45 protein-coding genes and 2 pseudogenes (2 of these 47 only partly in view) are annotated in these 57,671 nt (G+C 64.8%); 31 read left to right on the forward strand and 16 right to left on the reverse strand.

What is annotated here, in order from left to right; genetic code table 11:
* The 7 genes from ACRQ5Q_RS34865 to ACRQ5Q_RS34895 all read left to right on the forward strand — a co-directional run.
* Positions 1-388: the end of an FAD-dependent oxidoreductase gene (locus tag ACRQ5Q_RS34865; protein ID WP_439394442.1), read on the forward strand. It extends 1,412 nt beyond the left edge of the window; 388 of the gene's 1,800 nt are visible here — the last part of the coding sequence; its start codon lies beyond the left edge, outside the window; the stop codon is at positions 386-388.
* Complete coding sequence (locus ACRQ5Q_RS34870; RefSeq protein ID WP_439370146.1) at positions 358-2,205, forward strand: 2-oxoacid:acceptor oxidoreductase subunit alpha; 1,848 nt, start codon at positions 358-360, stop codon at positions 2,203-2,205. The genes ACRQ5Q_RS34865 and ACRQ5Q_RS34870 overlap by 31 nt, the downstream gene beginning before the upstream one ends.
* Positions 2,206-2,377: 172 nt before the next feature.
* Positions 2,378-3,433 carry a 2-oxoacid:ferredoxin oxidoreductase subunit beta gene (locus tag ACRQ5Q_RS34875; protein ID WP_439370147.1) on the forward strand — a complete coding sequence of 352 codons (1,056 nt, stop codon included), beginning with the start codon at positions 2,378-2,380 and terminating at the stop codon, positions 3,431-3,433.
* A gap of 183 nt (positions 3,434-3,616) precedes the next feature.
* Complete coding sequence (locus tag ACRQ5Q_RS34880) at positions 3,617-3,940, forward strand: ArsR/SmtB family transcription factor (RefSeq protein WP_439394443.1); 324 nt, start codon at positions 3,617-3,619, stop codon at positions 3,938-3,940.
* Complete coding sequence (locus ACRQ5Q_RS34885; RefSeq protein ID WP_439394445.1) at positions 3,937-4,356, forward strand: SRPBCC family protein; 420 nt, start codon at positions 3,937-3,939, stop codon at positions 4,354-4,356. Before ACRQ5Q_RS34880 ends, ACRQ5Q_RS34885 begins: the two co-directional genes overlap by 4 nt.
* 40 nt (positions 4,357-4,396) lie before the next feature.
* Positions 4,397-4,615 carry a hypothetical protein gene (locus tag ACRQ5Q_RS34890; RefSeq protein WP_439394447.1) on the forward strand — a complete coding sequence of 73 codons (219 nt, stop codon included), beginning with the start codon at positions 4,397-4,399 and terminating at the stop codon, positions 4,613-4,615.
* Between the two features lie 2 nt (positions 4,616-4,617).
* Entirely contained in the window at positions 4,618-5,055 is a 438-nt protein-coding gene (locus ACRQ5Q_RS34895; RefSeq protein ID WP_439394449.1) for a DUF1801 domain-containing protein, read from the forward strand.
* 201 nt (positions 5,056-5,256) lie between these two features.
* On the opposite strand, the gene ACRQ5Q_RS34900 is transcribed toward ACRQ5Q_RS34895, so the two are convergent.
* The 4 genes from ACRQ5Q_RS34900 to ACRQ5Q_RS34915 form a co-directional block, all read right to left on the reverse strand.
* Positions 5,257-6,795 carry a SpoVR family protein gene (locus ACRQ5Q_RS34900; RefSeq protein WP_439370151.1) on the reverse strand — a complete coding sequence of 513 codons (1,539 nt, stop codon included), beginning with the start codon at positions 6,793-6,795 and terminating at the stop codon, positions 5,257-5,259.
* Positions 6,792-8,069 (reverse strand): YeaH/YhbH family protein, encoded by a 1,278-nt coding sequence (locus tag ACRQ5Q_RS34905; RefSeq protein WP_439399929.1) that lies wholly within the window; start codon positions 8,067-8,069, stop codon positions 6,792-6,794. The genes ACRQ5Q_RS34900 and ACRQ5Q_RS34905 overlap by 4 nt, the downstream gene beginning before the upstream one ends.
* Positions 8,070-8,087: 18 nt before the next feature.
* On the reverse strand, positions 8,088-10,031 hold the full coding sequence (locus ACRQ5Q_RS34910; RefSeq protein WP_080134158.1) for a PrkA family serine protein kinase: 1,944 nt from the start codon (positions 10,029-10,031) through the stop codon (positions 8,088-8,090).
* Positions 10,032-10,329: 298 nt separating this feature from the next.
* A complete protein-coding gene (locus ACRQ5Q_RS34915) occupies positions 10,330-11,022 on the reverse strand; it encodes an STM3941 family protein (RefSeq protein ID WP_439399930.1) in 693 nt (230 codons plus the stop codon).
* A gap of 292 nt (positions 11,023-11,314) precedes the next feature.
* Here ACRQ5Q_RS34915 and ACRQ5Q_RS34920 point away from each other — a divergent pair, with 292 nt between their 5' ends.
* Genes ACRQ5Q_RS34920 through ACRQ5Q_RS34945 form a run of 6 tightly spaced genes read left to right on the forward strand, consistent with a single transcriptional unit; the run spans position 11,315 to position 18,800 of the window.
* Entirely contained in the window at positions 11,315-14,164 is a 2,850-nt protein-coding gene (locus ACRQ5Q_RS34920) for a bifunctional transaldolase/phosoglucose isomerase (protein ID WP_439394451.1), read from the forward strand.
* A gap of 13 nt (positions 14,165-14,177) precedes the next feature.
* Complete coding sequence (gene gnd / locus ACRQ5Q_RS34925) at positions 14,178-15,176, forward strand: phosphogluconate dehydrogenase (NAD(+)-dependent, decarboxylating) (protein WP_439394453.1); 999 nt, start codon at positions 14,178-14,180, stop codon at positions 15,174-15,176.
* A gap of 28 nt (positions 15,177-15,204) precedes the next feature.
* The gene (gene zwf / locus ACRQ5Q_RS34930) at positions 15,205-16,716 is read left to right on the forward strand and encodes a glucose-6-phosphate dehydrogenase (protein ID WP_439394455.1); all 1,512 of its coding nucleotides are present in this window, start codon (positions 15,205-15,207) and stop codon (positions 16,714-16,716) included.
* Entirely contained in the window at positions 16,713-17,462 is a 750-nt protein-coding gene (gene pgl, locus ACRQ5Q_RS34935) for a 6-phosphogluconolactonase (RefSeq protein ID WP_439394457.1), read from the forward strand. Before zwf ends, pgl begins: the two co-directional genes overlap by 4 nt.
* Positions 17,463-17,484: 22 nt before the next feature.
* Positions 17,485-17,991 (forward strand): gluconokinase, encoded by a 507-nt coding sequence (locus tag ACRQ5Q_RS34940; RefSeq protein ID WP_439375678.1) that lies wholly within the window; start codon positions 17,485-17,487, stop codon positions 17,989-17,991.
* On the forward strand, positions 17,988-18,800 hold the full coding sequence (locus ACRQ5Q_RS34945; protein ID WP_439394458.1) for an HAD family hydrolase: 813 nt from the start codon (positions 17,988-17,990) through the stop codon (positions 18,798-18,800). The genes ACRQ5Q_RS34940 and ACRQ5Q_RS34945 overlap by 4 nt, the downstream gene beginning before the upstream one ends.
* Before the next feature lie 82 nt (positions 18,801-18,882).
* Here the strand turns inward: ACRQ5Q_RS34945 and ACRQ5Q_RS34950 are convergent, their stop codons facing one another.
* A complete protein-coding gene (locus ACRQ5Q_RS34950; RefSeq protein ID WP_439394460.1) occupies positions 18,883-20,682 on the reverse strand; it encodes a glycoside hydrolase family 15 protein in 1,800 nt (599 codons plus the stop codon).
* Positions 20,683-20,713: 31 nt separating this feature from the next.
* Positions 20,714-22,675, reverse strand: a complete 1,962-nt coding sequence (malQ, locus tag ACRQ5Q_RS34955) for a 4-alpha-glucanotransferase (protein ID WP_439370159.1) — start codon at positions 22,673-22,675, stop codon at positions 20,714-20,716.
* 204 nt (positions 22,676-22,879) lie between these two features.
* Here malQ and ACRQ5Q_RS34960 point away from each other — a divergent pair, with 204 nt between their 5' ends.
* The 6 genes from ACRQ5Q_RS34960 to treY are packed head-to-tail and all read left to right on the forward strand — an operon-like array spanning position 22,880 to position 36,892.
* Positions 22,880-24,826, forward strand: a complete 1,947-nt coding sequence (locus ACRQ5Q_RS34960) for a maltotransferase domain-containing protein (protein WP_439394462.1) — start codon at positions 22,880-22,882, stop codon at positions 24,824-24,826.
* Positions 24,827-24,837: 11 nt separating this feature from the next.
* Positions 24,838-28,134 carry a maltose alpha-D-glucosyltransferase gene (treS, locus tag ACRQ5Q_RS34965; protein WP_439370161.1) on the forward strand — a complete coding sequence of 1,099 codons (3,297 nt, stop codon included), beginning with the start codon at positions 24,838-24,840 and terminating at the stop codon, positions 28,132-28,134.
* Positions 28,127-30,274: a 1,4-alpha-glucan branching protein GlgB gene (gene glgB, locus ACRQ5Q_RS34970; RefSeq protein ID WP_439394464.1), complete on the forward strand. Its 2,148-nt coding sequence runs from the start codon at positions 28,127-28,129 to the stop codon at positions 30,272-30,274. The genes treS and glgB overlap by 8 nt, the downstream gene beginning before the upstream one ends.
* Before the next feature lie 3 nt (positions 30,275-30,277).
* The gene (gene glgX / locus ACRQ5Q_RS34975; RefSeq protein WP_439370163.1) at positions 30,278-32,356 is read left to right on the forward strand and encodes a glycogen debranching protein GlgX; all 2,079 of its coding nucleotides are present in this window, start codon (positions 30,278-30,280) and stop codon (positions 32,354-32,356) included.
* Positions 32,353-34,104: a malto-oligosyltrehalose trehalohydrolase gene (gene treZ, locus ACRQ5Q_RS34980; protein ID WP_439370164.1), complete on the forward strand. Its 1,752-nt coding sequence runs from the start codon at positions 32,353-32,355 to the stop codon at positions 34,102-34,104. Before glgX ends, treZ begins: the two co-directional genes overlap by 4 nt.
* 1 nt (position 34,105) lies before the next feature.
* The gene (gene treY / locus ACRQ5Q_RS34985) at positions 34,106-36,892 is read left to right on the forward strand and encodes a malto-oligosyltrehalose synthase (protein WP_439394466.1); all 2,787 of its coding nucleotides are present in this window, start codon (positions 34,106-34,108) and stop codon (positions 36,890-36,892) included.
* A gap of 3 nt (positions 36,893-36,895) precedes the next feature.
* Here the strand turns inward: treY and ACRQ5Q_RS34990 are convergent, their stop codons facing one another.
* Positions 36,896-37,213, reverse strand: a complete 318-nt coding sequence (locus ACRQ5Q_RS34990) for a polyhydroxyalkanoic acid system family protein (RefSeq protein WP_439394467.1) — start codon at positions 37,211-37,213, stop codon at positions 36,896-36,898.
* 179 nt (positions 37,214-37,392) lie between these two features.
* Between ACRQ5Q_RS34990 and ACRQ5Q_RS34995 the strand changes: the two genes are divergently transcribed.
* The gene (locus tag ACRQ5Q_RS34995; RefSeq protein ID WP_018318514.1) at positions 37,393-37,557 is read left to right on the forward strand and encodes a DUF3309 family protein; all 165 of its coding nucleotides are present in this window, start codon (positions 37,393-37,395) and stop codon (positions 37,555-37,557) included.
* Positions 37,558-37,623: 66 nt separating this feature from the next.
* Here ACRQ5Q_RS34995 and ligD read toward each other — a convergent pair whose 3' ends face one another.
* Entirely contained in the window at positions 37,624-40,287 is a 2,664-nt protein-coding gene (ligD, locus tag ACRQ5Q_RS35000; protein ID WP_439394469.1) for a DNA ligase D, read from the reverse strand.
* A 117-nt stretch (positions 40,288-40,404) separates the two neighbouring features.
* Between ligD and ACRQ5Q_RS35005 the strand changes: the two genes are divergently transcribed.
* Positions 40,405-41,286, forward strand: a complete 882-nt coding sequence (locus tag ACRQ5Q_RS35005) for a Ku protein (RefSeq protein ID WP_439394470.1) — start codon at positions 40,405-40,407, stop codon at positions 41,284-41,286.
* Positions 41,287-41,423: 137 nt separating this feature from the next.
* On the opposite strand, the gene ACRQ5Q_RS35010 is transcribed toward ACRQ5Q_RS35005, so the two are convergent.
* The 6 genes from ACRQ5Q_RS35010 to ACRQ5Q_RS35035 all read right to left on the reverse strand — a co-directional run bounded on the left by ACRQ5Q_RS35010 (position 41,424) and on the right by ACRQ5Q_RS35035 (position 49,630).
* Positions 41,424-42,113, reverse strand: coding sequence for a response regulator (locus tag ACRQ5Q_RS35010; RefSeq protein ID WP_439394472.1), 690 nt, complete (start codon positions 42,111-42,113; stop codon positions 41,424-41,426).
* Positions 42,110-44,830, reverse strand: coding sequence for a DUF4118 domain-containing protein (locus tag ACRQ5Q_RS35015; RefSeq protein WP_439375679.1), 2,721 nt, complete (start codon positions 44,828-44,830; stop codon positions 42,110-42,112). The genes ACRQ5Q_RS35010 and ACRQ5Q_RS35015 overlap by 4 nt, the downstream gene beginning before the upstream one ends.
* A gap of 40 nt (positions 44,831-44,870) precedes the next feature.
* Entirely contained in the window at positions 44,871-45,476 is a 606-nt protein-coding gene (locus ACRQ5Q_RS35020; RefSeq protein WP_439370170.1) for a K(+)-transporting ATPase subunit C, read from the reverse strand.
* Between the two features lie 109 nt (positions 45,477-45,585).
* The gene (gene kdpB / locus ACRQ5Q_RS35025; RefSeq protein WP_439394474.1) at positions 45,586-47,700 is read right to left on the reverse strand and encodes a potassium-transporting ATPase subunit KdpB; all 2,115 of its coding nucleotides are present in this window, start codon (positions 47,698-47,700) and stop codon (positions 45,586-45,588) included.
* Positions 47,701-47,724: 24 nt separating this feature from the next.
* Entirely contained in the window at positions 47,725-49,428 is a 1,704-nt protein-coding gene (gene kdpA / locus ACRQ5Q_RS35030; protein WP_439394475.1) for a potassium-transporting ATPase subunit KdpA, read from the reverse strand.
* A 112-nt stretch (positions 49,429-49,540) separates the two neighbouring features.
* The gene (locus tag ACRQ5Q_RS35035; protein WP_018641117.1) at positions 49,541-49,630 is read right to left on the reverse strand and encodes a K(+)-transporting ATPase subunit F; all 90 of its coding nucleotides are present in this window, start codon (positions 49,628-49,630) and stop codon (positions 49,541-49,543) included.
* Positions 49,631-50,045: 415 nt separating this feature from the next.
* On the opposite strand from ACRQ5Q_RS35035, the gene ACRQ5Q_RS35040 reads away from it, so the two are divergent.
* The 8 genes and pseudogenes from ACRQ5Q_RS35040 to ACRQ5Q_RS35075 all read left to right on the forward strand — a co-directional run bounded on the left by ACRQ5Q_RS35040 (position 50,046) and on the right by ACRQ5Q_RS35075 (position 54,589).
* On the forward strand, positions 50,046-50,510 hold the full coding sequence (locus ACRQ5Q_RS35040) for a hypothetical protein (protein ID WP_439394477.1): 465 nt from the start codon (positions 50,046-50,048) through the stop codon (positions 50,508-50,510).
* A 22-nt stretch (positions 50,511-50,532) separates the two neighbouring features.
* Positions 50,533-50,809 (forward strand): annotated as a pseudogene (locus tag ACRQ5Q_RS35045) (hypothetical protein).
* A gap of 133 nt (positions 50,810-50,942) precedes the next feature.
* A pseudogene (locus tag ACRQ5Q_RS35050) lies at positions 50,943-51,152 on the forward strand (hypothetical protein); the annotation flags it as partial.
* 380 nt (positions 51,153-51,532) lie between these two features.
* Positions 51,533-51,721, forward strand: a complete 189-nt coding sequence (locus tag ACRQ5Q_RS35055) for a hypothetical protein (protein WP_439370178.1) — start codon at positions 51,533-51,535, stop codon at positions 51,719-51,721.
* Positions 51,722-51,738: 17 nt separating this feature from the next.
* Positions 51,739-51,879, forward strand: coding sequence for a hypothetical protein (locus tag ACRQ5Q_RS35060; RefSeq protein WP_439394479.1), 141 nt, complete (start codon positions 51,739-51,741; stop codon positions 51,877-51,879).
* A gap of 90 nt (positions 51,880-51,969) precedes the next feature.
* A complete protein-coding gene (locus tag ACRQ5Q_RS35065; protein ID WP_439370179.1) occupies positions 51,970-52,098 on the forward strand; it encodes a hypothetical protein in 129 nt (42 codons plus the stop codon).
* Positions 52,099-52,330: 232 nt separating this feature from the next.
* Positions 52,331-52,966 carry a uracil phosphoribosyltransferase gene (upp, locus tag ACRQ5Q_RS35070; RefSeq protein WP_080134128.1) on the forward strand — a complete coding sequence of 212 codons (636 nt, stop codon included), beginning with the start codon at positions 52,331-52,333 and terminating at the stop codon, positions 52,964-52,966.
* Positions 52,967-53,014: 48 nt separating this feature from the next.
* Positions 53,015-54,589: an AMP-binding protein gene (locus ACRQ5Q_RS35075; RefSeq protein WP_439394480.1), complete on the forward strand. Its 1,575-nt coding sequence runs from the start codon at positions 53,015-53,017 to the stop codon at positions 54,587-54,589.
* Positions 54,590-54,622: 33 nt separating this feature from the next.
* Here ACRQ5Q_RS35075 and ACRQ5Q_RS35080 read toward each other — a convergent pair whose 3' ends face one another.
* Complete coding sequence (locus ACRQ5Q_RS35080) at positions 54,623-55,789, reverse strand: acyl-CoA dehydrogenase family protein (protein WP_060735112.1); 1,167 nt, start codon at positions 55,787-55,789, stop codon at positions 54,623-54,625.
* A gap of 149 nt (positions 55,790-55,938) precedes the next feature.
* Here ACRQ5Q_RS35080 and ACRQ5Q_RS35085 point away from each other — a divergent pair, with 149 nt between their 5' ends.
* Together ACRQ5Q_RS35085 and ACRQ5Q_RS35090 are read left to right on the forward strand one after the other, a co-directional pair.
* A complete protein-coding gene (locus ACRQ5Q_RS35085) occupies positions 55,939-56,475 on the forward strand; it encodes a MaoC family dehydratase (protein ID WP_439394482.1) in 537 nt (178 codons plus the stop codon).
* Positions 56,475-57,326 (forward strand): HpcH/HpaI aldolase/citrate lyase family protein, encoded by an 852-nt coding sequence (locus ACRQ5Q_RS35090; RefSeq protein WP_439394483.1) that lies wholly within the window; start codon positions 56,475-56,477, stop codon positions 57,324-57,326. The genes ACRQ5Q_RS35085 and ACRQ5Q_RS35090 overlap by 1 nt, the downstream gene beginning before the upstream one ends.
* Before the next feature lie 70 nt (positions 57,327-57,396).
* Here the strand turns inward: ACRQ5Q_RS35090 and ACRQ5Q_RS35095 are convergent, their stop codons facing one another.
* Positions 57,397-57,671 carry the 3' portion of a hypothetical protein gene (locus tag ACRQ5Q_RS35095; protein WP_439370183.1) on the reverse strand. Its footprint extends 145 nt past the window's final position, so the window shows 275 of its 420 coding nt (coding positions 146-420); its start codon lies off the right edge, out of view; its stop codon occupies positions 57,397-57,399.

Below are 57,671 nucleotides of genomic sequence, written 5' to 3' on the forward strand. Positions count from 1 at the left end.
ACTCGGCTACGACGTCAAGCTGGCGCTCGGCGAGGCGCATCGCTGCCTGAACTGCGACGTCCAGACGGTGTTCTCGACCTCGCTCTGCATCGAGTGCGATGCCTGCGCCGACATCTGCCCGATGGACTGCATCACCTTCACCAACAATGGTGAGGAAGACGATCTGCGCCAGCGCCTGAAAGCGCCCTCGCCGCACCCGGAGCAGGACCTCTACGTCTCCAGCGACCTCAAAACCGGGCGGGTGATGGTGAAGGACGAGGATGTCTGTCTGCATTGCGGGCTGTGCGCCGAGCGCTGTCCCACCGGAGCCTGGGACATGCAGAAATATTTCATCGATATGACTCACGCAGGTTCGACATGTCCGACAAAAAGCCGATCAGCAGCGTAAACGACTTCGTCGTCCGCTTCGCCAACGTCAACGGCTCGGGCTCGGCCAGCGCCAACGAGATGTTCGCGCGCGCCATCCTGCGTCACGGCGTGCCGGTGTCCCCGCGCAACATCTTCCCCTCCAACATCCAGGGCCTGCCGACCTGGTACGAGGTGCGGGTGACGGAAGCGGGTCATCTCGGCGCCCGCGGCGGCGTCGACCTGATGGTGGCGATGAATCCGCAGACCTGGGACAAGGACGTCGCCGGCATCGAGCCGGGCGGCTACCTGTTCTACGATTCCACCAAGCCGATGCCGTCGACGAAATTCCGCGACGACATCACCGTGATCGGCGTGCCGCTCACCGCGATCACCAACTCGACCTACACCGATCCGCGCCAGCGCCAGCTGTTCAAGAACATCATCTATCTGGGCAGCCTCTCGGCGCTGCTCGACATGGACCCGAAGCTGATCGAGCAGCTGATCGGCGAGCAGTACAAGGGCAAGGAGAAGCTGCTCTCCTCCAACGTCCACGCGCTGCATCTCGGCCGCGACTGGGCGCTGCAGAATCTGAAATGCCCGATCGGGCTCAGGGTGAAGAAGTCCGACAAGGTCGGCGACCGCATCTTCATCGAGGGCAACAGCGCCGCCGCGCTCGGCGCCGTCTATGGCGGCGCCACCGTGTGCGCCTGGTATCCGATCACACCGTCATCGTCGGTGGCGGAGGCCTTCACGGCCCACTGCAAGAAGTACCGGCACGATCCGGAGACCGGCAAGGCGAAATACGCGATCGTGCAGGGCGAGGACGAGCTGGCCTCGATCGGCATCGTCATCGGCGCCTCCTGGAACGGCGCCCGCGCCTTCACCGCGACCTCGGGCCCCGGCATCTCGCTGATGACGGAGTTCATCGGCCTCTCCTACTTCGCCGAGATTCCCGCGGTGATCATGAACATCCAGCGCGCCGGCCCCTCCACGGGCATGCCGACCCGCACCCAGCAATGCGACATCATCGCCTGCGCCTATGCTTCGCATGGCGACACCAAGCATGTGCTGCTGTTCCCGGAAGACCCGGCCGAAGCGTTCGAGTTCGCGGCGGCTTCCTTCGATCTCGCCGAGCGTCTCCAGACCACGATCTTCCTGATGCTCGACCTCGACATCGGCATGAATCATCGGCTCTGCCGGCCGCTGAAGTGGGATGACGCAAGGCAATACGACCGCGGCAAGATCATGACCGCGGAGATGCTCGAGGAAGGCCGCGACTTCGGCCGCTATCTCGACGTCGACGGCGACGGCATTCCCTATCGCACCTATCCCGGCACCCATCCGACCAAGGGCTCCTATTTCACCCGGGGCACCTCGCGCGACCGTTATGCGCGTTACTCGGAGGAAGGCACGGTGTACGCGGACAACATGCAGCGGCTGGTGCGCAAGTTCGAGACCGCGCAGGACCTGGTGCCGCGGCCGCTGCAGGCCAATGCGGAACGGCCGACCAAATATGGCGTGATCTATTTCGGTTCGACCTCGCCGGCGATGGACGAGGCGATCGGCCTGCTGGAGGCGCGCGGGCATCAGCTCGATCGCCTGCGCATCCGCGCGTTCCCGTTCCATTCGAGCGTGGCGAGCTTCCTCGCCGAGCACGACTTCGTTTATGTCGTCGAGCAGAACCGCGACAGTCAGCTGCGCCAGCTCATCGTGAACGAGAATGGCATCGACCCCGTCCGGCTCGTTCCGATCGTGCATTACGACGGCACGCCGATCACCGCCCGTTTCATCGCAAAAGCCATTGGCGACCACCAGGATCACCTCAAGGTGACCCCCCTCCGCAAGGCCGTGTCATGATGGCAAACTGGATCCACATCGTCATTGCGAGCGCAGCGAAGCAATCCAGACTGCCTCCGTGGAAAGACTCTGGATTGCTTCGCTGCGCTCGCAATGACCGAGTGTGGTTGCGACAGCCCGGCCGCGTGCAAAGAGACGTCGGATTGCGGCAAGGGAGCAGAGAGAAACGGTCATGACCTACATCGCAAAGCCGAAATTCCATCACCCCGGCCTGAAGAAGAACACGCTCGGCTACACGCATCGCGACTACGAGGGCAAGATCTCGACGCTGTGCGCCGGCTGCGGCCACGATTCGATCACAGCCTCGATCATCGAGGCCTGCTACGAGCTCTCGATCGAGCCGCATCGGGTGGCAAAAATCTCCGGCATCGGCTGCTCGTCGAAGACGCCGGACTATTTCCTCGGCAATTCGCACGGCTTCAACTCCGTGCACGGCCGCATGCCCAGCGTGCTGACCGGCGCCAACCTCGCCAACCGCGACCTGATCTATCTCGGGGTCTCCGGCGACGGCGATTCCGCCTCGATCGGCTTCGGCCAGTTCGCGCATTCGATCCGGCGCGGCGTCAACATGACCTATATCGTCGAGAACAACGGCGTCTACGGCCTGACCAAGGGCCAGTTCTCGGCCACCGCCGACCGCGGCTCGAAGAGCAAGAAGGGCGTCACCAACACCGACAACGCCATCGACCTCGTCGCGATCGCGCTGCAACTCGGCGCAACCTTCGTGGCGCGCTCGTTCTCCGGCGACAAGGCCCAGCTGGTGCCGCTGATCGCGGCCGCGATCGGCCACAAGGGCGCGTCCTTCATCGACGTCATCAGCCCCTGCATCGCCTTCAACAACCACGCCGGCTCGACCAAGAGCTTCGACTATGTGCGAGAGCACAATGATGCCGTGAACCGGCTCGACGTGCTGGTCGGCCGCGATCCGATCGCGGTGGACTACGCGCCAGGCACGGTGCAAGTGGTCGAGCAGCATGACGGCAGCAAGATCGCGCTGCGCAAGATCGATGCCGACTACGATCCGCATGACCGGTTAGGGGCTCAGACCTTCCTCGCGAAGCACGCCGCCAAGGGCCAGATCGTCACCGGCCTGCTCTATGTCGACCCCGACGCCGATGACCTGCACGAGCACCTCAATACGGTCGAGACCCCGCTCAACACGCTGGAAGCGGACACCCTGTGCCCGGGCTCGGCGGTGCTGGACAAGATCAACGCCAGCCTGCGCTGATCAGTTACCGGCAACTGGGAGGAGAGAACCCCACCCGGCGCTTCGCGCCGACCTCCCCCGCAAGCGGGAGAGGTGAGGCGGAGCGCGTGGATGCCCTTCCCAACCCATCTCCGGTCCCACTTGACTTACCCATAACCCAACGGTTATGAATTAAACCCATAACCTTCGAGTTATGGATTCTCCATGTCCGCCGCCCACGACCTCCTGTTCAGGACTCTGGCCGATCCGACCCGGCGGGCGATCTTCGAGCGGCTGTGCCGAGAGGGCGAGCAGACGGTCGGGGCCCTGACGCTGCGATCCGGCGTTTCCCAGCCGGCGGTGTCGAAACATCTCGGCGCGCTGAAGCAGGCGGGCCTCGTGCGCGACCGCCATGAGGGACGCCAGACCCATTACAGCGCGCAGCCCGGCGCGCTCGATCCGCTGGTCGACTGGACCAGCCAGATGACCGGCTTCTGGCAGAACCGGCTCGATGCACTCGATGATCTCCTGAAGAGGATGGACCAATGACCGAGACCAGATCCGTCGTCGTCGAGCGCGAATTTGCCTTTCCGCCGGAGCGGCTGTGGCGCGCGCTGACGCAGCCGCACCTGATCGAGGAGTGGCTGATGAAGAACGACTTCAAGCCCGAGATCGGCCATCGCTTCAACCTGCGCGGCGAATGGGGCGGCGTGCTGGACTGCGAGGTGCTCACCATCGAGCCGCAGAAGACGCTCGCCTGTACCTGGAATTTCTCGCACGAGGACGCGGCGTTCGACCTCAGAAGCGTCGTGACCTTCACGCTGACGCCGACCGGCGCGGGCACACATCTACGCGTCGAGCAGGCAGGCTTCAGGGCGACGCAGAAGCAGGCCTATGGCGGCGCGCATGCCGGCTGGAAGCAGTTCTTCAACAAGCTCGACGAGCTGCTGGCGCGGGCTGACTAGCTCGCCGGCGTCTTCCATAGATTTTCCAAAGGAGATCCCAATGAGCACGAACATGTGGATTCGGCAGATCCATCGCTGGCTGTCGATGGCATTCACGGTCGCAGTCATCGCCAACGTCGTCGCCATGACGATCCAGGTGCAGGCCATAGGGATCGACCTGCTCGCGCTCGTTCCGCTGCTCCCGCTGCTCGCGACCGGGCTCTATCTGTTCGCGCTGCCGTATCTTGGCCGCCGCGACGGCGCGCGGCAAGAGGCGTGATCATGAAGAAGGCCGTGACCGCAAAGAAGAGCGCGAATGACGCGAGCAGCGCGTCACCATCAAAACTGATCGACGGCAGGATCAGGGAGCTCGGCGACTGGCGCGGCGAGATGCTGGCGCGGGTCCGCGGCCTGATCAGGGAAGCGGACCCTGACGTCGCCGAGGAATGGAAATGGCGCGGCGTTCCCGTGTGGGAGCACGACGGCATCATCTGTACCGGTGAGACCTACAAGGACGTGGTGAAGCTGACTTTCGCCAAGGGCGCGGCGCTGGATGATCCCGGGGGCCTGTTCAATTCAAGCCTCGAGGGCAATGTGCGCCGCGCGATCGATATTCGCGAGGGCGAGAAGATCAACGAAAAGGCGTTGAAGGCGCTGATCCGGGCGGCGGTGGCGCTGAATGCGTCCAGGAAGAAGCCGGCCAAGGAGCGGCGGGCGTAGAGCAACCGTTATGCAGCTCGAATGCCTTCCTTCTCCTCTTGGAGAAGGTGGCGCGAAGCGCCGGATGAGGGGTCTGCATCGGCACGGGAAAGTGCGGAGAGATTCCCCTCACTCCAGTGAGTTTGTATCTGCCGGCGTCGCTGCCCTCTCCCGCAAGGAGCGAGGGCACATCGACGCGCATCTCGCTGTATTGTTCCGCCCTCAGGCCACCGCCGCCGGGATCGGACGCGGGCTCACGACGTACTCGCGCAGGACCTTGTCGTTGGCATCGACTTCGATCAGCGCGACGTCATAGGTCCAGAGATCGGCCAGGTGCTGGAGCACGCGCTTGGTGTCGGTCTCGTTGAGCTGGGAGCCCTTGATGACGTGGTGATGCAGGATCAGGCGGCGGTCGCCGGAGAGATCGACGTCGACCACCTCGATATTGGCGTCGATGTAGCCGACATCATGCTGCCGGGCCAATTCCCGCCGGACGCGGCGGAAGCCGCGCTCGTCGTGGATGGCGTCGACGCGGATGCCGGCGCGCTCCTCGGGGTCGTCGTGGAGATGGAACATGCGGAAGTGCCGCATCAGCCTGGGGCTCAGGAACTGGCCGATGAAGCTCTCATCGCGGTAATTGGCCCAGACGTCCCGCAGCACGCCCATGACGTCGTTCTTGCCGGCGATGTCGGGAAACCACTCGCGGTCCTCGTCTTCCGGACTGGTGACGATGCGCTCGATGTCCTGCATCACGGCGAAGCCGAGCGCATAGGGGTTGAAGCCCGAGAAGCGCGGATCGTCGAATTCGGGCTGGAACACCACGTTGGTGTGCGAGCCCAGGAATTCGAGGAAGTTGCCGTCGCTGATGCGGCCCTGCTGATGCAGCTGGGTCATGATGCGATAGTGGACGTAGGTCGCCGTCCCCTCGTTCATCACCTTGGTCTGGCTCTGCGGATAGAAATATTGGGCGATGTGGCGGACGATGCGCAAGAGCTCGCGCTGCCAGGGCGCCAGGCGCGGCGCGCTCTTCTCCAGGAAATAGAGCAGGTTCTCCTGCGGCAGGCCAAGCAGCTTGCGGCGCCGCTCGATGCTGAGCGTCGAACGGCTCTTGCTCTTGCCGGCCGGCACGGTGCGCCAGAGATCGTTGAAGACCTCTTCCTCGTGCTGGCGCCTGCGCCCTGCCCGCTTCTCCTCGGCGCGCAGATCCAGCTTCTTCTTGCCGGGATAGCGGTCGATGCCGTGCGACATCAGCGCATGCGCGGCGTCGAGCGTGCGCTCGACCTCGGTGCGGCCGTAGCGCTCCTCGCATTGCATGACGTAGTTCTTGGCGAAATCGAGATAGTCCAGGATGCCTTCGGCATCGGTCCACTGCTTGAACAGGTAGTTGTTCTTGAAGAAGTGGTTGTGGCCGAAAGCGGCGTGCGCGATCACCAGCGTCTGCATCGTCGCCGTGTTCTCCTCCATGAGATAGGAGATGCAGGGCGAGGAGTTGATCACGATCTCATAGGCAAGGCCCATCAGGCCCTTGCGGTAGGAGGCCTCGTGGAAGGCGAAATGCTTGCCGAAGGACCAGTGCTTGTAGAACAAGGGCATGCCGACCGACGAGTAGGCATCCAGCATCTGCTCGGCGGTGATGACCTCGATCTGGTTCGGATAGACGTCGAGCCCGAGATCCTTCAACGCCACCTCTTCGCAGGCATCGGTGATACGCTGCAAGGTGCGAAAATCCCAATCCGCGCCTTCGAACAAACGTTCCGTCATGGAGTGGCTTTCTCCTGAGCAGTTTCGCGGCGCTGGAACAGGTCGTGGAATACCGGGAAGATCTCGCTACGCTCGGAGACCTTGCGCATCGAGAGCGGTGCGCCGCTGTTGCGCAGGCGCTCGTAGAGAGTCCAGAGCGAGGAGTCGGACAGATCGAAGGCGCTGCCGCCGGATTCCCCGACCTCGAGGTAGGCGAAGAACTGGCAGACCGGCAGGATCTTGTCGGTCAGCAGGAGCCCAGTGAGCTCGCCGTCGGAATAGGAATTGTCGCCGTCGGAGGCCTGCGCGGCGTAGATGTTCCAGTCCGAGGGATTGAAACGCTCGCGCACGATCTCGTGCATCGCCTGCAGCGCGCTGGAGACCAGCGTGCCGCCCGAGGCCGGGCCGTAGAAGAAGGTCTGCTCGTCGACCTCCTCGGCGCGGTCGGTGTGGCGGATGAAGACGATCTCGACATGCTTGTAGCGGCGCTTCAGGAACACGTAGAGCAGCATGTAGAAGCGTTTTGCCAGATCCTTCATGTGCTCGGACATCGAGCCGGAGACGTCCATCAGGCAGAACATCACGGCCTGCGCGACCGGCTTCGGCACCGTCTCGAAGCGGCGGTAGCGGATGTCGAGCGGATCGATGAAGGGAATGCGCTTGGACCTCGCCTGCAGCTTTTCAAGCTCGGCGACCAGCTCAGCCCGCTCTTCCTCGTCCGTGCAGCCGGCAATCGCGGCTTCCAGCTCCTCGATCTCCTCCTTCCGGGGGCGCTTGAGCGCGATACGCCGCGCAAGCGCGAGCTTCACCGTGCGGCTCACCGAGATGTTGGCGGGCGAGCCCGACGTGGTGTAGCCGGCGCGCTGGATGCCCTCGCTCTCGGTCTGAGCGATCTTGCGCTTGGCGAGATCCGGCAGTTCGAGGTCGTCGAGGAAGAGATCGACGAATTCGTCTCGGCTGAGCACGAAGCGGAAGGCGTCCTCGCTGTCGCCTTCGCCGGGACCGGAGTCCTTGGCGCCGCCCTGACCGGAGCGCTGCAGATAGTCGCCCTCGATGAACTTCTTGTTCCCGGGCAGCACCATATCCCGCGTTCCACCCTCACGGCGGAAACGCGGCTCATGCATCCCGTCGAGCGGGATCGTGACCTCACCCCCCTCCAGGACGTCCTTGATGTCGCGTTCCTGCGAGGTCTTCTTGACGGCGCCCTGCACCAGGGATTTGGCCCGACGCAAGAACCGCTGCCGGTTCTCAAGACTCTTGCCGCCTGGATTCAGGCGCCTGTCAATGATGTGAATGGCCACTTTCCATCCGCCTCAACCGGCCTGCTTCACGCGCATGTACCATTCGACGAGCCGGCGAACCTGACGCTCGGTGTAGCCGCGCTCCACCATGCGTGCGACGAATTCGCCGTGCTTCTTCTCCGTCTCGCCGTCCTTCTTCGACCCGAAGGAGATGACCGGAAGCAGATCCTCGACCTGGGAGAATATCCGCTTTTCGATCACGTCGCGAATCTTCTCGTAGGAGGTCCAGGTCGGATTCTTGCCGCCGTTCTGGGCCCGCGACCGTAACGAGAATTTGACGACCTCGTTGCGGAAGTCCTTGGGGTTGGCGATGCCCGCCGGCTTCTCGATTTTGGTCAGTTCCTGGTTCAAAAGCTCGCGATCCAGAAGCTGGCCCGTATCGGGATCCTTGAAGTCCTGATCCTCGATCCAGGCGTCGGCGTAGTCGACGTAGCGGTCGAACAGGTTCTGGCCATAATCCGAGTAGGATTCGAGATAAGCCTTCTGGATCTCGTTACCGATGAACTCGGCGTAGCGCGGCGCCAGCTCGGCCTTGATGAATTCGAGGTAGCGCTTCTCGACTTCCTCGGGCAGTTGCTCCCTGCGGATCGACTGCTCCAGCGCGTACATCAGATGCACCGCGTCGGCGGCGACCTCCTGCGGATCGTGGTTGAAGGTCGCAGCCAGGATCTTGAAGGCAAAGCGCGTGGAGACGCCGTCCATGCCCTCGTCGACGCCGGCGGCATCGCGGTACTCCTGGACGCTGCGCGCCTTGGGATCGGATTCCTTCAGGCTTTCGCCGTCGTAAACCCGCATCTTGGCGAACACCGTGGAATTCTCGTGCTTGCGCAGGCGCGACATCACCGAGAACCGCGCCAGCGTCTCCAGCGTCGAGGGCGCGCACGGCGCGGACGCGAGTTCGGAGCCCTGGATCAGCTTCTCGTAGATCTTCTGCTCTTCGGTGACCCGCAGGCAGTAAGGCACCTTGATCACGCAGATGCGGTCGATGAAGGCTTCGTTGTTCTTGTTGGCCTTGAAGCTCGCCCACTCCGCCTCGTTGGAGTGCGCGAGGATCACGCCGGTGAACGGAATCGCGCCGATGTTCTCGGTGCCGATGTAGTTGCCCTCCTGCGTCGCGGTGAGCAGCGGGTGCAGCATCTTGATCGGCGCCTTGAACATCTCGACGAATTCAAGGATGCCCTGGTTGGCACGATTGAGGCCGCCCGAATAGCTGTAGGCGTCGGGATCGTTCTGCGCGTAGGTCTCGAGCTTGCGGATGTCGACCTTGCCGACCAGCGACGAGATGTCCTGGTTGTTCTCGTCGCCCGGCTCGGTCTTGGAGACTGCGATCTGGCGCAGCCGCGACGGCTGGATCTTGGCGACGCGGAATTGCGAGATATCGCCGCCAAAGGCTTCCAGCCGCTTGTAGCACCATGGGCTCATCAGGCCAGTGAGACGCCGGCGCGGAATGCCGTATTTCTCTTCCAGCATCGGCCCGAGGTGATCGGGATCGAACAGGCTGAGCGGGCTTTCGAACACCGGCGAGAGTTCATCGCCGGCCTTGAGCACGTAGATCGGCTGCACTTCCATCAGCGACTTGAGCCGCTCGGCGAGCGAGGATTTGCCGCCGCCGACCGGACCGAGCAGATAGAGGATCTGCTTGCGCTCTTCGAGGCCCTGCGCCGCGTGCCGGAAGAAACCGACGATACGCTCGATGGTTTCTTCCATGCCGTAGAAGCCGGCGAAGGCCGGATAGGTGCGGATGGTGCGGTTCAAAAAAATACGGCCAAGGCGTGGGTCCTTGGCCGTGTCAATCGTCTGCGGATCGCCGATCGCTGCTAGCAGTCGCTCGGCCGCGTTTGCGTATTTCATGGGATCGCTTCGACACGATTCCAGATATTCCGCCATCGACATGTCGTGCTGGCTTCTCGCCTCGAACGACCGAGCGAAAGCGTTGAATAGAGAATCGTTGTACATGATCCCTCTCCGCGTGAGTTCCGCTACAAGCTGAAACGAAAGCAGTTGCCGGACCGTTCCTCAGGCCGTTTCGAATCAGCGTGAGCACATGACGATCATTGGACACCCGGGAGCCGACTCGACGCAACGCACAACGTAGGCAACCGGGTGAGTTACGAACAGGCACCTGCCTGTTATTTATGCGAATCTATGCATATCTTCGCTCATTTCCAGAAAATGTCACTCGGCCGCCACATCCGGGCCTTACCGGGGATCGGCTCATCCGGCGGTGCAACATAGCCGTCAGCCGGCGGCAGCTTTATGACGCCGGTACGGCCAAGCCTTGTGCACCCGAGCCTTGTGCACCCGAGCCTTGCGTGCCTTGATCGCGGTCTCGCCGCAATGCGGTGCATGCATCGCTGGCGGCATGGCACTCACGGCAAGCGCGCAGCAATGTCTCAAAATCGGTCGCCAGTCCCTCGGCGGAAATGGCGATTCGATGGTCCTGCGCGCCGCGCGATGTCGCCGGCCGCCTGCCGCGAACAGAGGAGAGCTGCCGCTGCAACGCCGGCGTCGGCGTCAGCCAGATCATCCTGCGCCCGCGGCGCTCCTCGGTCGAAATCTCCGCGATCGATTCCCACAGCAGAAATTCATTGCCGATGCGGAGATCGCGGATGCCGTAGGGGGTGACGATCACCACCGGGCCACGTTGGCCGGGGAGCCGCCAGATCAGCCAGCCGGTGATCAGGCCGAACACCGCAACGCCGGCATAACCGACCGTCGTGTCGTAGTCGCCGAGGCTGTCCCACCAGTCGAAGGCAAGGCTGGTGCTGAACAGCATCATCGCAAAAGCCGCCGCGACCAGCAGTCGCAAGCGTGTGGTGCATCGGTTGATCTCGAGATCGTGGGGCGCATCGACGCGCACGGTCGGCGCGACCGATTGCGGGCTGTCGGAGACGGCGGGCGGAGGGCCGTCAGGATGTGCTTGCATGCCTTCCCCCAGCATGGCCATTCGCGACCGGGTCACCAGCCATCCGGCGAACCGGAACCTGCTGACGACACGCTGTGCAGCGGCCGACAGCCGTTACGCAACGAGACCTCGGCCGCACCTTTGCCGGCCAACGACTTTTTACGCAACATAGCCACTGCCGCCGGGATCATCATGATCGCGACGGAGTTACACCGAGAGGTATGACGCTCAGATCCTTGATTGGTTCCCTCCCGGTTGCATGTAAGCTAGAGGATACCGCGTCAGGACCGGCGCGGAAACCCCTCGCCCGCAGGCTTGGAGATAAATAAGCATCATGAATCCCGTCAAAGAACTGGAAAAGCACGGACAGGCCGTCTGGCTGGACTTCCTGGCTCGCGGCTTCATCGCCAATGGCGACCTGAAGCGGCTGATCGACACCGATGGCGTCAAGGGCGTCACTTCGAATCCGTCGATCTTCGAGAAGGCGATCGGCAGTTCGGACGAATATGACGCCCCGATCGGCAAGGCGCTGAAGCGCGGCGACCGGACCGTGGCCGACCTGTTCGAGGCCGTCGCGGTCGAGGACATCCAGAATGCCGCCGACGTGCTGCGCCCGGTCTACGACCGCCTCAAGGGCGGCGACGGCTATGTCAGCCTGGAAGTGTCACCATATCTGGCGATGGACACGGCCGGCACCGTCACTGAAGCACGGCGGCTGTGGAAGGACGTCGGTCGCAAGAACCTGATGGTGAAGGTGCCGGCGACGACCGAGGGCCTGCCGGCGATCGAGACGCTGATCGGCGACGGCATCAGCATCAACATCACGCTGCTGTTCTCCAAGGCCGTCTATCTCGAGGTGGCGGAGGCCTATCTGTCGGGTCTGGAGAAATACGTCGCCGGCGGCGGCGATCCGTCGCACGTGGCCAGCGTGGCAAGCTTCTTCGTCAGCCGCATCGACTCCGTGGTCGACAAGCAGCTCGACGAGAAGATCGCGCGCGCCAACGATCCGTCCGAGAAGGAGCGGCTCGCCGCGCTGAAGGGCAAGGTCGCGATCGCCAACGCCAAGCTCGCCTATCAGGACTACAAGCGCCTGTTCTCGGGTCCGCGCTGGGAGAAGCTCGCCGCCAAGGGGGCAAAGCCGCAGCGCATGCTGTGGGCGTCGACCGGCACCAAGAACAAGGACTACAGCGACGTCCTTTATGTCGAGGAGCTGATCGGCCCCGACACCATCAACACCGTGCCGCCGGCAACGCTGGATGCGTTCCGCGATCACGGCAAGCCGCGCGACAGCCTGGAGGAGAATGTCGAGGACGCAAGGCGCGTGCTGGAGGAGCTGGAGCGTTCCGGCATCTCGCTGGATGCGATCACCGAGGAACTGGTCAGGGACGGCGTCAAGCTGTTCGCGGACGCGGCCGACAAGCTCTATGGCGCCGTCGCGCACAAGCGGGCCACCGTGCTCAGGCCGGCGCTCGACCGGCAGCAGCTTTCGCTCGGCGACGGCCTCGGCAAGGCCGTGGCCAAGAGCACCGAGGAATGGCGTGCCTCGGCCAAGATCCGCAGGCTCTGGCAGCGCGACAAATCGGTCTGGACCGGCACCGACGAGGACAAATGGCTCGGCTGGCTCGACAGCGCTTCCAAGGCCGACATCGCCGACTATGAAGATTATGCAGGCCGCGTGAAGGGCCAGAAATTCTCCGACGCCGTCGTGCTCGGCATGGGCGGATCGAGCCTCGGACCCGAGGTGCTGGCCGCGACGTTCGGGAAAAAGGTGGGCTTCCCCAAGCTGCATGTGCTCGACTCCACCGACCCCGCGCAGGTGCGGGCGATGGAAGACAAGATCGACATCGCCAACACGGTCTTCATCGTCTCCAGCAAGTCCGGCGGCACCACCGAGCCGAACGCGATGAAGGACTATTTCCACGAGCGCGTGGCGAAGGCGGTCGGGCCAAAGGTGAAGACCGGCCATCGCTTCATCGCGGTGACCGACCCCGGCTCGTCGCTGGAGAAGGCTGCCAAGCAGCTGAACTACGCACGCATCTTCCATGGCGAGCCCTCGATCGGCGGACGCTATTCGGTGCTGTCGCCGTTCGGGCTGGTGCCGGCGGCAACCGCCGGCATCGACCTCAAGACCTTCATCAAGCATGCGCTGTCCATGGCCCGCTCCTGCGGGCCGGACGTGCCGCCGTCCGAAAACCCGGGCGCGCAGCTCGGCCTTGCCATGGGATTGGCCGCGCTCGAAGGCCGCGACAAGGTGACGATCCTGTCGTCGAAGAAGATCGCCGATTTCGGCGCCTGGGCCGAGCAGCTGATCGCGGAATCCACCGGCAAGGAGGGCAAGGGCCTGATCCCGATCGACGGCGAGCCGCTGGGCGATCCTTCGGTCTATGGCAACGATCGCTTCTTCATCGACATCCGCGTCGACGGCGAAGCAGACGCCGCACACGACTCCAAGCTTGCCGCGATCGAAGCGGCCGGCCATCCCGTGGTGCGCATCGTCATGAAGTCGATCGAGCACCTCGGCCAGGAGTTCTTCCGCTTCGAGATGGCCACGGCCGTGGCGGGCTCGATCCTCGGCATCAACCCGTTCGACCAGCCCGACGTGGAAGCCGCCAAGATCAAGACCCGCGAGCTCACCGCGTCGTTCGAGAAGACCGGCGCGCTGCCCGCGGAGCAGCCGGTGGTCAGCACGGACGAGGCCGATCTCTACACCGACGAGGCCAACGCCACCGCGCTGCGCGCCGCCGGCGCCAATGGCGACCTCACATCCTGGCTGAAGGCCCATCTGTCGCGCTCCAGCGAGGGCGACTATGTCGCTCTGCTCGGCTACATCGCGCGCGACAAGGCCACCATCGATGCCCTCCAGGCGATGCGGCTAGAGGTGCGCGAGAAGCGGCATGTCGCGACCTGTGCCGAGTTCGGACCGCGCTTCCTGCACTCGACAGGCCAGGCCTACAAGGGCGGTCCCGACAGCGGCGTGTTCCTCCAGATCACCGCCGACGACGCCAAGGACCTGGCCGTGCCGGGCCAGAAGGCGAGCTTCGGCGTGATCAAGGCGGCGCAGGCGCGCGGCGATTTCGACGTGCTCACCGAGCGTGGCCGGCGCGCGCTGCGTGTTCACCTGAAGGGCGGGCTCCAGAAGGGTCTCGCGACGCTCAATGCCGCGCTCAACGACGCACTGAATTAAGGGAATCTCTCACATGCAACTCGGCATGATCGGCCTCGGCCGGATGGGCGGCAACATCGTTCGCCGCCTGATGCGCCAGGGACATTCGACCGTGGTCTACGACAAGGACGCCAAGGCCGTCGCCGGCCTTGCCGCGGACGGCGCAGTCGGCTCGGCGACACTCGAGGAATTCATCTCGAAGCTGGAGCGGCCGCGCACGGCCTGGGTGATGCTGCCGGCAGGACACATCACCGAGACGACGATCGATACGATCGCAAAGGTGATGCAGGAAGGCGATGTCATCATCGACGGAGGCAACACCTTCTGGCAGGACGACGTTCGCCGCGGCAAGGCGCTGAAGGCGCGCGGCATTCACTATGTCGATGTCGGCACATCGGGCGGCGTCTGGGGTCTCGACCGCGGCTATTGCATGATGATCGGCGGCGAGAAGGCCGTGGTCGACCGGCTCGATCCGATCTTTGCCGCGCTCGCGCCCGGCGCCGGCGACATTCCGCGCACCGAAGGACGCGAGGGCCGCGATCCCCGCATCGAGCAGGGCTACATCCATGCCGGCCCCATCGGCGCCGGGCACTTCGTCAAGATGATCCACAACGGCATCGAATACGGCCTGATGCAGGCCTATGCCGAAGGTTTCGACATTCTCAAGAATGCCAACATCGAGGCGCTGCCGGCGGATCACCGCTACGATTTCGATCTCGCCGACATCGCCGAAGTGTGGCGGCGCGGCAGCGTGATTCCGTCCTGGCTGCTCGACCTCACCTCGACCGCGCTCGCCGACAGCCCGCAACTCGCGGAATATTCCGGCTTCGTGGAGGATTCCGGCGAAGGACGCTGGACCGTAAATGCCGCGATCGACGAGGCCGTGCCGGCCGAAGTCTTGACCGCCGCGCTCTACGCACGTTTCCGTTCCCGCAAGGAACACACCTTTGCCGAAAAAATTCTGTCCGCGATGCGCGCGGGTTTCGGCGGCCACAAGGAGCCGAAGCAGCCGGGCGCTTCGAAACCAAAGTAATAAGTAGACAAGCGAAGGCCGACAATTCGTGACCAAAGATCCGCAAGCCAAGCGCAAGCCGGAAAATTGCGCCTTCGTCATCTTCGGTGTCACCGGCGACCTCACCCATCGTCTTGTGATGCCCTCGCTCTACAATCTGGCGGCCGAGCACCTGCTGCCGGAAAAATTCTGCGTCGTCGGCGTGGCGCGCAGGGGCCAGTCGGATGACGAGCTGCGCGACAGCCTGATGAAGGGATTGCGGCAATTCGCGACCCGTCCCGTGGACGACGACGTCGCCACGAGGCTGCTGGAATGCCTGACCTTCGTCGAGGCCGATCCGAAGGATCCGCCCTCCTTCGATCGCCTGCGCGAGCATCTGGATTCGCTGGAATGCGCGCAGGAGACCGGCGGCAACCGGCTGTTCTATCTGGCAACGCCGCCCGCCGCGTTCGCGCCGACCGCGCGCGAGCTCGGCCGCACCGGCATGATGAAGGAGAACGGCGCCTGGCGACGTCTCGTGATCGAAAAGCCGTTCGGCACCGATCTCGCCTCAGCCAAGGCTCTGAACGCCGAGCTGCTGAAGATCATGGACGAGCACCAGATCTACCGGATCGATCATTATCTCGGCAAGGAGACCGTGCAGAACATCCTGGTGCTGCGCTTTGCCAACGGCATGTTCGAGCCGATCTGGAATCGCAACCACATCGACCACATCCAGATCACGGTGGAGGAGAAGCTCGGCGTCGGCCATCGCGGCGGCTTCTACGACGCCACCGGCGCGCTGCGCGACATGGTGCCGAACCACCTGTTCCAGCTGATGTCGCTCGTTGCCATGGAGCCGCCCGCGCGGTTCGACGCACATTCGGTGCGCTCCGAGAAGGCCGACGTGCTGACCTCGATCCAGCAGCCGAGCCGGGAAGAGGCGCTGAGAAATTCGGTGCGTGCGCAATACCTCGCCGGCCGCATCGGTGACGACGAGATCACGGACTATCGCAAGACCGATGACGTCAAACCCGACAGCACCACCGAGACGTTTGTCGCGCTGAAGCTGATGATCGACAATTGGCGCTGGGCCGGCGTCCCGTTCTACTTGCGCACCGGCAAGGCGCTGGGTCACAAGCGCACCGAGGTTGCGATCAAGTTCAAGCAGGCGCCGCTGTCGATGTTTTCGGGTACGGACGTCGACCGCCTGTCGCAGAATTTCCTCACCATCGGCATCGCGCCGACCGAGACCATCGAGCTGCAGTTCAACGCCAAGATCCCGGGGCCGAGCATCACCATCGATGGCGTCGAGATGAAGTTCCGCTATGGCGACTATTTCCAGGCCGATCCCTCCACCGGCTACGAGACGCTGATCTACGACTGCATGATCGGCGACAACATCCTGTTCCAGCGCGCCGACGGCATCGAGGCAGGATGGCAGGCGGTGCAGCCGTTCCTGGATGCCTGGAAGAGCGCGGGCAACAACGGCATCGAGACCTATGAAGCCGGCAGCGACGGCCCCGCCTGCGCCGACGAGCTGCTCCGGCGCGACGGGCGAAGCTGGCGGAAATTTTCGTGATTGCGGCCGGACAACCGAAGCTGATCGTCGCGGCCGATGCCGAGGCGCTGGCGCAGGCCGCGGCCGACCGGGTGATGGCGCGGATCGGCGCCAATCCCGGGCGTATCGCGATCTGCCTGACCGGCGGCTCGAGCCCGAAGAAGCTCTATCAATTGCTCGGCAGCGATTCCTGGCGTGGAAAAATCCCGTGGGACCGCGTGCACTGGTTCATCGGCGACGAGCGGTTCGTGCCTGAAAGCGATCCTCTCAACAACATGGCGGTGGCGCGGGCGGCATTTCTCGATCGCAATGCGCCTGCCGGCCATGTCCATCCGATCCCGACGGCGACCGGAGATCCGGATCGCAGCGCCGAGGCCTATGCACGCGAGCTGCAGGCCTTCTACGGCGCAGACCAACTCGATCCGGCGCGGCCGCTGTTCGACCTCGTCCTGATGGGCGCAGGCCCGGACGGCCACACCGCCTCGCTGTTTCCCGGCTATCCCGAGATCGAGGAGGTCAGGCGCTGGGTCATCGGCGTCCCCAAGGCCAATGTCGCGCCTTTCGTGCCGCGGGTCTCGCTCACCCTGCCCGCCCTGGCCTCCTGCCGCGAAATGCTGTTCGAGATTGCCGGGCACGACAAGCAGGCGATCTTGACGCGCCTCCTCAATGGCGAGAATCTGCCGGCCTTACGCGCGCGCTCGAATGGTGAGACCGTCTGGCTGGTCGCCGGGGCCGCGCTTCCGGAGGAAATTCGTGGGCCGCGTTGAAGCACCTTGTGCGTTGATCGTGATGGGCGTGTCGGGTTCGGGCAAGAGCACGGTTGCAGGGGCACTCGGTGAGCGGCTCGGCTGGCGCTTCGAGGACGGCGACAGCTTCCATCCCGCCAGCAATGTCGAGAAAATGCGGGCCGGCCATCCCCTCACCGACGAGGACCGCTGGCCCTGGCTCAACGCCATCGCCGACGAGATCGAGCGGGTGTGCGGACGCGGCGAGCATGTCATCATCGCCTGCTCGGCGCTGAAGCACGCCTATCGTGACGTGCTGCTGCGCGGGCGCAGTGATGTCCGCTTCGTGTTCCTGAAGGGGACGAAAGAGCTGATCGCCCAGCGGCTCGCGCAGCGCAAGGGCCATTTCATGCCGCCCGGGCTGCTGACCAGCCAGTTCGACACGCTGGAGCCGCCGGAGCCAGGCGAGCACGTCATCACCGTGTCGATCGACGAGACCGTCGAGGCGATCGTGGACGGCGTCGTGCGGCAATTGAAACTGGGCGGGGCAATATCCAAGGTTCTGCCATGACTCCCATCTCACTCGTGGTCTCCGACGTCGACGGCACGCTGCTGACCAAGGACAAGACGCTGACCGAGCGTGCGCGGAGCGCAGTGCACCGGCTGCACCAGGCCGGCATCGGCTTCACCATCACCTCCAGCCGGCCCGCGATCGGCATGCGCTTCCTGATCGAGCCGCTGGCGCTGTGGCTGCCGGTCGGCCCGTTCAACGGCTCCTCGATCGTCGATCCCGAGATGCGGCCGGTCGAGCAGCACCTGATTCCGCCGGCTGCGGCCGAGCGTTCCTTGAAGATCCTCCGCGACTACGGCGCCGACATCTGGCTGTTCACCACCGACGAATGGCTGATCGATAATCCAAACGGTCAATACGTCGCGCATGAGCGGCACACGATCCGCTCCGACCCGACCATCGTGACGGATTTCTCGCCGTATCTTGCGAGCGCCTGCAAGATCGTCGGCGCCAGCGCCGACGCGGCCAGGCTCGCCGCTTGCGAGAAGGCGATGCAGGAGGCGGTCGGCAGCGAGGCCACCGCGGTGCGCTCGCAGACCTACTATCTCGACGTCACGCCGCCCGGTTTCAACAAAGGCACGTTCGTCGAGTTTATGGCCAAGCGCCTGGGCATCTCGACCGACGCGGTCGCCACCATCGGCGACATGCAGAACGACCTCGCGATGTTCCGCGTCAGCGGCACCTCGATTGCCATGGGCAACGCCGCCGACAACGTCAAGGACGAGGCGACCCATGTCACCGGGAGCAACGAGCAGGACGGTTTTGCCGAGGCGATGGAGATGATCCTGAAGCGGAACGGGGTGGGTTAGGGCTTGATCGCCTCGCCTATCGCCTGCCGCCGGATGTCTACCTCTCCCCAGCGGGGAGAGGTGAAGAACCTGCCGCGCCGATCTACTGCGACCGCTGCATCGCCGGCTTCTCGCTCTTCCGTCTTGCCGCCGACAGATTGTGCGCGGTGTTTATCAGCGCGATGTGGGTCAGCGCCTGCGGGAAGTTGCCGCTCTGGCGGCGGGCCGCGGAGTCGTATTCTTCGGCGAGGAGCCCGACATCGTTCGCGACCCCGACCACGCGATCGAACAATTCCTGCGCCTTGTCGAGATTGCCTGACAGCACATGGGCGTCAGCCAGCCACAGGCTGCACGCCAGGAACGCGCCCTCGAGCGGCGGCTGTCCTGCAGCCAGCTCGCGCGGATCGTGCCGCAGCACGAAACCGTCGCGCATCAAGCATGTCTCGACGGCGGCGATGGTGCCACGGATGCGCGGGTCCTCCGCCGCCAGAAAGCCGACCGCCGGCAGCAGCAGCACGCTGGCATCGAGCAGTTTCGAGCCGTAGGACTCGATGAAGGCGTTCTCCTCCGCGTCAAAACCGTTGTTGCAAACGTCGCGATGAATGGCTTCGCGCAACGCACGCCAATGCAGCAGCGGCGCCTTGAAGCCAAAGGTCTCGGCGCTCTTGATGCCGCGGTCGAAGGCGACCCAGGTCATCACCTTTGAGAACACGTAGTGCCGGGGCTGCCCACGCCGCTCCCAGATGCCGTGATCGGGCCGATCCCAGACCTCGGCGAGATGGTTGAGCACCGCGCATTCCAGCGCCCAGCTTTCCTCGTCGAGCTTCAGTCTCGCCATGCGCGACTGGTGGAAGGCGTCGATCAGTTCGCCGTAGACGTCGAGCTGGAGCTGCGCATGCGCGGCGTTGCCGACACGCACCGGCCGCGCGCCCTCGTAGCCGTCAAGCCAGCCCGCCTCCCATTCGAGCAGCCGGCGCTGGCCCCAGATGCCGTACATGATTTGCATGTTGGACGGCGAGCCGGCGGCCGCACGCAGCAGCCAATTGTGCCAGGCCGAGGCCTCCTCGGTGTAGCCCGAGTTCATCAGCGCCAGCAGCGTGAAGGTGGCATCGCGCAGCCAGCAGAAGCGGTAGTCCCAATTCCTGCTGCCGCCGAGCTTTTCCGGCAGCGAGGTGGTGGGCGCCGCGACGATGCCGCCGGTGGGGCCGAAGGTCAGCGCCTTCAGCGTGATCAGCGAGCGCAGGATGAGATCGTGGTAATCGCCGTCGCGGGCGTAACGGCGGCACCAGTCCTGCCAGAAATTCTCGGTCTCCTTGAGCGCGACCTCAGGATCGATCGGCCCGGGCGGCTCGAGATGCGAGGGGCCGTAGGTCATCACGAAGGGAATGGTCTCGCCTGCCCTCACCTCGAAGTCCGACACCGTGGTCAGATCCTCGCCGCGGGTCTCGACCGGCGTACGGAGCACCGTCATGTCTTGCCCTGCGACCGCCAGCAGGGCGTGGTCGATGCGCCGCACCCAGGGAATGTCCACGCCGAAACCGAAGCGGATGACGAGCTCCATCCGCATCTTCACGCTGCCGCTGATGCCGCGAACCAGACGCACGATGTCGGACGCCCTGCCGCGCGGCGGCATGAAGTCGATCAACGCGACGGTGCCGCTCTTCGTCTCAAAGCGAGTTTCAAGGATGAGGGTATTGCCGAGATAGCGGCGCGAGATCGCGGTGACGTCCTCGCTTGGCGCGATCAGCCAGCGGCCATTCCTGTGGTTGCCGAGGATCGCGGCAAAGCAGGCGTCGGAATCGAAGGCGGGCCAGCACAGCCAGTCGATCGAGCCGTTGCGCCCGACCAGCGCCGCGGTCTCGCAATCGCCGATCAGCGCATAGTCCTCGATCCTCTGCGTCAATGTCGTGCGAGCCTGAAAAATCCCCGCCCGATCAACCCCCGCCGGTCAGCGAACGTTCCCGCGTCGCCGCTCGCAAGGCCGTGAGATCGATCTTCGAGGCGATCCTGTCGAGCGCGACGGGAAGGCGCTGGCGCCAGTTCGGATGCTCGTCGATCGTGCCCGGAATGTTGGGCTGGTCGACCACGCCGAGCAGATCTTCCATGGACACCGCGAGCAGGCGCGAGGGCGTGCGCGACAGGAAGGCGAGCACCGAATAGAGGTCGTTGGCATTGATGCCGTTCTGCCGCAAGATCTCGTCGAGCCTGCCCAGCGCATCCCAGCGGGCCTGGTCGTTCTCCCCGGGATCGAGCCCGAGCGAGCGCTTCATCTTGAGGTCACCGAAGGAGCGCCAGCCCGCATAGGTCGACAAATCATGCGTGTTCAGCGCGACGAGCGCATTGGGCCGGTAATGCTCGACGTTGCGAAAGCGGCCGGTCTCGTCGCGCTCGAACATCATGACGAGATAGGACCAGATGCCGAAATCCTGCATGGTCTCGCGAAAGCCTTCCGGCACAGTGCCGAGGTCCTCACCGATCACGATGCATTTGTGGGCCGCGCTCTCGCGCACCACCGCGGCGAGCAGCGCCTCGAAGGGCATCTGCACGTAGGCGCCGTTGTCCGGCTTGAAGCCGCGCGGCACCAGATAGAGCCGCTTCAAGCCGAGCACGTGATCGAGCCTGATGGCGCCGGCATGGCGCATCGAGGCCGCCAGCATGTCGGCGAACGGCACGAAGGATTGCGCCTCCAGGCCGCCGGCGTTGAAGCCGGCAAGGCCCCAGTCCTGGCCGACAGTGTTGAGCACGTCGGGCGGCGCGCCGACCGCGAGGTGGCGGGAAATCGCGGTCTGCTCGTTCCAGGCATCGAAGCCGTTGGACTGCACGCCGACGGCGACGTCGAGATAGAGCCCGACGCGCATGCCGAGCTGGCCGGCCAGCTCCTTGGCGGCATGCAACTGGCTGTCGGCCGTCCATTGCACGAATTCGACGAACTCGACCGCGCGCTTATCAGGCCCGTTGCGCAGCTCGGCGCATTTGGCTTCGTCCGGCCGTTGCCATTCGGTCGGCCATTCCCACCATGGCCGGTTGAAGCGATGGCGCAGCACCTCGAAACAGGCAAAGCGGGACAACAGCGGCGCGCGAGCGGCGCGGAAGGCATCAAAGTCCTTGCGGCGCGCCGCGCTCGCGCCGGTCACGAAGCTGTTGAAGGCCGCGCGCAAAGCCAGCCATTTCAGCGCCGCCATGTCGGCATAGGGCACGCGGTCGCCTTCGCGCAGCCGCGCGGCGGTCGCGGCCACATCGGGGACGAGATCGGCGGAAAATTCCGGGATCGCCTCGACGTCGATATAGAGCGGATTGAGAAACAGCCGGCTATTCGGCGAATAGGGGCTGCAATCGGCGGGCTGATCGTCGAACAACACGTGCAGCGGATTGAGGCCGACACCGTCGGCACCGAGTTGCTTGGCCAGCCGGAGGAGACCGGCGAGGTCGGTGAAATCGCCGATGCCCCAATTGCGGTCCGAGCGGACGCTGTAGAGCTGCACGGCGAGCAGCCAGCCGCGATCGAAATCGCCGCCGAAGGCGCGCTCGGGCGCCACGATCATCGGCACATCTTCGCTCACGCCTCCGGCATCGGTCAGCATCAGGCGGTGATAGCCGAGCGGCAGGGCGGCTGGCCAGGCAATGACCGGCTCGCGCGCTTCACCTTGCGCGATCACATTGCCGTTGCCGACGATCTTCCATTGCAAGGGCGGCGTCCCGGTTGCCGCTAGTTCAGTGCGCGGATGCCCTAGGGCGCGCACCACGACAGGCCCGCTGACGAAACGGTAGACCCGCTTCTCCGGCAGCGCGTCGAGGATGGATTTGAGCGCCTCGGGCGCGGTGACCCGCAGCTTGCCGAGGGCGTCGACGAATTCGGACTGAACGCCCTTGATCCGGGCTTGAGCTAAAAGATCCATACGGCACGCAGCTTGCAGGCCATGATTTGGCCGGGGGCAGGGATTTTAACGAGGTCACGGAAGAGGTTAGTCAGGGGTAACTCGCAAACTGCGCTTGCCGTTCCGCAGGGAACCAATGACACACAAGCGGCTTTCTATAATGGTACCAAGCGTGGGTTCCCGACAAGGGAAACGGGCTCCTGCTTTCTTGTCAATGGCATCACCGTGAACAAGACAATTCAAACTGTCGAGAGTGCCGCAGCCGGCAGCGCTTTCCTCATTGAAGACGTCTATCCCCTGGTCGACGGCGGCCGCTTCGCCGTGAAGCGGATCGCGGGCGAGCGGGTCGAGGTCTGGGCCGACATCTACCGCGACGGCGACGCGGTGATCGCCGCTGCGCTGATCTGGCGCCGCGAGCAGGACCGCGAATGGCAGAGCGACCCTATGACCCATCACGGCAATGACCGCTGGTCCGGCGCGTTCACGCCCGCTGAGCCCGGCCAATATGTCTATGCGATCGAAGCCTGGACCGACGAGTTCGCGACCTGGTCGCACGCGATCGCGCGCAAGCGGCGTACAGGGGCCGATGTCAGCCTTGATGCGATCGAGGGGGCCGGCCTCCTGACCAAGGCGCATGTCGCGCGTCAGGACGCCGCAGCGATCATCATCAGGCGATGCGAAGACTACCTCCAGAGCGGCGACGTCACCCCGCTGCTGGCGGCCGAGCTTGGCGAAGCCATGGCCGAGAGCCAGTCGCGGCCCGACCTGACGCGCTCGCCGCTCTTCCCGCTGATCGTCGACCGCAACAAGGCACGCTTCGGCGCCTGGTACCAGATGATGCCGCGCAGCCAGAGCGAGGTCCCGGGCCAGCACGGCACACTGCGCGACTGCATTGCGCGCGTCCCCGATATCGCCGCCATGGGCTTTGACGTGCTCTACTTCACGCCGATCCACCCCATTGGACACACTCGCCGCAAGGGCCGTAACGACGCGCCGGTGGCGAGCGAGGGCGATCCCGGCTCGCCCTATGCGATCGGCACCGCCGAGGGCGGGCACGATGCGCTGCATCCCGAGCTCGGCACGATCGAGGACTTTCGCGCGCTGGTCGCCACATGCCTCGAGTACGGGCTCGAGCTCGCGCTCGACTTCGCAGTGCAGTGCTCGCCGGACCATCCCTGGCTGACGCAGCATCCGGAATGGTTCAAATGGCGGCCGGACCGCTCGGTGCGGACCGCGGACCGCCCCTATTCGGACATCGTCATCCCCGATTTCGGCTCCGTCGATCGCGCCGGGCTGTGGAACGCCTTTCGCGACGCCATGCTGTTCTGGATCGACCATGGTGTCACCATCTTCGCGATCGACAATCACGACACCGCACCGCTTCCGTTCTGGGAGTGGCTGATCGGCGACATCCGCCGCCGGCATCCCGAGGTGATCCTGTTCTCCAAGACATTTGCGCGGCCGAAGCTGATGAAGGGCCTCGCCAAGCTCGGCTTCGCGCAGTCCTTCAGCTATTTCCCCTGGCGCACGACGAAGGGAGAGTTGGAACAGTATCTCGGCGAGCTGACCGGTTATCCCGAGCGGGACCTCCATCGGGCGAACCTGTTCGTCAACACCGCAGACCTCTTGCCTTATCATCTGCAGAGTGGCGAGCCCTGGATGTTCAAATCGCGGCTCGCGCTGGCCGCGACGTTGTCGGGCAATTACGGCATCTACAGCGGATTCGAGCTGCTGGAGCACGAGGCGGTTCCCGGCCGCGAGGAATATCTCGATTCCGAAAAATACCGGATCAAGCAGCGCAACTGGGACGCGCCCGGCAACATCAAGCCGTCCATCGCAGCGCTCAACCGCATCCGCAACGACAATGCGGCACTCCAGCAGACGGAGAACTTGCGCTTCCTCAATATCGAGGACGGCGAGACGATCGCCTTCGCCAAGAAGGCGGCCGATTCAGCCAACACCGTCGTGGTCGTGATTGCGCTCTCGCGCCATGCGCGCGAATTCTGGCTGCCGCTCGGCGACGTCACCGTTGACGCCGGCGGAGAACGACACCATGTGACGGCACTCGAAAACCTCCTCACCGGCGAACAGTCGCGCATCATGTGGGGCGGGATCAGGTTGCGTATCGATCCCGACCGCGATCCGGCGCTTTTGTTCCGCTGCCTGGCGTAAGGGGTCACGCCATGAATGTTCTGTCTTCCGTCGACACCAAGAAGGCTGAGGCTGCCGAGGTCGTGGATGAGCTCTGGTACAAGGACGCGATCATCTACCAGCTCCACGTAAAGGCCTTTGCCGACAGCAACAATGACGGCATCGGCGACTTCGCCGGCCTGACCGAGAAGTTGCCCTATCTCCAGGAGCTCGGCGTCACCGCGTTGTGGCTGCTGCCGTTCTATCCCTCGCCTGGCCGCGACGACGGCTACGACATCGCCGACTACGGCGCGGTCAATCCCGATTTCGGGACGATGAAGGACTTCAAGCGCTTCATCCAGGAGGCGCAGAAGCGCGGTCTGCGGGTCATCACCGAGCTGGTCGTCAACCACACCTCCGATCAGCACAAATGGTTCAAGCGTGCGCGCCGCAGCCATCCGGGCTCGAGCGCCCGCAACTGGTATGTCTGGAGCGACACCGACCAGAAATACCAGGGCACCCGCATCATCTTCACCGACACCGAGAAGTCGAACTGGACCTGGGATCCGGAGGCCGGCGCCTTCTACTGGCACCGCTTCTTCTCGCATCAGCCCGACCTCAATTTCGACAATCCGCGCGTGGTCAGCGCCATCATCCAGGTGATGAAGCGCTGGCTCGACGCCGGCGTCGACGGCTTCCGGCTGGACGCCATTCCCTATCTCTGCGAGCGCGAGGGCACCTCGAACGAGAACCTTCCCGAGACGCATGCCATCATCAAGCGCCTGCGCCAGGAATTGGATGCGTACTCCAAGGGCAAGCTGCTGCTCGCCGAAGCCAATCAATGGCCGGAGGACGTGCAGGAATATTTCGGCCGCGGCGACGAATGCCACATGGCCTATCACTTCCCGCTGATGCCGCGCATCTACATGGCGATCGCGCAGGAGGACCGCTTCCCGATCACCGACATCCTGCGCCAGACGCCGGACATCCCGGCGAGCTGCCAATGGGCGCTGTTCCTGCGCAATCATGACGAGCTGACGCTGGAGATGGTCACCGACGTCGAGCGCGACTATCTCTGGACCACCTACGCCAACGATCCGCGCGCCCGCATCAATGTCGGCATCCGGCGGCGGCTCGCGCCGCTGATGGACAACGACCGCCGCAAGATCGAGCTGATGAACTCGCTGCTGCTGTCCTTCCCGGGCACGCCGATCATCTACTACGGCGACGAGATCGGGATGGGCGACAACATCTATCTCGGCGACCGCAACGGCGTGCGCACGCCGATGCAATGGAGCCCGGACCGCAACGGCGGCTTCTCGCGCTGCGACCCCGCCCGGCTCTACGCGCCGCTGATCATGGATCCCGTCTACGGCTATGAATCAGTGAACGTCGAGGCGCAGTCGCGCAGCCTGTCCTCGCTGCTCAGCGCCACCAAGCGGCTGATCTCGGTGCGCAAGTCGACGCTGGCCTTCGGCCGCGGCTCCATGACCTTCATCCGCCCGGCCAATCGCGCCGTGCTGGCCTATGTCCGGCAGTATCGCGACGAAGTCATCCTCTGCGTCGCCAATCTCTCGCGCGCCGCGCAGGCGACCGAGCTCGATCTGTCGCCCTGGAAGGACCGCATCCCGCAGGAGATGCTCGGCCGGACCCGATTCCCGGCGATCGGCGAATTGCCCTACATGATCACGCTGGGACCCTACGGTTTCTACTGGTTCCACCTCACCGAGCGCGACAAGTCCGAGCCGGTGACGCCGCGCGCGGTGCCGGAGTTCGAGACCCTGGTCGTGCCGGTCAATTCGAACTGGGTGTCGCTGGCACGCGAGCGCGGCGTGTTCGAGCGCGACGTGCTGCCGGGATTCTTGGCAAGGACACGCTGGTATCCGGAGCACAATCCCAAGCACATCCAGACAGCGCTGACCTCGGCCGTGCCTTTCAGCGATATCGGCGACAACAGGCCCTGGATCGCGTTCTTCGAGACCACGCGGGACGACGTCACGACGCGCTACGTGCTGCCGCTGCAGATCGAATGGGTACGCTTCGACCGCGAACGCTTCAACCCGAAGGCGCTCGCCGCCGTGCGCCAGGGTGCGCGCGAGGGCACGCTGCTCGACGTCGCGACCGAGCCGATCTTCATCGGCCTGTTCCTGCGGGGTCTGTCGCAAAACCTGGTGGTAGACGAGAACAATCTGCGGCTGGAGTTCAAGGCGACCAGCCGGTTCGCCGACTACACCATCAAGGAGCCTGAACGCATCCGCGCGATCGAGCAGTCCAACAGCACCGCGCTCGTGGACAACCAGTATGTCGTCAAGATCCATCGGCAGCTTGAAACCGGCACCAGTCCCGAGATCGAGATCGGCCACTACCTCACGGAAGTGGTCCGCTTCGCCAATACGCCGGCGTTGCTCGGCAGCGTCGAGCTGGTCGAGGGCGATCACCGCAGCGCGCTCGGCGTGCTGCATGCCTTTGTCGAGAACCAGGGCGACGGCTGGGCCGTGACCACCGGTTATCTCGATCGCTATATCGACGAACAGCGGCTCTTGTCCGCGGGCGAAAGGCCGCGCGAGACCCAGGAGCAGGCGCCCTACCTGCACTTCATCGCGCAGATCGGCCGGCGGCTCGCCGAGCTGCATGTCGCCCTGGCCGCGGCAAAGCCGGACAACCTCGCTCCAGAGCCGATCGGCTCCGAACACGCCAGGCGCTGGATCTCCGACCTCAAGGCGCGCGCCGAGCGGGTGTTCGAACGCCTTGCTGAGAGCCGCGACAGCCTGCGGGAGACGGACCGGCCGCTGATCGACCAGCTCGGCGCAGCGCGCGCGGCCCTGCCGGACCACCTCAATGCACTATTGCCTTCCGCCATCGGCGGGTTGAACATCCGTCATCATGGCGACTTCCGCCTGGGGCAAACTCTGATCGTGAAGGACGACATCTTCATCATCGACTTCGACGGCAATCCGCGCCGGCCGCTGGCCGACAAGCGGCGCAAGCTGCCGGCCGCACGCGACGTCGCCGGCCTGATCCGCTCGATTGATCTTTCGGTTAACGTCGCCCTCAACCGGGTGCTCGCGGGCGGCGGGACCGACGAACAGGACCGGCTTGCAGCCGCGCTCGGTGAATGGCGCGAACGCGCCACCGCGACGTTCCTGCACGCCTATCGCGAGGCCATGACCGACCGGCGGCTATGGCCGAAAGATCCGCGGGCAGCGCAAGGCCTGTTAAGGTTTTTCCTGCTTGATCAAGCGTTCGACGACGTAGAGTACGAACTGTCCCACCGGCCCGAGGGGCTCCATGCGCCGCTGACCGGACTGCTTCGCATTCTGTCCAGTGCCGGGAGCGAAGCCCATGCCTAAACTGCCAGCCGAAGCCTACGCGATCATCGAGGGCCGCCACTCCGACCCCTTCCACTATCTCGGGCTGCATCCCGAGGGCGGCAAGAGCGTGGTGCGCGCCTTCGTGCCCGAGGCCTCCAATGTCGAGGCGGTCGGCGAGCATGGCGAGGTCGCACCGCTCGACCGCGTTCATGACTCCGGCCTGTTCATCGGAGCTCTGCCCAACGGCTCGAAGCACTACCAGCTACGCGCGACATTCGGCAACAACGTCGTCGAATTCGAGGATGCCTACCGCTTCCCGCCGATCCTGACCGATTTCGACCTCTATCTGCTCGGCGAAGGCACCCACCAGCGCCTCTACGACAAGCTCGGGGCGCACCCGATGCGGCTCGACGGCGTCGACGGCATCGGCTTCGTCGTGCTGGCGCCAAATGCGCGGCGCGTATCCGTGGTCGGCGACTTCAACTTCTGGGACGGGCGGCGTCATCCGATGCGGGTGCGCGGCAGCGGGTATTGGGAGCTCTTCATCCCGCATGCGAAGATCGGCGATCATTACAAGTTCGAGATCATCGGCCCGCACGGCCATCTGCTCCCGCTGAAATCCGATCCGCTGGCCTTTGCAACCGAAGTACGGCCGAAGACGGCCTCGATCGTGTTCGACGAGGCGCATCTGCCGCGGCCGCGTCCTGCGCCCGACGGCATCAACGCACTGTCGGCGCCGATGTCGATCTACGAGGTCCATCTCGGCTCGTGGCGGCGCAAGGGCAACAATGAATGGCTCACCTATCGCGAGCTGGCCGAGCAGCTGCCGGCCTATGCCCGCGACATGGGATTCACGCATCTCGAATTCCTGCCGGTCAGCGAGCATCCGTTCGACGGCTCGTGGGGCTATCAGCCGACCGGGCTCTATGCGCCGACCAGCCGGTTCGGAAGCCCCGAGGATTTCGCCGCCCTCGTCGATGCCTGCCACCGCGAAGGCATCGGCGTGCTGCTCGACTGGGTGCCCGGCCATTTTCCCGACGATCCGCACGGGCTCGGCAGCTTTGACGGCACGGCGCTCTATGAGCACGCCAACCCGCTCCAGGGCCGCCACCTCGACTGGGGCACGCTGATCTACAATTACGGGCGCACCGAAGTGACGAACTTCCTGGTGTCGAACGCGCTGTTCTGGATGGAGCGCTACGGTATCGACGGCCTGCGCGTCGATGCGGTGGCCTCGATGCTCTATCTCGACTACAGCCGGCCTGCCGGGGCGTGGATTCCGAACCAGTATGGCGGCCGCGAGAACATCGAGGCGATCAACTTCCTGCGCCGTTTCAACACGGAGGTCTTTGCCCGCTTCCCGCAGGCGACCACGGCCGCGGAAGAATCCACCGCATGGCCGCAAGTCTCGCGTCCGGTCGAATTCGGCGGGCTCGGCTTCGGCTACAAGTGGAACATGGGCTGGATGCACGACACGCTGAACTACATCAGCAAGGATCCGATCTACCGCAAGCATCATCACGGCGAGATCCTGTTCGGCCTGCACTACGCGTTCTCGGAAAACTTCATCCTGCCGCTCTCGCACGACGAGGTCGTGCACGGCAAACGTTCGATCCTGGGGCGCATGCCCGGCGACGAATGGCAGCGCTTTGCGAATTTGCGGGCCTATTACAGCTTCATGTTCGGCCACCCCGGCAAGAAGCTGCTGTTCATGGGCGCCGAGATCGGGCAGAGCAGCGAATGGAATCACGACCAGTCGCTCGACTGGCACCTGCTCGAATACAAGGGCCATTCCGGCATCCAGGCGCTGATCCGCGACCTCAACCGGCTCTACCGCGCGGTGCCGGCGCTGCATCAGATGGACTGCGACCAGGCCGGCTTCGAATGGCTGATCACGGACGATGCCAACCGCAACGTGTTCGCCTGGCTGCGCAAGGGCTTTGACGAGCACGCGCGGTGCCTCGTGATCGTCAACTTCTCCCCCAATGTCTACCCCAACTATCGCGTTCCCGTGCCCCTGGCCGGCAAGTGGAAAGAGGTGTTCAATTCCGACTCCGCCCATTACGGCGGCAGCAATGTCGGGAACATCGGCGAGGTCCAGACCGTTGACGGCAAGACGCCCGAGCTCCGCCTCACCATTCCGCCGCTCGCCGCGATCTTCCTCGTTCCGGAAAGCTGACATATGCGCCTGACCGCCGGATCGCCCGCACGCCTCGGCGCAAGCTGGGACGGACGTGGCACCAATTTTGCGCTGTTCTCCGCCAACGCGCAGAAGGTCGAGCTTTGCCTGTTCGACGCGCAAGGCCGCCGCGAGCTCGAGCGCGTCGAACTGCCTGAAAGGACCGAGGACGTCTGGCACGGCTATCTCAACGATGTCTCGCCCGGGCAGCTCTACGGCTACCGGGTGCACGGTCCCTACGAGCCCGAGCACGGCCACCGCTTCAACGCCAACAAGCTGCTGCTCGACCCCTATGCGAAGCGGCTCGCCGGACGGCTGGTCTGGAGCGATGCGCATTTCGCCTACCGCACCGGCTCGCCGCGCGAGGATCTGTCGTTCGACCGGCGCGACAATGCACGCGGCATGCCCAAGGCCGTCGTGGTCGACGAGACCTTCAACTGGGGCCGCCGCGAGATCCGGCCGAACATCCCCTGGGAGGACACCATCATCTACGAGGCCCACGTCAAGGGCCTGACGCAGAAGCGGGACGACGTGCCGCCGAACCTCCGCGGCACCTATGGCGGCCTGTCCTCGCCGGCGATGATCGAGCACCTGAAGAAGCTAGGCGTCACCACGATCGAGCTGCTGCCGATCCACAGCTTCGTCGACGATCGCATCCTGGTCGAAAAGAAACTCGCCAATTACTGGGGCTACAACACGCTGTCCTTCTTCGCGCCGGAGCCGCGCTACGCCCAGGACAATGCGCTCGATTCCTTCCGCACCACGGTCGCGCGCCTGCACGATGCCGGCATCGAGGTGATGCTCGACGTCGTCTACAACCACACCGCCGAAGGCAACCACCTCGGCCCGACGCTGTGCTATCGCGGCATCGACAATGCCTCCTATTACTGGCTCAACCGCGAGAACCCGCGCTACTATGACGACTTCACCGGCTGCGGCTCGTCCGTGAACCTCACCCATCCGCGCGTGCTGCAGATGGTGATGGACTCCCTGCGCTACTGGGTCGAGGTCTGCCATGTCGACGGCTTCCGCTTCGATCTCGCCACTACGCTCGCGCGCGGGCCGAACGGTTTTGATCGCGGCAGCTCGTTCTTGACTGCAGTTCGCCAGGATCCGGTGCTGGCGACCGTCAAGCTCGTCGCCGAACCCTGGGACCTGGGCCTCGGCGGCTACCAGGTCGGCGCATTCCCCTCGCAATGGTCGGAATGGAACGACCGCTATCGCAGCGCCATGCGCCGCTACTGGAGTGGCGAAGGCAGCCTGATCGGCGATATCTCCAGCCGCATGACGGCGTCCTCCGACCTGTTCAACCACGACGGACGGCGGCCGCGCGCCAGCATCAACCACATCACCGTGCATGACGGCTTCACGCTCGCCGACCTCTTCAGCTACAACGAGAAGCACAACGAAGCCAATGGCGAGGACAATCGCGACGGCTCCAACGACAACCACAGCAACAATTGCGGAGTCGAGGGCCCGACCGACGATCCGAAAATCCTGGAGCTGCGCCGGCAGCTTCGCAGGAACGTGCTGGCCTGCCTGATGTTGGCGCAGGGCGTCCCGCTGATCCTGGCGGGCGACGAGGTCGGCAATTCGCAGTCCGGCAACAACAACGCCTATTGCCAGGACAACGAGGTCGGCTGGGTCGGCTGGGACAATCTCGGCAAAGATGATGAGGACATGGTCGACTTCGTCTCAGGCCTCGCCGACATCCGCCGCCGCTTCTCGCAGCTTCGCAGCCATCGCTGGCTCGACGGCCGTCCCAAGGACGGTGTCTCCTACGGCGCACTTTGGCTGACGCCTGAAGGTAACGAGATGACGGAGAGCGACTGGACATTCCCGGATGGGCGGTTTCTCTCCTATGTGATGGGGCCGATGGAACCCGGCAGCGCCGCGATCTTTATCGTCCTGAACGCCGCCCCCGAAGAGATCGCATTCAAATTGCCCAAAATGTCCGAATACAAGAGCTGGCAGCAGATCCTGAACACGACCGATGCCAAGCTGAACACCATCGACTTCCCGTCCGGAAGCGACAGCAAGGCGCCGCCGCGCTCCGTGCTCGCCTTCGCGGGGGCGTCATGAGGCCATCCTTCGGGGCGCGGCCAACGAAAGACGGCGTGTCGTTCCGGTTGTGGGCGCCCGCTGCGCGCCGCGTCGATCTCCTGCTCGACCGCAGACACGCGATGCAGCGCCGCCAGGATGGCTGGTATGTGGCCGATATTGCCGGTCTCCCCGCTGGCAGCCCCTACAAATTCAGGATCGACGACGAGATCGACGTGCCCGATCCGGCCTCGGCCTTCCAGCCTGAAGACGTGTTCGGCCCGAGCGAGGTGATCGATCACGACGCCTTCGCCTGGCGCGCACAGGATTGGCGCGGCCGGCCCTGGGAAGAGACGGTACTTATCGAGACCCATGTCGGCACCTTCACGCGCGAAGGCACCTACCGCGCCATGATCGACAAGCTCGATCATCTCGCCGCGACCGGCATCACTGCGCTGGAATTGATGCCGCTGGCCGATTTCGCGGGACGCCGCGGCTGGGGTTATGACGGCGTGCTGTGGTATGCGCCCGACAGCGCCTATGGCCGTCCCGAAGATCTGAAGACGCTGATCGACGAGGCCCATCTGCGCGGGCTGATGGTGTTCCTCGACGTCGTCTACAATCATTTCGGCCCCGAGGGGAATTATCTCGGCCGCTATGCACCGAGCTTCTTCACCGATGCGCATACGCCCTGGGGCAGCACGATCGACTACCGCGTGCCGCAGGTGCGCGCCTTTGCGGTCGAGAACGCGCTGTCCTGGCTGACCGACTATCGCTTCGACGGACTGAGGCTCGATGCCGCCAACCACATCATGGCCGTCCCGGGCGAGCAATCGATGCTGCAGGACCTCAGCGTCGCCGCCGGCGAGCTCGCCAAGGCCACGGGCCGGCACATCCATCTCGTGCTGGAGAACGGCGACAACCGCGCCAGCCTGCTCGACGCCGCACAGGAGCCGCCGAACGGGAAATATCGGGGACAGTGGAACGACGATTATCACCACGTCTGGCACGTGATGCTGACCGGCGAGCTCGCCGGCTATTACGCCGACTACCAGACGCCGCGCATGGACCTCGCCCGCGCGCTGGCCTCGGGCTTCGTCTACCAGGGCGAGATCTCGGAGTTCTGGGGCAAGAAGCCACGCGGCGAGCCGAGCGGCCAGTTGCCGCCCGCAACCTTCGTCAACTTCCTGCAGAACCACGACCAGATCGGCAATCGCCCGCTGGGCGACCGGCTCGAGAGCCTGGCATCGCCGCAGCAGATCGAGGCGGCGCTCGCCGTGACCCTGCTCGCGCCGATGGTGCCGATGCTGTTTCAGGGCGAGGAATGGGGCTCGAGGGTCCCCTTCCCGTTCTTCTGCGATTTCCAGGGCGGATTGGCCGATGCCGTCCGCAAGGGCCGCAAGCAGGAATATGCCTGGGCCTATGAGAAATACGGCGACGAGGTGCCCGACCCGCTCGATCCGGCAACACTGCAATCGGCGGTGCTCGACTGGACCGGCCGCACGCCGGAGCAGAATGCGCGGCTCGCGTTGGTGCGTGACCTGCTCGCGCTCCGCCACAAGGAGATCGTACCGCGGCTGAAGGGCGCAAGCTTCGGTGATGCCGAGGCGGCCGACAATGGTCTGCTCAGCGCACATTGGCGCATGGGCGACGGCACGACGCTGCACCTCGCCGCCAATCTGTCGGACCACGAGATCACCCCCAATGCCAGCACGGGCACGCCGATCTGGGGCGGCGTGATCGGCGATCTCATTCCGCCCTGGTCGGTGGTCTGGCGCCTCGGAGGTTGACATGCCTCCCGCCATTCCCGTTGCGACCTACCGGCTTCAGCTCACCGCGGATTTCGGCTTCGACAAGGCCGCCGAAGTCATTCCGTACCTGAAGGCGCTCGGGATTACGCATCTCTATGCCTCGCCGGTGATGAAGGCGCGCAAGGGGTCGACCCATGGCTACGATACCGTTGACCATGGCCAGCTCAATCCGGAGCTCGGCGGCGAAGCCGGCTTTGCGCGACTGAGCGAAGCCCTGGCCAAGCACGATCTCGGCCTCATCATCGACTTCGTACCCAACCATGTCGGCGTGCACTTCGCCGACAATCCCTGGTGGCTCGACGTGCTCGAATGGGGCCAGGCCTCGCCGCACGCGGTCGCCTTCGATATCGACTGGGACCTCTTGCCCCATCGCGCCCGCGGCGGCGTGCTGCTGCCGATCCTCGGCTCCTCCTATGGCGAGGCGCTGGAGCACGGCGAGATCGAGCTGCGCTACGATGCCGATGAGGGCAGTCTTTCCGCCTGGTATTTCGAGCATCGCCTGCCGATTGCGCCGGAGCGTTATGGCGAAATCCTGCGCGTGATCGTGAAGGAGGCGGACGCCGCCGAGACAGACGCAGGCAAGCACCTGCTCGCGCTTGCGGCGCGCTACACGGGATTACGCCGCCCCAATCGCAAGGAGGCGCCGGGTTTCAAGTCGGAGCTCAAGGAGATCGCGGGCGCCGCCGACATCATCAATCGCGGTCTTGCCGCCTATCGTGCCGCCAAGGACCGTCCCGCGCAGACGCTGGCGCTGCACCATCTGCTCGAGCGCCAGCACTACAAGCTCGGACACTGGCGGCTTGCCTCCAGCGACATCAACTATCGCCGCTTCTTCGACGTCAACGGGCTCGCCGGCCTGCGAGTCGAGGACCCCGACACCTTCGCCGCAACGCATCGGCTGGTGAAGCAGCTGGTCGCCGACGGCAAATTGCAGGGCATCCGTCTCGATCACATCGACGGGCTGCGCGATCCCGCGCAATATTGCCAGCGGCTCCGCCGGCTGGTGCGCGATGCGCAGGGCAAGACAGAACCGTTCTATACTGTGATCGAAAAGATTCTCTGCGAGCACGAGCGTCTGCCGCATTTCGCCGGCGTCCAGGGCACCACCGGCTACGAGTGGATGAACGTCATCACGCAAGTGCTGGTCGACGCCAAGGGGCTGGAGGCGCTGGACGAGACGTGGCGGCAGATCAGCAACCGGCCGCCGCGCCTTGCGCCTTACGTCAAGGATGCCAAGCGGCGCGTGCTGGAGACGCTGCTGACCAGCGAGTTCACCGTGCTGACGCGCCTGCTCGCGCGCATCGCCAACGGACATTATTCGACGCGCGACTTCTCGGCCGACAGCCTGCGGCAGGCGCTCGAGCTCTATGTGCTGCATTTCCCGGTCTATCGCACCTATCTGACCACCGCCGGCGCGACCGCGCATGACCGCAAGCTGATCGACGACACCATCGCGCGCGCCCGCGCCGAATGGTTCGCCGCGGACGAAGGCATCTTCGACTTCCTGCGCGATGCCCTGACCATGGATCTGCTGAAGCCGGGCCGGCCCCCTCACAGCACCCCGCGGGTGCGCCGCTTCGCGCTCAAGGTGCAGCAGTTCACCGGGCCGATGATGGCGAAGTCGCTGGAGGACACCGCATTCTATCAGTTCCACCGCCTGCTGGCGCTGAACGAGGTCGGCGGCGATCCCGCGAGCACCGGCCTCACCGTTCCCGCCTTCCACGAGGCGATGCGGGCGCGGGCCAGGGAGTGGCCGCAAGGCATGACGGCGACCGCCACCCACGACACCAAGCGCGGCGAGGACGCCCGCGCCCGGATCGCGGCGCTGAGCGAAATTCCCGGCGAATGGACCAGCGCGGTATCGCGCTGGAAGGTGTTGAATGCGCCGCATCTTGCGCTCCACGGCCATCTGCGGGCGCCCTCGGCAACGTTCGAATACATGCTGTACCAGACCCTGCTCGGCGCATGGCCGCCGCGGGAACCGCCTGATGCAAGCTTCGTCGAGCGCATCCAGGCCTATGCGCTCAAGGCCGCGCGCGAGGGCAAGGAGGAGACGAGCTGGCTCAACCCGCACGAGGCCTATGAGAGCGGCATCAAGAGCTTCATCGGAAAGATCCTAGATCCCGCGCTGTCTGGCGAATTCCTGGAGGCATTGCAAGCGCTGGCGCACCGCGTCGCGCTGCTCGGCGCGCTGAACTCGCTGAGCCAGCTCACCCTCAAGGCGACGCTGCCGGGCGTGCCCGACTTCTACCAGGGCAGCGAATTCTGGGACCTGTCGCTGGTCGATCCCGACAATCGCCGCCCCGTGGATTTTTCCGCACGCCACGCCGCGCTGACGGTGCTCGACGCGCCGGACTGGACCGGACTGCTCAAGACCTGGCCGGACGGCCGGCTCAAGCTTGCCTGGACGCGGCACCTCCTCAAGTTACGCAACGAGCTCGCCGACGTTTTCGCACGAGGCGACTACCAGAAGCTGGAGGTGCGCGGCACGCACGCCGGGCACGTCATCGCCTTCGCCCGTCGCCGCGGCCGCGCCGCCGCGATCGTCGTGGTCGGACGCCAGTTTGCGCCGTTCACGCAAGCGGGCCGGGAATGGCCGGCAATCGAAAGGTTCGACGCGACGGTCGATATCACGGGCTATGCCGCGGCGGGACTTGCGGGCAATGCACTGCCGATCGCTCGGGCCTTCCGGGGTCTTCCGGCGGCTGTCATTCCGGCCCGTGCGGCAAGCGCCATCAGGCCTGCGCGGCAGCGCGTGAGCGCCTGAAACTCACTTTCCGTCGTCCTTGGTCAGCAGCAACTGCCCGCGCTTCCTGATCGTTGCCTGCGCCATCTCGGCAAAGCGCTGCAACAGCCACGGCAAGACCACCTGAACCTTGACGTGATCGTCGGCGACGTCGACCTGACCGGTCGCGATCTGCCCGAGCGCGCGGATGCGGAAATTCATGCTGTCGCCGCTCCAGCGCTCCTCCTCGAGCTGCATCACGGGAAGGCTGGCGGCCGCGCGGCCAAGCCCGGCCTTGAGCCGGCGTACCGCCTCCTCGCGGCCGAGACGATGCGGAATGGAAACGACAAGCGGTGCTGACATGGTCCTGCCCCGTGCTGGTTGATCCTCACTTAGTGATGCCGGCTGCGACCATAAAGGTTCCATGCAACTTGCACGTCTCGCCCCGTTTCAAAACCGGAACTTTAAAACCTGCGGCAAGTTGCCCCCGCACACGGGACAGGTGCAAACGACCCTTTCCACAAGGGCTGGAGGAGACTCGCATGTCAATCGGCACGATCATTCTGATCATTCTGGTCATCGCCCTGCTCGGCGGCTTCAGCGGCATTGGTGGCGGCCCGTTCTACGGCACCGGCTACTACGGCGGCGGCGGCCTCGGGCTCGTCATCGTCATCCTGCTGATCCTGCTGCTGATGGGACGAATCTAGTTGCAGACGTCGTAGGGTGGGTTGGCAAGCGGTCGCGCGAAGCGCAGTCCGCGAGCGTAACCCACCCTATTTCTTCCCCGCCAGCTTCTTGATCGCGGCCTTGATCGACACCGCCGCATCGTCATAGCCCTCCCAGGCCTTCGACCGCCCTAACAAGCCAGGCACGGTCCGCAGCGTGTATTTCTTCGGATCGAGATCGCTCTTCACCTGCGCCCACGTCACGGGCATCGACACGGTCGCGCCGTCACGCGCGCGGGGCGACAGCGGCGCCACGGCCGTCGACATGCGGTCGTTGCGCAGATAGTCCAGAAAGATCTTCCCCTTGCGCAGCTTCTTCGACATGTTGAGCAGATAGCGTTCGGGATCGTCGTCGGCCATCCACTGGCAGATTCCTTGCGCAAACGCCTTGGCCTCCTTCCAGCTCACCTTGTCGCGCGCGCCGTACAGCAGCGGCACCACCACGTGCAGGCCCTTGCCGCCGGTGGTCTTGCAAAAGCTTTCCATCCCGACATCGGCAAGCCGCTGCCGCATCTCCTTGGCCGCCTCGACGACCTCGGCAAAGTCCACATCCGGCGCCGGATCGAGATCGAACACCAGCCGCCCCGGCGTATCGTAGGCATAGGGCGCGCAATTCCAGGGATGCAGCTCGACGCCGCCGATCTGCGCCACCGCAGCGAGCCCCTCGATCCGATCGATCTGAAGATATGGCTTGCGGTCGCCGGAGACCCGCGCGAGTTCCAGAAGATTGGACGTTCCCTGCATGGCATGACGCTGGAAGAAGCATTCGCCCTTGATGCCGTCAGGGGCGCGGATCAGCGAGCATGGCCGCCCCTTGAGGTGCACGATCATCCATTCGCCGACCGCCTCGAGATAGCGTGCGAGGTCATGCTTGGTGACCGGGTTGCCATCGCCGTCATCAGGCCACAGCTCCTTGTCCGGTTTGGAGATGACGACGCCCATCACTTCGGCGGAGCCGGTGTCCCTGGATCGCTTCACGGTCTTCGCGGCGCGATTCCTCGGCGAGGGTTCGGCGAGCGCGGTGTCGACGGGCGTCTCGGCCTCGACCTCGTCGGCGGGCTTGTCCTGCCGCAAGCCCTTGAACGCTGCCTGGCGGATGTTGCCGTCGGCGGTGAAGCCGGCGAATTCGATCTCGGCGACGAGTTCGGGCTTCAGCCAGTGCACGTCGCGCGTCTTCTTCGGCGCATTCTTGCCGCCAAAGGGACTCTCCTTGCTCTCCATCGCCTTCAGCGACGGCATGATGCGCTTGACCTTGTCGGCGCCAAAGCCGGTGCCGACCATGCCGACGAAGGCGAGATGATCGCCGCGATGCACGCCCGCCATCAGCGAGCGGAATTTGCCGTTGGTGGTCTTGTAGCCCCCGATCACCACCTCATGGCCGGCGCGGCATTTGGCCTTGGTCCAACTCTCGGTGCGGCCGGAGCGATAGGGCGCATCGAGCTTCTTCGACACCACGCCTTCCAGCTCAAGCTTGCAGGCAGATTGCAGCACGGCGTCGCCGCCGCTCTCGAAATGCTCGACATAGCGGATCTGCGCCGACTTGCGCTTGCGCGACTCCAGCAGCTCCTTGAGCCGCGCCTTGCGCTCGCCGAGCGGCAGCCGGCGGCAGTCCTGATTTTCCGCGAAGAGGAGGTCGAAGGCGAAGAAGATGAGGTCCTCGGTCTTGCCGTCGGACAGCGCAGCCTGGAGCGAGGAGAAGTTCGGCGCACCATTGTGATCGAGCGCGACGATCTCGCCGTCGATCATGACGTCCGGCAGCGAAGCCGCCTCCTTCGCGATCGCCGAGAACTTGTCGGTCCAGTCCAGCCCCTTCCGCGTCTTCAACGTGGCCTCGCCGTCCTCGACCCGGAGCTGCACGCGGTAACCATCGAACTTGATCTCGTGACACCAGCCCGCACCGGCCGGCGGCCGCTCGACCGACGTGCAGAGCTGCGGCGCGACGAAATCAGGCATCGCCGAGACCTTCCTGGCATTCGTCGCCGTCGTCGTCTTCCTTCCCGCCTTCCTGGCCTTCAACGCCGTGCGCGGCGCCGGCTGGACGGTCCTGCCTTTCGTCTCCTCGGTTCGATTGGACTGCCACACCGCGTCGGCCTTGCCTTTGGTGCCCTTCGCCAGCATGAACGGCTTTGGCGCGCGGCCCTTGCCCTCGGCGATCTGCTCCATCGCGCGGCCTGAGGCGACCGACTTGTCCTCCTCGAGAATGTCGTTGTCCGCACCCTCGCGGGCATATTCGTCGCGGTGCTTGATCAGGAGCCAGTTGGTGCGCTTTTCGCCGCCGCGGTTGCGCATGCGCACCAGGACCCAGCTGCCATGCAGCTTGTCGCCATGAAGGGTGAACTTGAGGTCGCCCTTTCGATAGCCGGCTTCCGGATTTTCCGCCTCCCAGGTGCCACGGTCCCACAGCATCACCGTGCCGCCGCCATACTGACCTTCCGGGATCGTGCCTTCGAAATCGCCATAATCGAGCGGGTGGTCCTCGACCTCGACCGCGAGGCGCTTGTCGCGCGGGTCGAGCGAGGGCCCTTTCGTCACGGCCCAGGACTTGAACACGCCGTCGAATTCGAGCCGGAGATCGTAGTGCAGGCGCGTCGCGTCATGCTTCTGGATCACGAAGCGGCGCTGTTGCGATGGCGCCACCGCGCTCTTGCCGGATGGCTCGGGCGTCTTCTCGAAGTCACGCTTCTGTCGGTAAGTGGAGAGTTTTTGCAGCACGACCGGTCCCGCTTCTCTTCTGGCTTTCGAGCCTATCACGACAAAAGCCCCACCCGGAACCAAAACCCCATCGCGAGGTTGGAGTTCCAAAACGTCCGGAAAACGTTGGAGAATGGAATGGCCCCCCGCGCCTATTGGAAGGGAACGCTGAAGCTGTCGCTGGTCAGTTGCCCCGTCGTGCTCTATCCCGCGACGACGGCCGCCGAGAAGACCCGGTTTCACATGATCAACCGCGAGACCGGCAATCGTCTCAAGCAACAGATGGTCGATGCCGAGACCGGCGACGTCGTCGAGAGCGATCAGAAGGGGCGCGGCTACGAGCTGCGCAAGGGCAAATATGTCGAGATCGAACCCGAGGAACTGGAGGCGGTGCAGATCGAGAGCAACCACACCATCGACATCGAGAGCTTTGTGCCGAGCGAGGAGATCGACCAGCGCTATCTCAACCATCCCTATTACATCGCGCCCGACGGCAAGGCCGCGGTCGACGCATTCGCGGTGATCCGCGATGCCATGAAGGACCAGGATCGCGTGGCGCTGGCCAAGATCGTGCTCACCAACCGCGAGCACATCATCGCGATCAAGCCGCTCGGCAAGGGCCTGCTCGGCACCACGCTGCGATTTCCTTACGAGCTGCGCGACGAGGACCAGTTCTTCGACGACATCAAGAGCCCGAAGATCACCAAGGACATGGTCGAGCTCGCCGGTCACATCCTGCACACCAAGGCCGCGCATTTCGATCCCGGCGAATTCAAGGACGAGTATGAGAACGCGCTGAAGGCGCTGGTGAAACGCAAGGCCAGCGGCAAGAAGATCGAATTGCCGGAGCCCGAGGAGCGTCCGAGCAACGTCGTCAGCCTGATGGATGCCTTGAAGCAGAGCCTGAAGGGGCGCGGCGGGAAAACGTCGGCGAAGTCGCATGCGCGCCGCGCGACGGGGCGGCAGCGCAGTGCGCGGAAGACGCACCGGGCAGCCGCGAGGCATCGGAAGGCGGGGTGATTTCCTGCGTCATTGCGAGCGCCGCGAAGCAAATCCAGGATCCTTCCACGGAGAGCCTCTGGATTGCTTCGCTGCGCTCGCAATGACGATGTGGGTACGACCTCCGGCCACAGCTCCAGTCGTGGGGACGAACGAGCCTAATCCCCCGCCTTCAGCCGGTAGCCGATCCCCGTCTCGGTCAGGACATATTGCGGACGCTCCGGATCGGCTTCGATCTTCTGCCGGAGCTGGCGGACATAGACGCGCAAATATTGCGCATCGGTCAGCTCGTCCCAGAGCTCCTTGAGCAGGAATCTGTGTGTCAGCACCTTGCCGGCGTGCTGCACCAGCACGCGTAGCAGGTCATATTCCTTCGGCGACAGCTTCACGTCGCGCTCGCCGACCTTGACGATGCGACGCACGAGATCGACCGAGAGGTCGCCGGTGCGGAACACCGGCCTCTCGCCCTGGACCTGGAGCTGGTGCCGCAGCGCGGCGCGCAGGCGCGCCAGCAGCTCGTCCATGCCGAACGGCTTGGTCAGGTAGTCGTCGGCGCCGAGATCGAGCGCCTGCACTTTGCCGGCCTCGTCGCCCCGGCTCGACAGCACCACGATCGGCACGGCCTCGTTGCGGGCCCGGATGGTGCGGAGCAGCTCATGGCCCTGGATGTCGGGCAGGCCGAGATCGAGAATGATCAGCGCTGGCCCTTCAGCGAGCTTCTCGAGCGCGGTCTTGCCGTTCGGTGCTTCCAGGATCTCATAGCCCTGCGTGGTCAGCCCCATCCGCAGCAATTTGCGGATCGGCGGCTCGTCGTCGATGACCAGGACCTTGATCGCGGCGGCACTCATGCGGCGGTATCCAATGCGTGGGTCTGCGCCGGAACCGGCAGACGGATAGTGAGGATCGCGCCGCTCCGGTCGTTGCGGTTGGCGGCCGAAATCGTGCCGCGCATGGCCTCGACGAAGCCGCGAGAGATCGCGAGCCCGAGGCCAGTGCCGGGACGGACATGGTCGCCCTTCTGCACCCGATAGAACTTGTCGAACACGCTTTCGAGCTCGTCAGGCGGAATGCCGTCACCTTCGTCGACAACCTCCAGCACTACCTGATCGCGCTCGCGCCGGCTCCGGATCGAGACGGTGGTGTCGGGCGACGAATATTTCGCCGCATTGTCGAGCAGGTTGAACAGCACCTGCTCGAACAGCACGGCGTCCAGCTGCAGCATCGGCAGATCGGCGGCCAGCACCAGCTCGACCTTGTGCGCGGTCAGGATCTTGCTGGCACGGCGCAGCGCGCTGCCGATGATCTCGCCGAGGTCGTGCAATGCGGTGTTGGGCACGATGGCGCCGGACTCGAGCTTGGTCATGTCGAGGAGGTTGGCAATGAAGCGGTTGAGCCGCTCGGACTCGTCGATCACGGTGGCGAGCAGATCGCGCTTCTCGGTGTCGGACAAGGCTCCGGCGAGATCGCGCATGGTCGAGGCCGCGCCCAGCACGGAGGCGAGCGGCGTTTTCAAATCATGCGAGATCGAGGTCAAGAGCGCCGAGCGCAGCCGCTCGGATTCGACGGTGCGCTTGACGCGATCCATGTCCTCGACCAGCAGCACGCGCTCGATCGCGAGCGCGCCCTGGTCCACCAGCGCGTCCAGCAGGCGGCGCTGGTCCGGCGTCAGCAGCGGGCCGGTGCGGTCGTTGTCGATGCCGATGACGCCGATCGGGCCGCGCCCGGTGCGCATCGGCAGGAACAACCGTTTTGCGCCGGGCAGCGTGTCCGAGCCGCGGCCGGCCGAGCGATCGTTGCTCCAGGCCCAGTTGGCGGCGGCGAGGTCGGCCTGGTCGAGCTGGTCCTCCGGCGGATAGCCGGATTTGACCGTGAGCAGGCCGTCCTCCGGCAGCAGCAGCACCACACGGACCTTCAGCATCAGCGCGATCTGGTAGGCGCTCGCCCACAACACGTCGTCGAGGGTGGCGGTACCGGCGAGCTTGCGGCTAAAGGCATAGAGCTGTTCGGTGGTCCTGATGCGGCCGATCGCGGTATCGGCTTGCGTGCGCACGCGTCCCGCGACGTTCGACACCACGAACGCAATCAGCATGAAGAAGAAGAACGCCGCAACATTGGTCGGATCGGTGATGGTGAACGTGTAGACCGGCGGCAGGAAGAAGAAGTTGTAGGCCAGCGACGCCGCGATGCTCGCCAGCAGCGACGGCCACAGCCCGTAGCGCACGGCAACGGCCACCACCGCGGTGAGGAACATCAGGTCGACGTTCTCGACGCCGAAATACGGCTTGATCAGCATCGCTGCCGCAAGGCCAAGCGTCGTGATCCCGAGCGCCTTGAGATAGGGACGTGCATCGAACGGCTCGGATCGCGCCGCGGTCTGCACCGCCGTCTTGGGCGCCTCTCCGGCGAGCTCATCGCCCGGAATGACGTGGACGCTGATATTGCCCGCGCGGCGCACCAGATCATGCACGACAGACCCGCGCGTCATCTCGAACCAGCGCGAGCGGGTTGACTTGCCGATCACGATCTGGGTGACATTGTTGGCTTGCGCGAAGTTGACGAGGTCGTCGGCGATGCGGCGGCCGACGGCTGGAATGGTCAGGGCTTCGCCGCCGAGCGATTCGGCGAGCCGCAGCGTATCGGCAAGGCGATCGCGCTCCTCGTCGGACAACTGCAGCGAGCGCCGGGTTTCGATCGAGATCGCGGTAAAAGGCGCATGCAGCCGATCAGCCAGCCGCCTGGTGTAGCGCACGAGGCCAGCCGCGCGTGGATCCTCGCTGACGCAGACGAGGATGCGCTCGCCGGCGGCCCAGGGGCCGGCGATCGCATTCGCCTGCATGTGGTTGAGCAGCTGCTCGTCGACCCGTTCGGCGGTCCGCCGCAACGCGAGCTCGCGCAGCGCGGTCAGATTGCCGGGCGAGAAATAATGCTCCAGAGCCCGCTCGGCCTGCTTGGGGACATAAACCTTGCCCTCCTTAAGACGCTGGATCAGATCGTCGGGCGTGAGGTCGATCAGCTCGATGGCGTCGGCGCGGTCGAAGATCGAGTCCGGCACGGTCTCACGCACACGGACATGGGTGATCTGGGCGACGACGTCGTTCAGGCTCTCGATGTGCTGGATGTTGACGGCGGTGTAGACGTCAATGCCGTGGGACAGCAGCTCCTCGACGTCGAGATAACGCTTGGGATGGCGGCTGCCCGCCGCATTGGTATGCGCGAGCTCGTCGACCAGTGCGATTTGCGGCCGCCGCGCGATCACGGCATCCAGGTCCATCTCCTCGACGGTCTGGCCGCGGTAATCCAGCCGCTTGCGCGGGATCACTTCCAGCCCCCGCAGCAGCGCCTCGGTCTCGGCGCGGCCGTGGGTCTCGACGAAGCCGACCACCACATCGATGCCGGCCTTGTGCCTGGCGTGGGCGCTCTGCAGCATCTCGTAGGTCTTGCCGACGCCGGGCGCGGCGCCGACGAAGATCTTCAGCTTGCCGCTCGCGCCTTCCTCCCGGCGCGCAGCTTCCAGCAGCGCCTCGGGAGACGGACGTTGTTCGGGATCGCGGCGCTCTCGGACCATCACGGCAATATAATCATCCCGATGCCAAGAGCATAGACCGCTACTTCGCCGACGCGCGATCGAGCGCGAGGTTCAGCGCCAACACGTTAACGCGGGGTTCGCCGAGCAAGCCGAACAGACGGCCCTGAACGTTGTCAGACACGAGCTGCTTCACTGCATCCTCCGGCAGATTCCGCGCCTTCGCGACCCGCGGCACCTGGAATTGTGCCGCCTCCGGCGAAATATCCGGATCGAGGCCGCTGGCCGAGGTGGTGACCAGGTCGACCGGCACGGAAGCATTCGGATTTTCGCCCTTGAGCTTGTCCACATCCTCCTTCAGCCGGTCAGCCAGCGCCTTGCTGGTCGGGCCGAGGTTGGAGCCGCCCGAATTGGCGGCGTTGTAGGGCGATGAAACCGTCCTGGTCGAATCATTCGGGTCCGGCGCCAGCGTCGCCGAGGGACGGCCGTGGAAGTATTTGTCGTCCTTGAACTCCTGCCCGATCAGGGCGGAGCCGATCACCTTGCCGTCCTTCTGGATCAGGCTGCCTTGCGCCTGGGCGGGGAAGATCGCGCCGGCAATGCCGGTCATCGCGAGCGGATAGGCGAGGCCCGTGATGGCGGTGAGCACCAGCAGGAGGACGATGGCTGGGCGGATTTCTCTGAGCATGTTGGGTCTCCAATTATTTCGTCATTGCGAGCGAAGCGAAGCAATCCAGGGTCTTTGACGCAGAGGCAGTCTGGATTGCTTCGTCGCTCCGCTCCTCGCAATGACGGGTTCAAGCCAGGTGCAAGGCGGTCACGACGAGATCGATCGCCTTGATGCCGATGAAGGGAATGACGATGCCGCCGAGGCCGTAGATCAAGAGGTTGCGGCGGAGCAGCGCGCCCGCGCCGACGGCGCGATAGGCGACGCCCTTCAGTGCGAGCGGAATCAGCGCGATGATGATGAGTGCGTTGAAGATGATCGCCGACAGGATGGCGCTCTGCGGGCTCGACAGGTTCATGACGTTGAGCACGTTGAGCTGCGGGTAGAACGCCAGGAACATCGCCGGAATGATCGCAAAGTACTTGGCGACGTCATTGGCGATCGAGAACGTGGTCAGCGCACCGCGCGTCATGAGGAGCTGCTTGCCGATCTCGACCACCTCGATCAGCTTGGTCGGGTTGGAGTCGAGATCGACCATGTTGCCAGCCTCGCGGGCGGCTTGCGTGCCGGTGTTCATGGCGACGCCGACATCGGCCTGGGCGAGCGCGGGGGCGTCATTGGTGCCGTCGCCGCACATCGCGACCAGCTTGCCCTTGGCCTGCTCGTCGCGGATCAGCTTGAGCTTGTCCTCGGGGGTGGCCTGCGCCAGGAAGTCGTCGACACCGGCCTCGGCCGCAATCGCGGCCGCCGTCATCGGGTTGTCGCCGGTGATCATGATGGTGCGGATGCCCATGCGGCGCAGCTCGGCGAAGCGCTCACGAATGCCGCCCTTGACGATGTCCTTGAGCTGGATGACGCCGAGCAGGCGGCCATCCTTGGCAACGGCAAGCGGCGTGCCGCCGGCCTTGGCGATCTCGTCGGAAATCGTCTGGATCTCCCGCGCGGTGTCCGAGTTTAGCGAAGGCTGAATGGCGCGAACGGCATTACCCGTTGCAACGGCCTGCGCTGCTCCGCCACCGATGTAGTTCAGGATTGCATCGACCGCGCCCTTGCGTACCGACGAACCGCCGGCATCGACGCCGCTCATGCGGGTCTGCGCCGTGAACGGAACGAAGGTTGCGCCGAGCTCGGCCATGTCGCGGCCACGAATGCCGTATTTTTCCTTCGCCAGCACGACGATGGAGCGGCCTTCCGGGGTCTCGTCGGCGAGCGAGGCGAGCTGGGCGGCATCCGCCAGCTCCTGCTCGGTGACGCCGCGCACGGGACGGAACGCCGTCGCCTGCCGATTGCCGAGCGTGATGGTGCCGGTCTTGTCGAGCAGCAGCGTGTCGACGTCGCCGGCGGCTTCGACCGCGCGGCCCGACATCGCCAGCACGTTGAAGCGCACCAGGCGGTCCATGCCGGCGATGCCGATCGCCGACAGCAGCGCGCCGATGGTGGTCGGGATCAGCGTCACGAACAGCGCGACCAGCACGATCACCGAGATCGAGCCGCCGGCATAGGCCGCGTAGCTCGGAATGGTGACGGTGGCGAACACGAAGATGATGGTGAGGCCGGCGAGCAGGATGTTGAGTGCGATCTCGTTCGGCGTCTTCTGCCGCTCGGCGCCTTCGACCAGCTTGATCATGCGGTCGATGAAGGTCGAGCCTTGCGCCGCGGTGATGCGGACGCGGATCCAGTCGGACAGCACCTGCGTGCCGCCTGTCACGGCCGAGCGGTCGCCGCCGGATTCACGGATGACCGGCGCGGATTCACCGGTGATGGCGGCCTCGTTGACGGAGGCGACGCCCTCGATCACCTCGCCGTCGGAGGGAATGGTATCTCCAGCCTCGACCAGCACGACATCGCCGACCTTCAGGCTGGTGCCCGGGACCAGCTTGAAGCCCTGGCCTGCGCCGGTCAGGAGCTTGGCCTGGCTCTCGGTGCGCGTCTTGCGCAGCGATTCAGCCTGGGCCTTGCCGCGGCCTTCGGCCACCGCCTCAGCGAAATTGGCGAACAGCACCGTGAACCAGAGCCAGAGGATGATCTGGAAAGTGAAGCCGAGACCCACTCCACCCGTGACGAGGTCGCGCAGGAAGATCACGGTGGTGAGCGCGGCGACGATCTCGACCACGAACATCACGGGGTTCTTCACCATCAGCCGCGGGTCGAGCTTGGTGAAGGACGCGCGGATCGCGGGGAACACGATCCTGGGATCGAGCATCGCCGACATCGGAGCGCGTTTTTGCAGTTTCATCGTTTCCATGGAGGTCACTCCAAACAATCAGATTCAGAACACTTGGCCGGCGTTCATCGCGAGGTGCTCGACAATCGGGCCGAGCGCGAGCGCAGGGAAGAAGGTGAGGCCGCCGATGATCAGGATCACGCCGACGACGAGGCCCACGAACAGCCCGCCGGTGGTCGGGAACGTGCCGGCCGACGGCGGAATCGACTTCTTGGCCGCGAGCGAGCCCGCAATAGCCATCGCCGGAACGATCATGAAGAAGCGGCCGACGAACATCGCGGATGCGAGCGTGAGGTTGTAGAACAAGGTGTTGCCGGTGAGGCCTCCGAAAGCCGAGCCGTTGTTGCCGGTCGCCGAGGTGAAGGCGTAGAGCACCTCGGTGAAGCCGTGCGGGCCGGCATTCGCCATCGAGGCCACCGCCGCCGGATAGACCACGCCGACCGCGGTCCAGCCGAGATACATCAGCGGCAGCACCAGGATCGCGAGCATCGCCATCTTGACCTCGCGCGCCTCGATCTTCTTGCCGACATATTCCGGCGTGCGACCGCCCATCAGGCCGGCGACGAAGATCGCGAGCACGACGAACAGCAGCATGCCGTAGAGACCGGCGCCGACGCCGCCGATGATGATCTCCCCGAGCTGCATGTTGATCAGCGGGATCATGCCGCCGAGCGCGGTGAAGCTGTCATGCATGGCGTTGACCGCACCGCAGGACGCCGCCGTCGTGATCACGGCGAACAGCGAGGACGCCACGATGCCGAAACGGACCTCCTTGCCTTCCATGTTGCCGCCGGTCAGGCCCAGAGCGTGGAGCGTCGAGGTGCCGTTCGCTTCCGCCCAATAGGTGACGGCGACGCCCGCGACGAACAGCACGCCCATCACGGCGAGGATGGCCCAGCCCTGGCGCTGGTTGCCGACCATGCGGCCGAACACGTTGGTGAGTGCGGCGCCGATCGTAAAGATCGACAACATCTGGATGAAATTCGACAGCGCGGTCGGGTTCTCGAAGGGATGCGCGGCGTTGGCGTTGAAGAAGCCGCCGCCATTGGTCCCTAACATCTTGATCGCAACCTGCGAGGCGACCGGGCCGACCGCGATGGTCTGCTTGGCGCCTTCGAGCGTTGTGGCTTCGACATAGTCGCCGAGTGTCTGCGGCATGCCTTGGGAGACCAGGAACAGCGTGTAGACCACGCAGATCGGCAGCAGTACGTAGAGCGTAGTGCGGGTGACGTCGACCCAGAAATTGCCGACCGTGCGCACCGAAGCGCGCGAGAAGCCGCGGATCAGGGCGACCGCGAGCGCGATGCCGGTCGCCGCCGACAGGAAGTTCTGATGCGTGAGCCCGACCATCTGCACGAGATAGGACAGCGTGCTTTCGCCGCCGTAGTTCTGCCAGTTGGTGTTGGTGATGAAGGAGATCGCGGTGTTGAAGGATAGGTCCTCCGCGACCGCGGACTGGCCGGCCGGGTTGAACGGCAGCATCGCCTGCAGGCGCATCAACCCGTAAATGATCAGAAAGCCGCCGACATGGAATAGCAGCATGGCGACCGTATAGGTCAGCCAGTGCTGCTCGCGCTTCTCGTCGACGCCCGAGATCCGGTAGACGCCGATCTCGATCGGACGCAGCACCGGCGACAGGAATGTCCGCTCGCCGTTGAAGACACGCGTCATGTAGCCGCCGAGCGGCTTTGTCAGCGCGATGATGATGGCACAGTATAGAATGATCTGGAGCCAACCGATCACAGTCATGGCATTAACCCTTCAGGCATTGTGTCCGGCGCAACAGCGGCAGGAGCAGCGCAAGCAGGCCGGCGACGAGCACGGCATCGGCCAGCAGCAATTCGAGAAGCAGCAGCACGGGTCAGAACCGCTCGGGCCGCAGCAGCGCGTAGGTGAGGTAGACAAGGAGGCCGAACGAGACGGCGCCGGCGAGCGCATAATCGAAGATCATGGTCCGCTCCGTCACAGCCGTTCGCAGGCGTAGGTGTAGCCGATCGCGAGCGCGAAGAAGACGAAGCCCAGCCCCAGCATCAAAATGTCCATCATGGCGAGTTCTCCTCGTTGCGCAACGATATCCGGCATAACTGCTTCTGGAGTCCGGCCGATCGCTCCGCGCCAATGCAATGCATGTCACCGGCCATCGACCGGAACTTTCACTGCGCTGAGGTGCCATCGCGCGCATAGGTTTTCGAGATGAGCCCTATGGCGACATTATAGGAATCCCATAAAGATCGGCCCCTCGTCGAGACGGTGCATTTATGGAATCCCTATATCTCTCGCCCGATCCCCATCTCGTTTTCAAACACCCTTCCAGCCATCTTGGTGAGGCCGGCCGACTGACCGACGCCAACTCCAGGAGGCCTGACATGACCGCCGCTCTCCGTCACAACGATCCAGTATCGCTCAGCGCGCGCCTTCGTCACGCGCAGGCAATGACGCGGCCGTTGATGCTCGACATCATGCATGGCTGCCGGCGCTACCCCTCGCTCGGCCAGAGCGAGCGCACTGCGCGCGTCATGCGCCTGATCGATGCGGAGGCCTGGACCGACGCCGCATTGGCGCTGACGGCGCTCGAGCTGCCGCTGTGGCAGGTTCGCCGCATCGCCTATGACGAGGGCGAATGGCACTGCGCGCTCTCGCGGGAACGCGAATTGCCGGACTGGCTGGACGCGGCGGTCGAGGCGCACCATGCCGACCTCCCCCTCGCTTTGCTGTCGGCGTTCATCGAGGTGCAGGCGTTGGCCACGGAGAGATCGCGACCGAGCGTTCCCTCTGTGCGCCCTGCCCCGGATTTGCTCTACGAGCCGGTTGCCTGCGAGAACTTCAGCTAAGCCGGCCGGACAGGTTCGCGCCTTGCCGCAATCGTCGAACACATCGCAGGCTTTGAGCCCGGCGCGGGTGATCGCGCGCTTTGCCGTGCGCGTCGTCGTGCTCGGAGCCTTTGCAGCGTTCGGCAGCATCGGCTTCGTCCGCAGCCTCGCCACCCTGCTCTGGATGTCGATCATCCTCCGCCGCCGTCGCGGTTCTCAGGCGTGAGCAGCTGCTTGGTGCCGTCCTCAATCATTGGGACGAATGCGCGGCATTCGGCGCGCTGTTCGCGCTGGTTCAGCTTGTCGACGAACAGAGCTGAACGGGAAGCTTTATGAGCTTCCTATGAGATCGCCGCAGCGCCTCACTCGAAATCATATTCGCCTCAACAGATATTGATCGGACGGTTGCGGGCTCGCCGCCCGCCACCGCTGTCAATCGGAAGGAATACGTCAATGAAGCTCGTCGAACCTCTCTCGTGCAGCTCCCCCTCGACCATCGTCTTCGTCGGCCGCAACCGCCGGGGACAATGGGTCGCGCAGGAGCAGAACGGCCTCTATGGCGGCCTGTTCGTCAGCCGCGCCCAGGCCGTCAAATACGCGCTGTTCGAGAACGGGCAACATCCGGAGACCATCGTCGAGCTGCCGCGCGAGATCGAGCTCGATCGTCTCGGCGGCCGGCGCAGCGGCGAGGACTCGCTGCACTTCTTCCGGCGTACGAGCTCCCATCTCTGCGCGGCGATCTGCGGCCAGCGGCAGGACGCGGAAGTGACCCTGGACTGTTTCTGCAAGCAGATCGAGGAGCCGCGGCTGCAACTCGCCTTCGCCGCCGCCGTCGGGCTCGCGCGTTCGAAGCCGGCACGATCCAAGCCGCAACCGAGACGTGACCCGAACCTCTTCAGAGGACTGCCGGCGCGGCCGCCCGCGCCCTTATGACTTTCCTATACCGCAGCTGTGGCAGTCACCTCGCAATCCTACGCAGCGATGGCCATCATACGAGACAAATCGGAGCGGCCGTCTCGCCGCGCCGGATAAGGACTGAGAAAATGTCGATCCTGACACATGGCCTTGACCGCCCCTTCGGACCTGAACGCTCGGCGCGCATCTCCGAAGCGCGCAAGACTGAGCTCAGAGATTTCGCCCTCGGCGCACTGACGCTGCTCTCGATGGGGAGCGTGCTCACCGCGCTGATCGCGCTGAGAACCGCAATCTATGTCTGGCCCATGCACGGCTGAGCCGCGGGGAGGCCCCCATGACCTTGCAGATGTGTGAAGAGGCCGCCATGGCCGCAATTGCCCTTCAGGCCTCGCGTCGCCGCCCCGACGCCAACATCGCGCTGGCCGAGGCAGCCAAGCGGCTCCTCGCGCGCATGATCACTGGGCATTCGACATGATCGAGCTCAAGATCGCCATCCTGGTTGCGTTGATGGGCGCATTGCTGCCTGGCATGCGCATCGGCGCGCCAGCTGCGTCGGACAAGTAGCGTGCAGTTCCTCAAGGGAAATCTCGAGCACGCGGTCACCACGACGATCTTGACCATGACGCTGAGCCTGGTCTGGGGCGCGATCCTGATGATCGTGATCACGCTCATGGCGCGCGGGCTCGGGGTATAACCCTCACCGTTTCGCTTCCGCCTCGATCAGCCCGCCAGCCCGTCGCCGTGAAAGCAGCGCCTGCGTCAGGGACCAGGGATGCCATGCGAGCGGCGATCGACCGTGAATTGACCATGGCTGCCTATGAGGCAAGCAACGGAGGCGCGGTCGCGTGCCGGCCTGAGGCCGCCTATCCCGCGGAAAAAGGCCCGCCGATCTGGCGCAATTTCACGGAACCGTGTAGAGCGGTTTCATGAGCACAAGCAGCGTCAATGTCGTCGCCCACCCCCTGGTCCAGCACAAGCTCTCCCTGATGCGGGAGAAGGACCGCTCGACCAAGAGCTTTCGCGAGATCCTGAACGAGATCGGGATGCTGCTCGGCTACGAGGTGACGCGCGACCTTCCGCTGGAGCTGGTCGAGATCGAGACGCCGATCGCGGCGATGCGGGCGCCGAAGATCGCCGGCAAGAAGCTCACGCTGGCGCCGATCCTGCGCGCCGGCGTCGGCTTCCTCGACGGCATGCTGGCGCTGATGCCCTCGGCGCGCATCGCCCATATCGGGCTCTACCGCGACCCCGAGACCTTGCAGGCCGTGGAGTATTACTTCAAGGCGCCGCAGGACCTGTCCGACCGCACCGTGATCCTGATGGACCCGATGCTGGCAACCGGCAATTCGGCCTGCGCCGGCGCGTCCCTGCTCAAGGACCGCGGTGCCCGCGATATCCGCTTCGTGTGCCTGCTGGCCGCGCCCGAGGGCATCGCCCGGTTCCAGAGCGAGCATCCTGACGTGCCGGTCTGGACGGCCGCGATCGACGAGCGTCTCAACGACCACGGCTATATCGTGCCGGGGCTGGGCGATGCCGGCGACCGGATGTTCGGCACCAAGTAGACAGGCATCAAGTAGACAGGTTTGCCCGATCGGGTTACTCCGGTTGCCATGGGCGCCGACGACTCTTCGCTGCAATCGCTGGTCCGGATCGAGGCGGCCGCCGATCCCGCCTTCGTGTTCGACGGCCTGCCGGTCTCGCGCGCGGATTTCTCACAGAAGATCGAGCAGACCGCGGCCTGGCTGGCCGCGCAGGGCATCGGCAAGGGCGACGTCGTCGCGGTCTGGCTGGTCAACCGGATCGAGTGGATCGCGCTGCTGTTCGCGGCTGCCCGCCTCGGCGCCGTCGTCGCCGCCGTCAACACTCGCTACCGCAGCGCGGAAGTCGCGCATCTGCTCAAGGTGTCGGGCGCCAGACTGATGCTGGTCGAGGCCGCATTCCGGTCGATCGATTTTGCCGCCATTCTCGCTGATGTTGCCAAGGGCGAGGTGCCGGCGCTGCAAAGTCTGGCGGTGGTCGGCGCGGATGCGATGCCGGCGCACTGGCCCTGCCTGCGGTTCGATGCGTTCGAGAAGCCCTACCCGCCGGCTCCGCCGTCCGAGGATGACGTCGACCTGCCCGTACTGCTCTACACGACGTCGGGCACGACCAAGGGGCCGAAGCTCGTGGCGCATTCGCAGCGGACGCTCGCGAGCCACGCCGCCTCTGTCGCGACGGCGCTCGAGCTTTCGCCGCAGCGTCATTCGCTACTGGCGATGCTGCCGTTCTGCGGCACCTTCGGCATGACAAGCCTGCTCGGCTTCATTGCGGCGGGTGCGACAGTTCATGTGCTCGACGCTTTCGAGGCCGCGCCGGCCCTCAAAATCCTGAGTGAGCAGGAGATCACCCACTCGTTCGGCTCGGACGAGATGTTCCGGCGCATCCTCGCCCTCACCGATGCGCCGCGGCCGTTTCCGCATCTCCAGGTCTGCGGCTTCGCCGCGTTCCAGCCCGGCTGGCGCGAACTCGCCGCAGAGGCCGAGGCTCGCGGCCTGCCGCTGTGCGGCCTCTACGGCTCGAGCGAGGTGCAGGCGCTGTTCTCGATTGGCCGCGCCAGCGACGCCTTTGCCGACCGCATCGAGGGCGGCGGCTGGCCGATGTCTTCGCATGCCAAGGTCCGCGTCCGCGACACGGACACCGGCGAACTCGCGGCCCACGGCGTCTCCGGCGAGATCGAGATCAGCGCGCCCTCGCGTTTCCTCGGCTACTTCAACAACCCGGATGCGACACGCGATGCGATCACCGCCGACGGCTTCTTCCGGACCGGCGACATCGGCCGGCTGCGCGGCGACGGATCCTTCGTCTACGAGACCCGCGCCGGCGATGCGATGCGCCTCGGCGGCTTCCTGGTGGCGCCCGGGGAGATCGAGGACGAGCTCAAATCCTGTGCGGGCGTGGCCGACGCCCAGGTCGTCGCGGTCGACCTCGAGGGCCAGGCGCGCTGCGTCGCCTTCGTGATCCCGACAGCGGAGCCGCCAACGCATGAGACGCTGACCGCGCGTCTGCGCGAGCGGCTCGCGGGCTACAAGGTGCCGGCGCGGATCTATGTGGTGGACGCCTTCCCCGTCACCGACAGTGCCAACGGTGTAAAGATCCAGCGCGCCAGGCTTCGCGCCATGGCGATGGAGCGGATCGCCGCTGAATAGGCGCGCCTATTTGGCTTGGGCCACTAGAGTCGTTCAGTACGACTTCGCGAGCCCCAGCACCTTTTCCGCGATGAAGCTGAGCGCAAGCTGCGGGCTGACCGGCGCGATGCGCGGGATCAGCACCTCGCGCAAATAACGCTCGACGTGGAATTCCTTGGCGTAGCCGAAGCCGCCATGGGTCATCACCGCCTGCTCGCAGGCCGAGAAACCCGCTTCGCCCGCCAGATACTTCGCCGCATTGGCGGCGGCGCCGCAGGGCATGCCCTTATCGTATTGCCAGGCGGCCGACATCACCATCAGCCATGCCGCCTCGAGCTCGACCCAATTCACCGCGAGCGGATGCTGGATGCCCTGGTTCTTGCCGATCGGCCGATTGAACACGACGCGCGTCTTGGCGTATTCGGTCGCGCGCGACAGCGCGAGCTTGCCGAGACCGACCGCCTCGGCCGCGATGAGAATGCGCTCCGGATTCATGCCTTCGAGGATGTACTCGAAGCCTTTGCCCTCCTCGCCGATGCGATCTTCCATCGGGATTTCGAAGTCCTCGAAGAACAGCTCGTTGGAATCGACGATCTTGCGGCCCATCTTCTCGATCTCGTGGACCTTGATCCTGTTGCGGTCGAAATCGGTGTAGAACAGGCTGAGGCCGTGGGTGGGTGAGCGCACCTCCTCCAGCGGCGTGGTGCGCGCCAGCAGCAGGATCTTGTGCGCGACCTGCGCGGTCGAGATCCACACTTTCTGGCCATTGACGATGTAGCGGTCGTTCTTGGCGACCGCGCGGGTCTTGAGCTGCGTGGTGTTGAGGCCGGTGTTCGGCTCCGTGACCGCGAAGCACGCCTTCTCGCGGCCCTCGACCATCGGCGGCAGCATGCGCCTGCGCTGCTCCTCGGTGCCGAACACGACGACGGGGTTCAGTCCGAACACGTTGATGTGCACCGCGGAGGCACCGGACATGCCGGCACCCGACTCGGCGATGGTGCGCATCATGATCGCCGCTTCGGTGATGCCGAGCCCGGAGCCGCCATACTCTTCCGGCACGCAGATGCCGAGCCAGCCCGCATCCGCCAGCGCCTTGTGGAAGTCGTGCGGGAAGCCGCCGTCGTGGTCCTTCTTCAGCCAATAGGCGTCGGGAAAGCCTTCGCAGATCTTGGCGATGGCGTCGCGAATGGCTTCCTGCTGATCGGTGAGCGCGAAATCCATGGTCGTGATCTCCTCCTCGGGAGCCGCGACCGCGCCATCTCCCGTCTCTTTCCGCGTTCCCCACGCAAAAGCCGTGGCCGCTTGCTGCGCCCGGACGTGCCTTCGCGTTGCGTTCTTTAGCCCGAAAAACCGCATGCAGATACGTGAATTTGCCCGCGAAGTGTGTCTACCATGCATGGGGTCATGCGGCGCGACGTGCGAGCGCGCCGTTATTTCGCAGGGAGGAAACCGCGATGGCCGGACTTTATTTCGAGGACTTTTCCGTCGGCCAGGAGTTCAGGCATCCGCTGACCCGGACGGTCACGGAAATGGACAACACCATGTTCAGCCTGCTGACGCTCAACCCGCAGCCGCTGCACATCGATGCGCATTTCGCCGAAAAGACCGAGTTCGGCCAGCGCATTTTCAACAGCCTTTACACCCTCGGCATCATGATCGGCATGACGGTCTATGATACGACCTTGGGGACAACCGTCGCCAATCTCGGCATGACCGACGTGACCTTTCCGAAACCGGTCTTCCATGGCGACACCTTGCGGGCGACGACGAAAGTGCTTTCGGTGAGGGAATCCAAATCGCGCCCGAGGGCGGGCATCGTCGAGTTCGAGCACCACGCCCTGAACCAGAACGACGAGATCGTCGGAAAATGCCGCCGCATGGCGATGATGCACAGGAGGCCGGTCTGATGCGCTCGATGCTGTTCGTGCCGGGCGACTCCCCGCGCAAATTCGAGAAGGCGAGCGAAGGCAAGGCCGACGCACTGATCATCGACCTCGAGGACTCCGTCGTCACCGAGAAGAAGCCGGAGGCGCGCGGGCTGACGCTGGCGATGCTGAAGAGCCGTCCTGGTCCGCACCAGCTCTATGTCCGCGTCAACGCGCTCGACACCGGCATGACGCTGGCCGATCTCGCCGCGGTGATGCCGGGCAGGCCCGACGGCGTCGTGCTGCCGAAATCGCAAGGCGGTGACGACGTGCGGCAGGTCGCAACCTGGCTCGAAGCGCTCGAAGCGGCAGCCGGTATCACGATCGGCGCCACCCGCATCGTCTGCGTCGCGACGGAGACCGCGAGTTCGATCTTCGGGCTCGGCAGCTACAAGGGCTGCTCGCCTCGCCTCGCCGGCCTGATGTGGGGCGCAGAAGATCTCTCCGCCTCGCTCGGCGCCATCGAGAAGGCGAGCGGTGGCGTGTTCCACAGCCCCTATCGCCTCGCCCGCGATCTCTGCCTGATGGCGGCGGCTGCGGCCGAGGTTGCGCCGATCGACACGGTCTATACCGACATCGACAATCTCGCGGGCCTCGAAGCCGAGACGCGTGCGGCGCGGCGCGACGGTTTTTCGGCGAAGGCGCTGATCCATCCCAAGCATGTCGACGTGGTCAATGCGGCGTTCGCGCCGACGGACGCCGAACGCACATGGGCTGAGAAGGTCATCGCGGCGTTCGCGAGCAATCCCAATTCGGGCACGCTGCGGCTCGACGGCCAGATGATCGACAAGCCGCATCTTCGCGCCGCCAAGAAGATCCTCGGCGAGCCCTAGACCGGAACGCAAAGCCCGCCATTATCGTTCGCCAAGCTGCAAGCCGGGAGAGGTGAAGGCGGGCCTGGCCCTAATCGAACCCCTGAACGGGCGGCGGCGTGGTCTCGGCAGGCGCAGCAGGAGCCTCAGGAGCTGCTTGAACGGGCTGCACCACGGGCGCGGCTTGCACCGGCGAATTGCTGGCGGCTCGCGTCTGACCGCTGGCGTTCATCGCCTGGCGCGTGCGCGGCGGAGCGCCGGCTGCGCCATTGGCTTCGCGACGCGGCGGCTGCCGATGTCGTGCCGAGCGCGAATCTCTCGCGCCCCATGACCGGGCAATTGCAGGTCCGGCGGTGTAACCGACCA

Source organism: Bradyrhizobium sp. PMVTL-01, from assembly GCF_051861855.1.
Lineage (GTDB): Bacteria > Pseudomonadota > Alphaproteobacteria > Rhizobiales > Xanthobacteraceae > Bradyrhizobium.

Bases quoted from the DNA above. Each gene is read 5' to 3' on its own strand.
- kdpA (WP_439394475.1), bottom strand. From the start codon at position 49,428: ATGACTGTGATCGGTTGGCTCCAGATCATTCTATACTGTGCCATCATC.
- glgX (WP_439370163.1), top strand. From the start codon at position 30,278: ATGCGCCTGACCGCCGGATCGCCCGCACGCCTCGGCGCAAGCTGGGAC.
- ACRQ5Q_RS34920 (WP_439394451.1), top strand. From the start codon at position 11,315: ATGAATCCCGTCAAAGAACTGGAAAAGCACGGACAGGCCGTCTGGCTG.
- ACRQ5Q_RS34945 (WP_439394458.1), top strand. From the start codon at position 17,988: ATGACTCCCATCTCACTCGTGGTCTCCGACGTCGACGGCACGCTGCTG.
- ACRQ5Q_RS35075 (WP_439394480.1), top strand. From the start codon at position 53,015: ATGGGCGCCGACGACTCTTCGCTGCAATCGCTGGTCCGGATCGAGGCG.
- ACRQ5Q_RS34895 (WP_439394449.1), top strand. From the start codon at position 4,618: ATGAAGAAGGCCGTGACCGCAAAGAAGAGCGCGAATGACGCGAGCAGC.
- ACRQ5Q_RS35035 (WP_018641117.1), bottom strand. From the start codon at position 49,630: ATGATCTTCGATTATGCGCTCGCCGGCGCCGTCTCGTTCGGCCTCCTT.
- ACRQ5Q_RS34900 (WP_439370151.1), bottom strand. From the start codon at position 6,795: ATGACGGAACGTTTGTTCGAAGGCGCGGATTGGGATTTTCGCACCTTG.
- ACRQ5Q_RS34940 (WP_439375678.1), top strand. From the start codon at position 17,485: ATGGGCGTGTCGGGTTCGGGCAAGAGCACGGTTGCAGGGGCACTCGGT.
- treS (WP_439370161.1), top strand. From the start codon at position 24,838: ATGAATGTTCTGTCTTCCGTCGACACCAAGAAGGCTGAGGCTGCCGAG.
- ACRQ5Q_RS34995 (WP_018318514.1), top strand. From the start codon at position 37,393: ATGTCAATCGGCACGATCATTCTGATCATTCTGGTCATCGCCCTGCTC.
- ACRQ5Q_RS35015 (WP_439375679.1), bottom strand. From the start codon at position 44,830: ATGGTCCGAGAGCGCCGCGATCCCGAACAACGTCCGTCTCCCGAGGCG.
- ACRQ5Q_RS35080 (WP_060735112.1), bottom strand. From the start codon at position 55,789: ATGGATTTCGCGCTCACCGATCAGCAGGAAGCCATTCGCGACGCCATC.
- ACRQ5Q_RS35010 (WP_439394472.1), bottom strand. From the start codon at position 42,113: ATGAGTGCCGCCGCGATCAAGGTCCTGGTCATCGACGACGAGCCGCCG.
- kdpB (WP_439394474.1), bottom strand. From the start codon at position 47,700: ATGGAAACGATGAAACTGCAAAAACGCGCTCCGATGTCGGCGATGCTC.
- ACRQ5Q_RS34910 (WP_080134158.1), bottom strand. From the start codon at position 10,031: ATGTACAACGATTCTCTATTCAACGCTTTCGCTCGGTCGTTCGAGGCG.
- ACRQ5Q_RS35005 (WP_439394470.1), top strand. From the start codon at position 40,405: ATGGCCCCCCGCGCCTATTGGAAGGGAACGCTGAAGCTGTCGCTGGTC.
- ACRQ5Q_RS35060 (WP_439394479.1), top strand. From the start codon at position 51,739: ATGACCTTGCAGATGTGTGAAGAGGCCGCCATGGCCGCAATTGCCCTT.
- ACRQ5Q_RS35040 (WP_439394477.1), top strand. From the start codon at position 50,046: ATGACCGCCGCTCTCCGTCACAACGATCCAGTATCGCTCAGCGCGCGC.
- ACRQ5Q_RS35090 (WP_439394483.1), top strand. From the start codon at position 56,475: ATGCGCTCGATGCTGTTCGTGCCGGGCGACTCCCCGCGCAAATTCGAG.
- upp (WP_080134128.1), top strand. From the start codon at position 52,331: ATGAGCACAAGCAGCGTCAATGTCGTCGCCCACCCCCTGGTCCAGCAC.
- ACRQ5Q_RS34875 (WP_439370147.1), top strand. From the start codon at position 2,378: ATGACCTACATCGCAAAGCCGAAATTCCATCACCCCGGCCTGAAGAAG.
- treY (WP_439394466.1), top strand. From the start codon at position 34,106: ATGCCTCCCGCCATTCCCGTTGCGACCTACCGGCTTCAGCTCACCGCG.
- ACRQ5Q_RS34880 (WP_439394443.1), top strand. From the start codon at position 3,617: ATGTCCGCCGCCCACGACCTCCTGTTCAGGACTCTGGCCGATCCGACC.
- malQ (WP_439370159.1), bottom strand. From the start codon at position 22,675: ATGGATCTTTTAGCTCAAGCCCGGATCAAGGGCGTTCAGTCCGAATTC.
- glgB (WP_439394464.1), top strand. From the start codon at position 28,127: ATGCCTAAACTGCCAGCCGAAGCCTACGCGATCATCGAGGGCCGCCAC.
- ACRQ5Q_RS34990 (WP_439394467.1), bottom strand. From the start codon at position 37,213: ATGTCAGCACCGCTTGTCGTTTCCATTCCGCATCGTCTCGGCCGCGAG.
- ACRQ5Q_RS35020 (WP_439370170.1), bottom strand. From the start codon at position 45,476: ATGCTCAGAGAAATCCGCCCAGCCATCGTCCTCCTGCTGGTGCTCACC.
- ACRQ5Q_RS34890 (WP_439394447.1), top strand. From the start codon at position 4,397: ATGAGCACGAACATGTGGATTCGGCAGATCCATCGCTGGCTGTCGATG.
- gnd (WP_439394453.1), top strand. From the start codon at position 14,178: ATGCAACTCGGCATGATCGGCCTCGGCCGGATGGGCGGCAACATCGTT.
- treZ (WP_439370164.1), top strand. From the start codon at position 32,353: ATGAGGCCATCCTTCGGGGCGCGGCCAACGAAAGACGGCGTGTCGTTC.
- ACRQ5Q_RS34915 (WP_439399930.1), bottom strand. From the start codon at position 11,022: ATGGCCATGCTGGGGGAAGGCATGCAAGCACATCCTGACGGCCCTCCG.
- ACRQ5Q_RS34885 (WP_439394445.1), top strand. From the start codon at position 3,937: ATGACCGAGACCAGATCCGTCGTCGTCGAGCGCGAATTTGCCTTTCCG.
- ACRQ5Q_RS35055 (WP_439370178.1), top strand. From the start codon at position 51,533: ATGTCGATCCTGACACATGGCCTTGACCGCCCCTTCGGACCTGAACGC.
- ACRQ5Q_RS34870 (WP_439370146.1), top strand. From the start codon at position 358: ATGTCCGACAAAAAGCCGATCAGCAGCGTAAACGACTTCGTCGTCCGC.